Source organism: Ruegeria sp. HKCCD7181 (genome assembly GCF_057221055.1).
Genome location: NZ_JBWVBC010000001.1, coordinates 57,672 through 114,270 on the forward strand (window position 1 = coordinate 57,672; position 56,599 = coordinate 114,270).

A 56,599-nucleotide genomic window follows, 5' to 3' on the forward strand; every position below is an offset into this window, starting at 1 on the left:
CAGAGGACCTGAGCATTAACTTCGACAAATAGAGGCATGGTTTTGGAGTTATGGGGGGCTATCCAGTATTGATGAACACCTGACTTGAATGTGGTCAGATCACCCCGCGTTGACGTGAAAGAATGCCGGCTTCTCTCCTGAACGAATTTCAGTGAATGACTGCTTCAGACTCAAAGCAGCCGCGACTCCAGGGTAACAAGGCTTCCAATAAATTGAACCGTTTGAAATGGAAGGATTGGCTATTGGAGTGGTGCCAGCCATAGGGATTTAGTTACAGAATGTTCTGCGCGCATCAACTAGGCTATGTGCTATTAGTTCACCAGCTTATGCGCGACCACCTTCGGCTCACGCAAATCACGAGCAAACTACGCAAGCTTTTGGGGCACGCGAATTGCTTTGCGCGCCTAAATTTGTGCAGGGACGCTCATAACGTTACATCGCTATCCTTGGTTTTATTAGGGAAATCTGGTTGTCTTCGCCCTTAATCTTGGGCGACATTTGCGCAAAAAATTGCACGATTTCCGCATAATCTTGCGCGGCTCAATATCCGCGTTCAATTGATGGTGGTTGCAGTGTGATTCCGTCGACTTATAGGCGCTGTTTCTCAATCAAAAGTGCGTTCTGATTGGCGAAAATCCAACATTGTTTGAAGAACGCAGCCCATTTGCGAGTTTGTGGCAGATCACTGACAATATACTGCGGCACGCTCGCCATTCCTACCGTTCGCCGCGATTGCAAAGTCGCAGGTATGGCGACCTAATGCTGTGCAGACAATGGGTAAGTTCGCTGCGTTTGCGCCTGTGAGCGCCATCAAAATAGTATGAAGCAAACGCAGTGTGAGTGAATCTCCTACACACTGCTGCACGGGGGCGTCGTTTTGGGACAAGAATGCAGTCGATTGTGAGTTACGCTGACTTGCAAAGCGATGGAGCCACAAAATGCGGACAGATTTGAGACCGAACGTTATCTTAATCTTGGCTGACGACTTGGGCTTTGCTGATCTGGGCGCAACCGGATCAGAAATCCGAACCCCGAATCTCGATGCACTTGCCCGCAACGGCGTTTTGCTTACGACTATGTATAACTGCGCCCGATGCTGCCCGACGCGAGCGTCGCTTCTGACCGGATTGTACCCGCACAACGCGGGCGTTGGTCACATGGGAGCGAATCTGGGAACCGCCGCCTATCAGGGTTTTTTGCGCAACGATAGCGCCACGATTGCAGAGCACCTGAGGGCAAATGGCTATCGGACTCTGATGTCAGGCAAATGGCACGTCGCAGGGGACTTCATGGCCCGCGAAGTCGACAGTTGGCGCGTTGGGGATGTTGACCATCCAACGCCGCGACAGCGCGGGTTTGATCGCTTTTATGGAATTGTCGACGGCGTCACCCACTTTTTCTCGCCTCATTACATGCTCGAAGACGACAGCCGCATCATGACTTTCCCGGATGACTTCTATTTCACAGACGCAATCACGGACAAAGCTGTCGGAATGATCGAGGAAACCTCCGACGATCAGCCCTTTTTCCTCTATCTCGCGCATACGGCACCTCATTGGCCCCTGCATGCCCATCCCGAGGACATTGCACGTTATGACGGGGTATACACAACGGGCTGGGACGCCACCCGTACGGCACGGCATGAAACCATGAATGACATGAATCTATTCCAGACAAACTGGGATATTTCTCCACGCGATGCCGATGTTCATCCCTGGGACTCAGAGAAGAACACGGATTGGGAGGCGCGCAAGATGGCCACCTATGCTGCGATGGTGGATCGGATGGATCAATCTATAGGCAGGCTCATCTCGGAGCTGAAGCGCATGGGACAGTTTGAAAATACGCTGATCATGTTTCTATCCGATAACGGTGGATGCGCAGAATTCATGGCCGAAGACGGGTGGGCAAAGTTCTTTCCCGATACCACGAATGATGGTCATCACATCAAAATGGGAAACCGCCCGGACGTGATGCCAGGCGACGCGCAGACTTACCAGAGCTATGACAAACCATGGGCAAACGTCTCAAATGCGCCGTTTCGGTTGTTCAAACATTATGTACATGAGGGCGGCATATCGACACCGCTCATTGCACATTGGCCCAAAGGGTTCGCGCCGGGCGAAAATGCGCATGCGGCTTGCCACGTTGTCGATATTTTGCCGACTATCCTGGAGGCAACAGGTAGTCAGTACCAAGGAGAGGTTGGCGGGCATGAAATTCAGCCTATGCAAGGGCAGTCATTGATGGATTTGTTTCGCGGCAAGGACTGGTCGCGTGAAGAACCTATCTTTTTCGAGCATGAGGGCAACACGGCTGTCCGGCTCGGTCAGTTCAAGCTGGTCAGGCAGTATGGGCGGGACTGGGAACTCTATGACATTGAAGCGGATCGCACGGAACTGAGAAACCTAAGAGGACGCAACGCGGAACTGGAGGCTGACTTGATTGGCCAATACGGCAATTGGGCAACGAAAACAGGCGTCATGGATTGGGACATAGCTCTTCCCAGGTTACTTGAAGCGTGGAAGATCGAAACTGCGGAAGGATAAGCATTCCACACTCTGATGGGTGAGTACTCTGTTAGCGCTCTCGTATGGCGTGACGCAGCAGGGCGCTGTCGAAGCGTTCGGATACTCTTGCACGGGTTTGAATGGGCTTCGAGCTACCATCTAGCACCACGGGCGCAGCTCTTTCGGGATTGCCGAGGAAAGCTTTGACACCAAATCACGGGCAGCCCGAGCCAGCGATGGGTCAGCTTCAGAGGCCACCCAGGCTGCTCCCAAGGCGGCGGCCTCCAACTCATCCGCCAACTCCCGCCCTGTGATCGGCGACCGGGTAGACCGCAATATCTGGATAATCTGGAGCAGGCGTTCAGTGCGACGCATTTTTGCACTCTCCTCTCACGCTACTGGCATAACGGTGTAAGCAGGGTAGTTCTAGGACAGGATCAGAAATCAAATACGCGCGACACTCGCGCAAGCCAATGGAGCCACAAATATGATCCATCACGAACGCAGTCTCACCATTTATGCGTCCCCGACGCAGTTTGGGAGGTTCTCTGCCAGTTTATGCATATCGACGATTTCGCGCCCCAAATCACATCTATTGATGCCTTGACGGACAGAAGTCGGGGTGGGATCAAAGCGACGGAACTACTTTGCCAATGGGACATCGCCGGCCGAGGAAGTGACGGAATGGAAACCAGGTGCGGGCTACACAGTGCAGCTATCTGACATGGCGGCAATGCCACTGCACGAGGCCAGTTCCGAAATCCTCATCACCCCGGCTGGCGACAAATCCAAGGTCACGTGGACATTCGACTATCGCGTGAAATACGGCCCACTTGGATGGCTGTTGGGACAAACTATGATGAAGACGATGATGGGCAAGACCATCGACGCCAACCTTCTGGGATTGTCGGAAAAGGTTCGCGCGGGATAATCTGGAAATGACTTCCGTTGGAAAGCAACCAGTATAGGTTTTGTCATGAACGGTCGTTTTGCTGCGCATCTCGGAAACTGCAGAGCTAGTTGTGAATGTCCGGTTCAGGTTGTGACGCGTTAACCGTAGGCGGTGCAGAAGCGAGGATTCTGTTTCCATTTTTTGGCATGCTGCAACTACCCCAAACAACAGCTATGTGCCGTTCGGGTTAGCGTCCTAAAAGTTCAATAGAGTACTTGCCCTAAGCGGGATCTTACATCTCAATGAGTTGAATAAGGTTCCCGCAGGTGTCGTCGAAAACCGCCATGCGGACAGGTCCTGCTGCCATTGGCTCAACGCTAAATTCTACGCCCAGATCGCCCAACCTTTTCCGCTCCGCGTCAAGGTTTTTTACCAGAAATGAATGTGCTGGAATGCCATCAGAAACCAGTGCTTCTTTATAGGGTTTCACTGCTGGGTGGTCGCTTGGCTCAAGCAGTAATTCTGTTCCTTCGGGGTCTTCGCTCGCCACCACCGTCAACCAGCTTTTTTCACCCAAGGGGATATTGTTCTTCACCGTGAAGCCGAGAACGTTAGTATAAAATTTTTCTGCAATATCTTGGTCATCGACAAAGATGTTAGTCACGTAGATTTTCATAATTTTTCTCCGTTTTGCTTGACTGCCCCGGAGGCGTGGATGGAGCTTGAGTTGACAGCCGGATCGGTCGAGAAACTGAGCGGAATTACAGCGGCTATCACACCGTTCATGCAACCGCATTGGTGGGACACCTCACAACACGGGTAAAACTATACTTCATAGTCAACGAATTTCGCGACCAGATATTCAACATGGAAAGGTGAATGTCTGGTTCGTGTAACGCGACAAAACGGACACTGACGACGGTTGCCGGAAGGTCTGCATAACGCGAGCGGAATGCCAGAACGTTGACAATTCGCGGCTGAGAATTCGAACTACCTTTCTGCTTCTGAAAAGCCAAATGCCTTGCGATACTTGGGAATGAAAAGGTCTTTTCCCTTCATCTTACGAGTGATCCAGTCACCTACTGTAGCGAAGAGCCAGCTATTTCCGATGACCGGGCCCAGCGGTACCAGAATGGGTGCTCTTTTCCATGGCGAGTAGGCTTTCTGGCTTTCAACGGATGCACCATTCAACACATTCTTAAGCGTCTTGATGAGCCATGGGTTCTGCCGGGTCGTCGCGACAATTGTCATTCCGTCGCCAACGTCAGCAATATCACCGGCGACGAAGACGTTTTTGTAATCTGACGGACGCAGCCATTTATCAGTCTTGACCCGGCCCGCAGAACCTGGAGTCACACCCGGAAGGCTTTGCACCAATGACGTTTCGGGTTTCGATCCAATCACCGGAAATACAAGATCAGCTGCAATCACTCTACCGTCGGTCAAGGTAACAGAACCCTCGTAAGGGAGATCCAAATTGCGCAAGTCCTGCGCTCTTTGGCCAAGAATGACGGTGACGCCAAGTCGTTCCAATTTGCGCTTGAGCTGCGCGCCCAACTTGGCCGGATACATCGGGAACAACGTATCGTCCGACGAAATCAAGGTGATGGATTTGCCTGGCTGTGCCGAGGCGATCTCGCCTGCAAGTTCCGTACCGACAGCGCCCGCACCGACAATTGCAACTGAGTTCGCCTTGGCCAGCTGCGCACTGACATCTGTGCTGGCTTGACGAAAGTCCGCAATGCTGTCGCCTGACGGTTTGAACGGTGCAGCATAGGACGATCCGGTGGCGATAACGATAAAGTCCGCCGGTAACACGGCGTCGGAGTCCAATGTGACCTCTGACTGAGAGACTGAAACTGCGCGACCCCGCACGACGTTCCCTGATTGCAGCAGGTTGTCGTATGGCAGAATGATTTGGTCCAGTAAGGTGGGCTCAACCAGTGCGCGGATCGCTGCGGGGGGCTGTACGAAGGCCTCGCGTTGCTCGATCAGGGTGACATCCGCGTGGGCGTCCAATTCCTGGGCAACTTCAAACCCGACATAGCCCCCACCAACGATCACGATCTTCTTCGGCATAGGGTCCCCCATTGCGGAACGATGTTCTGACCGCTAGTTAGTTTTGTACATTCCTTCGAACAAGTACGGTCATTTAGGATAGGGCATCAAGTTGAAGGTTTGATGCGCGCAACAAAGTGACCTTTCGCAAAACCTGCTCCAATGGCAGCCAACTGCACGTCGTATTGTCCACTACAATCAAAGAGCACACAAAGCCGAACCTTCAGTTCGCGCAGCCGGAACCCTCGGCTGATGATCTCTGTCGATATTGGCTTGGTGTCAAACCCGTGTATTTCCGGAATGCACGCGTAAAATGTTGTGGGTGCTCATAACCCGCAGCAAATGCGACATCGATTATTTTTGTGTCGGGATCATCCAGCAGCAAACAGGCGTTCTGGAACCGTGCTTCCTGAACAACTGCGGAGTAGGTTTTGCCATGTCGGGCCAGCGTTCGTTGAAGAGTCCTGCTCGACATACCTGTGATTTCGGCCAAGAGATTCAGGGACGGATAGGCATCCTGAAGATAAGGGGCGACAACCCGCCGGAGGCTGCCGACGAAATCAATCTTTTCTGGTGACATCGTCACCTCAGCAGAGCCATTCTCGAGAGGCGAAACACAAGGTACGGCCAGGTTGGCAATCGGAACAGTGACAGAGGTGTGCTGCTGACCACACTTAACTCTGGTGTTCGGATACGCTGCTTCTGTCGAGATATGGCCTTTGGAATGCGACATGATTGTAATTTCACCGGGACACCAATCCGCACCACAAACGCTGCGCAGAATTTCGATAAATGAATGCACCGCAACCCACTCCGGCCCAGCTAGGGCGTTGTGGTTTCGAAAATCGACCAGATCAAAAGAAATTCGATAGGCAGTCCCCTCTTGCTGAATACCCACCGAAATGGCCGTATTTTCAAAAGGCGCTACACTGGCAAACGCCTGAACAAGCGCAAGACCCGAGGGTGCGTTTATCAAAGCCGCCTGCATTTTTTGTGAAAGGCCGGATATCCGTGCTGACAGTGACGCGTGGTGACCAAATTCAACAATATCCAGATCCTGACTGCACTGACCGACAAACTCGAACACCTGCGGCAGACTGAGATACGCATCCGGATTGTCTTCGATCAGTGTAGGAAGTTTTGCGCGTTCCAGCTCTCGATCAACCGGAGCGCCGATTTCACGCAAAGAAGACGTATAGGTGAGAAGGTGCGCGGCGCGAACCAAAGGCAATGGTCTCATCCAGAACTTCCCCCTCCCCGGCAGGTTTCCGGCATTTGGCTGTTCTACGCCCTTGAAGACTATGCACAAAACACGCCAGCCCGCAATCTCCGCAAACGGCGGCGCATAATGGTCAGACACCGGCAGCTGCGCCACCTACAATCAAAGCCGTAAATAGGAGCCATCAGGGAAATGTGCATGCCGCACCGAAACCCAGGAAGGCGGATCGACATCGTCGCTCTTATGGATGAGGTGGATGCTCAGTCACGAGACGGCGGGGCAACGGTCCAACGCGTGGCTGATGGAATGGGAATAAGTGGCCGCTCGCTACAAAGATACCTTAACGCATCCGGGTTCACATTTTCGGACATCCGTGACCAGGCTGTGAACCATGCAGCTCTGACCATGCTTGCCCATTCCAAGCTTTCTATCGCGTCAATTTCCAAGCGATTGGGCTACAAAAACCCCGGCAGCTTCACGCGGGCATTTGTACGTTGGAACGGGATAACCCCGGTTGCCTATCGGTGCCGGGCTAACAAGGGAAAATCTTAGATGCGGTGTGGCGCAAAATGGTCGGAATACCGAGACAGAATGTGATCTCATCTCGACGCAGTTGGAAACTTTGAGGTTGAAGATGATCCTTTGGTTTGACGGCCCGCGCTTAGTGCCACTTTGCCCCACTGTCCGGCAATGAATTAGGAAAATCAATAAATACTGGCACTACTCAACTATTTGTAAAGCTTGGAGAATTGGGGTCATGTTAACGTCAGAGTGACACATCTCCAAATTGAAAAATACCTCGGTTTGTGCCTGCACCGACCAATAACAGTTAAATTCGAAGTCAAAAGTAATTCGGAGGAAATCATGAACAAAATTATGAAGACAATAGCTTCGGCTGCCGCCATCGGGCTCGCCTTTGCGCTTCCCTTGAAAGCAGAACAGCTTAGCGACGCAGAGCTGGAGAACCTTGTGAAACGCTCAACACAGTATGTTGCGCTGTTCAATACGCTCAACAACTTCGTGGTCGATCCTAAAAACCCGCTGGCCTCGGGTGGATGGAACAAGACGGCCTATCCAAAGGGATTGGCCAATGCGTCTGTGCGCGCCCTTCCGCGCCCAAATAATGATACGCTCTATGTACTTTCGATGCTGGACATGCGCGACGACGCGGTGGTGATCGAGTATCCGGCCTTCGATTCCAAATTCGTCTCGCTGGAGGTTTCGGCGACAGATCATTACGTCAACATTCCCCTTGCCACGGCCAAAGGTGACTTCAAGAAACCGACTAGGATTCTCTACTATTCTGAACGTACCGACGGATATTCCGGGGAAAACGTCGATGGCGTCGACCAGATATTCGAGATGTCCGGCGACTTTGGCATAGCCTTTCTTCGCGTCATGCCGCAGGCAAACGACCCGGCCAAATTCAAAGCAAACATGGCAGCGATCAAGGAAGTCAAACTGCAAACCTTGTCGGAGTTCCAGGGTAAACCTGCCAAACCCGTAACCCCTCTGAACACGCCGAAATACTCAACTGACGCGAATGTCTATGCTGAGAATTTCCTGGAAGTGATGCAGTGGGTGTTCAACTACACCTCTTTTGATCCAGAAAAATATGAAATGGACAAAGAAGCACTGGCCGCGCTCAAGCAGGTTGGGGTTGAGCCGGGCAAGGATTTTGATCCGAACGCGCCTAAAACAGTGGATTACAAACGTCTGGCAGCAACCGCGGCCAAAATGTACGCCGCAGAGAATGCCATCTGGAATTCGCCCAAGGAGGTCGCGCCGTATCTCTACAAAGTGTTCCAGCCCAAAGGGAAGATTGATATCGACACAATGTTCCTGCAATCCGTTGTCGGGCCGCTTGGTCAACCCGCGAGCGAGGCGATGTATCCGGGCATAACCACCACTGATGGCAAGCCGATGAATGCCGAGCACGACTATGTAATCAAAATGACTAAGGATGAGCTTCCACCGGCAATCGCATTTTGGTCAGCCACGCTTTACGACACCAAGCATGGCTATTTCATCCCCAACAAAGAAGACAAATACAGCGTAGGTCAAAACGCTGGCATGAAGCTGAACGCGGTAGGTGGGATCGAGATCCACATCGCGGCCGAACAACCCGAAGGTGTTCCGGCAGAGAACTGGCTTCCAATCACCCGTGAGAATCTGGGGATCGACATCATCATGCGGATCTATCAGCCCGATCTGGAAAAGATGAAGACCTGGAAAGCACCAAAGGCCGAAATCGTAAAGTAAATGAGCCTGATGGCTGAGGAACGCCCCGGTGTAATATCTGTTACACCGGGGTGCGAAGCACCGTTCTGGTTCGCGGCAATAGCCGGCCTTGTCATTATCTCAATCAGCTTTTTTGCGTTCGCATCGTCGGGTCTGAGCATTGTATTCGTGGCTCTGTTTGGAATTTACAATGGGATTACCTTGTTTTTGATTTACTCCTTCGCAAATCCCTATTCGCCTCCCGGAGCACTTGAGCCGGCTGCGCTATCGCGCGTGGGAGTGCTCATAGGGCAGTAGTATGATAGCTTGAGGACTGTTGAGAAATAGCGGGAATTTGCAAGAAATCTCTCATTCCTTACAATCGCTTCATCGCCACAAAAGACACTTTTCGGAGCCGTAACTGCCTCGATAAATGAGCGTTCAGCTGGTAGTCACCCAAAATGATTGAGCGCAGCAATCATACCATTCGCGCAACGCACATTTAGGACTGATTTTGGCTATAGAAATTGTGTGTGAGGTTGGGCAGAACTACTCTCGACACAAGAATTTCACTCCCCCCATGATTTGATGTCCGCACGAAGTGCAAACGGCTCTGCTCATCGCTTTGCTTTGGCCAGTTCTCTCGGGGTCCGACCCTCCCATCGTCGAATTGCCCGCGTGAAAGCCGACTGATGAGAATATCCCAAGGACATAGCCAAATCCCTGAGAGTTCCTTCGTCCATCTCTATCCATTCTGTGGCGGCCTCACGCCTGATCTCGGCGAGAATGTGGGAAAAGCTTGTACCTTCCAGTTTGAGTAGGCGTTGGAAAGTTCTGGGGCTGACCCCCATGACCTGAGCAATTTTGGATAACGTTGGTTTTCCTGTCTCAAGCATCGCTCGCAATACGACTTGGACGGATCCGGTCAAACCACCAGATCCCCGCAATGAATCGAGTTCAGGTAACGGCGGTGGGGATCGAGCCGCCCCAACCCGCGTACGGATAGGGGCGTCCAGGGCTTCGTTAGTAACCCGCAGGGTCAAAATGTTTCGACCTTCGCGTAGAGGGCTTTGAAAGCGCTCGTCGAGAAATGCCAAACCTTCTGACGGGTGTGGGGTGATTTCAATTTCGCGAAGACTGTTACCCCTGCTGTTTTACAACATTTGCCTGAGCTGATGCAGAACCTCGACGGCAGTTCCGCAATAAATGACTGGATAAATGAGCGGGCCGCTGAGAGCGATGTAGTGTTGGCTCGAGATCGGGCCGATGATCGCCTTTTGGGTCTTCTGATCTTAGCTGAATTTTTGGAACCCGAAACGCTCAAGACCGTTCATCTGGGGTATCTTTTTGCGAACGCGCGTGGGGGGAAAGGTAATGCGACCGAACTGATCTCGGGTCTCACCACATGGTACAAGGCCGACAGCCAGTCTGTGCAACTTTGTGGCGGCGTCGAAGCGAAAAACCCAGCTTCTGCCAGAGTTTTGAAGAAAAATGGATTTGAGGTGGAAAAAGAACTGCCAAACCCAACTACAGAGATGTTTGGCCTCTATTTACCGTACAACTTCGACAAGCTATTTAGTTCAACGCCCAAGGCACTGGGGGAACCGAAACAAATCTTTGTCGATTTCTTCAAGCAATACTCCGGCAAACCGCTCCACGTGTTGGACATTAGCTGCGGTCAGGGCCATGACGCGTTGTTCATCGAACGGTTGGGTCACAGCGTTGTAGGCGTTGACATCTCCCCCACTGGCATTCGTGATTTGACCGATACTGCAACCTGCGAAAATTTGAGCGTTGAGGGCATTGTTGCTGACATAAAGACCTTTTCCCCAAAAGGTAAGTTCGAAGCGCTGCTCATAGATCGAACGTTATACATGCTGTCGGAAAAAGATCGGTTGAAGGTGCTGGACCGGTTGATTAGCGGTGTGTCCGATGAAGGCTGGGTACTGATCTCGAATGAGCCGTCGAATATGCAGGGGTTCAAAGACCTGTTCGCTTCGAGCGGCACTGCTTGGGAAGTAGAGATGGATAGATCTGAAACCCTGATTGTTCGGCGGTCTAGTCGAAAAAGGAATTCCTGATGACTTCCAAGCTTAAACGCAGCAGACCTTCGCTGCGCTGCTGTAAGACGCTCGGAAGGGGCTCTCCCTTGCCGTCGGCCGTGCAATACTCGAACGGCTGGTCCGGGATTGGCCAAGGTCCGGTCCCATGGGAGCTTTGGCAGCTAGGCGCACCAAGGCGACTGGGGTATCATTTGAAACGAATGGCAGCTTTGCATGCAGGAATGTTGAAAAGGCTATTTCGACTAGCGTCAGCAACTTGTGCTCATATTTCAACCACGAAACGCTGATCAGAAGACCGTTTGTTGGCAACGTCTGAATGGTTGAATCATGTTAACGCTTTGAAGTGTTCTCCGGCGAATGCCATGAACTTTTTTATTGCAGGACGGCTGTAACTTTCGCGAGAAGCTATCAGCCAAAGCTTATGGTGAAGCTCTTCATGTTTGAAGCACTGGACCAAGTCGGGGGTCGCATCACCTGTTACACATGGTAACAAACCCAATGCATCGCCAACTTGAAGTGCCGCCACCATACTGGACACGGCATTCACCTGATAAAGAACTTGCGATGGGTCGATCTGACCATTCAGCCAACGGACGGATTTCATGACACTTGCGATGTCTTCTGAGTAAATCAGAAACTTGTGCCCGCTGGCTTCCGCCAAATTTCCGGGTGCACCGTGAATCTTCTGATACGCAAGATTGCAATAGACACCCAGCGGAAACTGAGCAACTTTTTTAGCTATTAGTGTGTCCCCTGATATCTCGTCAAGAGGTCGGAGGGCTATGTCAGACTTTCCCGTCTCAAGCGGCGGCTGATCCTTATCCCAGGCAATGTCGATCTGAAGTTCGAAGCTGATACCTGGATTTTTCTCTCGAAACGCTGAAACAAGCCCGGCACCGAACCGCTGCATGGCTTCTGCGTTTCCTGAAAAACGGATAACACCATGTTCGTCTCTGGCGAGTTGTTCAGCCGAGACAGAAACTTTTGACGCCGCGCGGCGCATGCCTTTCATGTCGTCCAGCAAAGCCAAACCTTGAGCTGTGAGCTTGTAGCCGCGGTTGTCCCGTTCAAATAGTTGAATTTTTAGAGCGTGTTCAAGAGCTTCGATCCTGCGTGCAACTGTGGTCTGGTTCATGCCGATGACGCTGGCCGCCGCCAAGGTCGAACCCTCTTCAGCGACGGCAAGAAAAACGCGAATGTCATTCCAGTTGAACACGAACGTACCCCGGCGATTATTCTGCAATTTTGCAGTGTCATACCCTACTATTCGCCATTTTTGCAGATCAGACCAGCCGGTAGCTTAAGTTTGAATACAATGGGAACGGAGAGCTGGAACTATGAATACCATGCCAGAGAAAACCAGAGACATTCAAAACCATCACATCGACAGTACAATCTGGGACAAATTCAGCTTTCGTGACGACGATATCGTCATTGCGACTTACGCAAAATCCGGCACCACATGGATGCAGCAGATCATCAGTCAGCTCATATTTTGTGGCAAAGAGGACCTGCCTGTCGCCGAGATGAGCCCATGGGTTGATCTGCGGGTGCCACCGCCGGAAGTGAAGCTCCCGATGATCGAAGCACAAACTCACCGCAGATTCCTGAAAACCCACTTGCCGGTTGATGCGCTCGTGTTCTCGGAAAAGGCCAAATATATCTACATTGGTCGCGACGGCCGGGATATCGTTTGGTCACTCCACAATCATCATGTCAATGGTAACGAAGCATGGTACGACGCTTTGAACAATACACCCGGACGCGTCGGGCCACCTCTGGCTCCGCCCATCGGTGAACCTCCGATATATTTCGAGAATTGGTTAGAGAACGACGGCGCGCCATTTTGGTCATTTTGGGAAAACGTAAGATCGTGGTGGGCGGTGCGGGACCTGCCCAACGTCAAGCTGGTGCATTTCGCGAACCTTAAAGCCGACATGGAAGGTCAAATTCGTGAGATTGCCAAATTTATCGACATCGACATAGATGACGAAATGATGGTGGATGTGTTGAAACACTGCTCGTTCGACTACATGAAATCCAATGCAGAACAATCGGTGCCACTTGGGGGCGCGTTCTGGGAAGGTGGTGCAAAAACTTTCATCCACAAAGGGGCCAATGGTCGTTGGAAAAGTGATTTACCTCAAAATCTAAGTCAGCAGTACGAGCAGAAGGCCCGCGAGCAGCTGGGTGATGCATGTGCCCACTGGATTGAAACGGGCACACGTCAGGGTTCAGTAGCTGGCGGGAACACCCGACCCGCGATACCGTCACGGCAAACATAATTCTAAAACATTGCTCTGTAACGCGATTGCATTCAGCAGAAGCAGACCTTCTTCGGATGATCTCTGGACCTGAACTGACGCACATGAAGGACCATTTTTGGAAGTTGGAGCCAGCTTAAGTGCTCTGCCCAATTATCCCACGTTTTACTGACAAGACTTTCGCAATGTATCAGAAGACAGCTGCCCGTCTACTCGGTGTAGGTGACGCTTTTCAATTCGCGTTTAATCTATTGTAAACAGCTCCTGTCTTTCAGCAACACCACGCAGTCTGTATTGCCCCAGCGAAACAAGATTTGGAATGGATTTCACCAAGTCCTCTGCCACCCTGTTAGAAACAATAATGTTCTGATCTAGTGCGCTGCACATGCCAAGAATCCGGGAGGTTGTATTGACTGCCGGGCCGACCACTGTGAAGTCCAAACGAGACCGGCCGCCAATGTTGCCATAAAGTACATCGCCAGCGTGCAACGCAAGAGTGAAGCCGGTCGTTGGTAAACCGTCCGCTTGCCGTCGTTTGTTGAGCTTATCAAAGGTATCTCGCAACTCAATGGCCGCGTGAATCGCGACGCTGCGAGCGTCCGGAACCTGATCGATATCGAAGATGGCAAGCATACCATCTCCCATGAATTTCAGAACGTTACCGCCGTTGCGTTCGACTACATCAACAGCTTCTGCGAAGTAATCGTTTAGCAATTCTATGATTGAGTCCCCCGGAAGCGCCTCTGACAGTTTGGTAAATCCTTGCAAATCAAAATACCAAATCACCGCTGAAATAGTTTCCGATGAACCTCGGGTTATATCCCCGGAAAGAACGCGCCGACTGGCGTCTCGGCCCAGATACGCGGCGGTTATGTCTTCAGCCATCAGTCTGTTCGCCCCACATTTCAGCGTCAGGCAAAGTGGAGATATCAGTTGGCGCAATCCGTCAAGTTGCTGGCTTGTGAAGCCCCCGCTCGCGTCGGTTGTCAACGAGATAATAGCTCCTTCCTCGGCCTGCATTGGATCGACAGGTGTAGCGTTATCCTGAATAAGGAAGAACCGTTTAACGGCGAAGTAGTCTGTCGCACCGCGTTCGCGAAGTTCGTCGAATATCGGAAAATCAAGCTCTGGTTCTTCGACTGTCAGATCTTGTCTGATCTCGTCAACATTGTTTACCAACAGATAGTAAATCGGGCTTTGTATGTATTCTTCAGGTGCATCCGTTCTTCGGACAAACTCCTGTCGCTCATTTCCTCCATCCCTGTGCCAGCGAAAAGCGACTGTCCCAATCTCGGGATGATGAGCGCGCGCAGTGATGTTTGCGCGTTGAAGTGGAATTCCTGCCGAAACAAGACGGTTGCAGAATGCTTCGAGCCAGATCTCCACCGGCGCATTCTCCAAGCCCTGTTGAACCAGCCAATCTGCTAAGTCCTGTATGGCGGCGGTCAGTTCCCAGTTTTGGATTAAAGGAGCTGCCATGATGTCCTCACAATGAGCTATGTGAACAGTTAGTTCCCAGTCTAATTCACTTCAAGGACACCTCAAATTCAATTTTTCCACGGCGCTCGCAGCCCAAACCGGACATTCAAAACAAGACTTTGCAATTCCGGCATACGCAACAAGACTGTCGCTTTAAATCGGCCATTCAAAGACCGCGATTGCGCAGAACGGTTCATTCAGGAAGACCAGCTTTTCGTAGACCTTGAAGATAATGTTCGAGCGTTGGGGCATGTGTATAGAGATGGCACCGCCGGACCATAGAAACGGAAAAGTCAGGTCGGTGCGCTAAACACTCGCTAAACAACCGTGCGGCTTCCTCAGTTTTGCCTAAGTAGCCCAGGCCAGCGAGAATGACAGAGTAGCGGGACCATTGAAACCCTTGCTGTTGAAGTGATTTTCTTCCCCATTCAATCGCTAGCCTGTAGTCGCGCTTCAATAAATACGCCTCGGCCAGTCTCACCATATACGACCCCATATGCTGGTCACGGGGGCTGAGGCGAATGGCGTCTTCCAAGTGTGGGATAGCCTGATCGGCACTTCCCAAAAACACAGCGGCAGCGCCGAGACCGTAATGAGCCCAAGCAAGACTTGGATTGAGCTCAACGGCCAGTTTGAGATCTGGAATCGCGTTTTCGTGCTCGCGACCTACGATCCGGGCCTTTCCCATAGCGCAGTGAGCAGCCGCATCATCGGGATCCAGTTCTACCGCCATTCGGGCGGATCGTAGTGCATGTTCGCGGTTTTTTGCGGGGGACTCCGCTAGGCCGAGCACCACTTCATAGTAGTACGCGTCCACCAAACCGGAAAAAGCCAGAGACAAGTTGGGATCTTGCAATAGGGCTGCCTCAAATCGCTTGCGCGCTTCCATCAGGTCTTCTTTGGTCCGCTTGTAGAGATGCCACATTCCTTGTTGATATATTTCCCATGCATTCAGTTTGCCGGACTTCTTAAATGTCGCTCGTTGTTGCTCTGCCTTGTCCAACTCCGGCGCAATAGCCCCGACGATAGCCTCGGTGACTTCATCCTGGACCGCAAAAATGTCCTCTGGAACCCGATCATACCGCTCGGACCAGATTTGCTTTTCGGACGCCGCATCGATTAATTGAGCGGCAATTCGGATGCGGTTACCCCCTTTGCGAACACTTCCATCGAGCACATAACGTACACCAAGTTGATTGCCGATTTCCTTCAGGTCTACCGCCTCACCCTTATAGGCAAAACTGGAATTGCGGGCGATAACCATCAGCCATCGGTTTCGGGACAGAGCGGAAATGATGTCTTCTGACACGCCGTCGGCAATATACTCTTGATCGATTTCACCGCTTAAGTTGTGGAACGGAAGGACAGCAATGGAGGGCTTATTCGATCTTGACAACGGGATCGGCGAAACACCTATTGGCAAAGCGGCTCCGCTCAGTGCAATGCTATAAGCATGAACGGGTTGATCTACGTTCTTGAGTTCCAGTTTACCCAAATCTTTGAACTCGACCTTAATTTTTCCGGTGGCTTGTCGATAGGCATCTTCAGACAAACAGATACAATCCGGTTCTGCGTGGGCTTCAAGTCGAGCCGCTATATTGACGCCGTCCCCCAATAGATCTTCGCCATCAACAATAACGTCACCAAGGTTAAGTCCGATACGAAAACTAAGCCTCTTTGTTCCTTCATCCTCCGACCTAGCTTGAAGAATGGCCTTTTGCCATTCTATTGCACAGGCGACCGCGTCGACGACGCTGGCAAATTCAACTAACAACCCGTCGCCGACGAGCTTGAAAACTCTACCATTGTGTTGAGAAACAAGTGGTTGGATTATTTTGCTACGAACTGCTTTCAAGCATTCAAGAGTGCCTGCTTCGTCATGCCCCATAAGACGGGTGTAACCGACCACATCGGCAACAAGAATAGCGGCAAGGCGGCGTTCCAAGAAAACTCTCCTAACGCCACAAGAATACCGCCGAAAGTGACGAGAATCCACGTCATTAGATATCCGCGCGAAGTCGAATCGCTAAAGTCTTCGATAGAGCAATAAATGGTGCGCACCCCGCACCCAACTATCAACGTGGGATGTGCTTTTAGGGCTCCAAAGTTGCCGTTCTCTGCGACCCGCTCGTTTGGTGAGTGTTAACCTTGTACCGCTATTTGCATAGTCGGCTAGTTCAGCCCAAACCGGACCTTCAAATCCAAGCATGGTGACTTCCAAGATGCGGACAAACTGCCGTTCGCTTTCATCCGCTCAATGCGTGCATCCGATAAGCGATATTCTCTGAGGAAAGACTCAACTATTTGGGAAACAGAAAGGTAGCCACAAGTCTCGCGCCCCAACCTTCGGGCCCACTATTGGGGCCGTCGGCCCAATAGCGTACTCCCCCGCCTACGCTGATAAGTTGATCCCCGAGTTGGGTAACTTTGGTGACAACACCGTTGATTGGCACAGACCATTGATCGTTTTCCCAGTCGTAGGTGGACTCAGTGTTTAAAGTGAACGTCCACGCGTTCGAATTTGTGTAGGAAATAAATGGCTGTAAGAACGTCTGGTTGATGTCGGTGTCGCCATCAATGTTCCAAATGTGATTTGTCAGGCCACCATATGTCCAAGGACCCTGCTGTTTGAGAGCCACGCCGGTAACTCCAGCACCCCACTCTCCGAGACCTAAGCTGTTATCTGTCGACGTCGGCAGCAGAAAAACGGGTCCAGCCCCCCAGATCCAACCGTCAGCGCTCGGCTTTTTGGGCGAAAGAAAAAAACTTTGAACTGTATCTCCTAGCCCAGTCTCTGATCCAGAACCCGGCAGGCCACCATCTATGGAGGCAATTGGAAGAATTGTTCGGGATATGAGGTTCCAATCGTCCGTAAGATCAAAGGGAACAACCGGTTGTACGTTTAATATCCAACGCGAACCATTTCCGTCGGCACCCAAATTCTGATCATAGTTCAGCTGGAATGGCACACTAATGAGAGCGGCCACGGGGTTAGCAAGTTGCTTTGCTAGTTCTTCTTCCTGGGACTCTGCCCACGCAGTACCAGAAAGTGCACCAATCCCGGCAAGTATGGAGCAGCGTAGCAACCTTAGGTTCATAGGCGGTCTCCTTTCAGCTGGTCGTTTTCTCATGGGTGGCTTGCACTTGAGATCGCCAGGTTGGCAATGACGTCAATGGCCCACTCACAGTCCGCCGCCGCCGAACTGGATGAAATTGTCCAGCACGGTTGAGTTATAGCCAAAATACTTGATCGAAACTGGCTTTCAGACTGTCTCCATAAGCGTGTCCGAAAGCACATCCTCGGTGAGCGCCCCCGGTGCGCCTATTGCGACAAGTCTTGTTTCAGGTTTGCGGTCACCCCATGCTCCATCCCGTGCAATGTCCATACGTTTTCCAACGACCTGAACAAGAATGCGGTGACCAGGATCCTCCTCGCTGAAGACAAAACCCTTGAGGCGATAGACATCGCCTGGAAGCTTCCGAATTGCACTCCGGAGGGAAGACAGGCTTATTGGGCGTTCAGTTTTCATCATAGTCGTTGAAAAGCTGTCTGAGTGATCAGAGTGGTGACAACCACAATCTGGTCCATGTTCGTGATGATTAGGTATTTCCGTTTCGAGCTGTTCGGTGGCAAAGCGACCAACGGAAAGAAGTATGTCCAGAGGGACGTCCGCATTGACAGCTTCGACCAGACGATAGCGACGGAAGCGAGAGCCAAGCCAATCGTGCACCTTCTGAACTGTGGCCCTGTCGACAAGATCAACCTTGTTCAGAATTACCATGTCCGAAAATGCAATTTGACGGAGCTTCAGTTCCATTTGTTCCGGCGCGGCAAATAACTGTTCCGCATCGACAAGACACATGAGGCTATCCAAGCGGATCATGTCCCGGAACCGTTGATCGGTAAACGTCATCGCGATTGACGATGGGTCCGACACGCCACTTGCTTCAAGGACGATGTATTCCGGTTTCTCAGGCCGGGCGAGAACGGCCTCCACCGTCTCGATCAAGTCATCTCGTATCGAGCAGCAAACGCAGCCATTCGCCAAACTCATCACATCATCTTCGAGGCCAACTACGAGATCGGCATCGACGTTGATGGATCCAAAGTCATTTACAAGAACCGCAACCCGCAACCCGTGATTGCCTGTCAGGATGCGGTTCAGAAGTGTTGTCTTACCGGCTCCGAGAAAGCCGGTAAGGATCGTGACAGGGATTGCGGATGTCGAGCCGAATTCAATCATTGTTCGATCTCCTCTCAGTCTTCATCGCGCGAGCCGATTACATCCGAAACTTTTATGGTAAAGTCTTGCGGCCAGTCACCACCGGGCGCGCGGAAAACGTCAGTTGGGTAGTACTCGCGTGGATCAATCTCCATATCTCTGTACTTCTGATCTTGCTGATCTGCTCGAGTGAGTCTCGGATTCGGTAGTGTGATTTCATCAGGAAGCTCAATACGCCCGGCCTCGGCTGCCGCGGCCAGTTCGCGAAATGGTGGTACAGTGCCGGATTTTCCGGGCAACGCAGCTTTCCTGTACCAGATCGCATCTTTGGTCACGTTCACAACGGCTACATCGAGACCCCATTGGAACAGACCGTCGTAGTGGGCGCGAATACCAGCCAACATTTCAGCGTCGATATCCTCGTCCTGGGTATAGTGTGTCACCATTCCCAAACGCGGCCTTGTGTCAGCAAAGAGCTTACCCACGGCGTAGTGGGAGGTGTGATGTGTATCGATAGTGTAGTTAAAGAGATCCTGTGGGATACCGTATTTGTAGGTCATCAACTGACCAATATCCTGTCCCGACATTTCGGTTACAAAGACATCAACGCCTTCGCCGTATTTCCGTGAAAGCTCATCCGGGCGGCCATCGCCGGTCCATACAAAGCTCAGCCCGTTCCAGTCGAGCCGATAACCAACCGCACCGTCCTTGGCATGGCTTCGAGGCCAAGACCGAACAGTCACACCGTCTTGGTCATAAACGATGCCGCCTTCTTGGCGGAAATCGAACTCGTTGACCTCGATTTCATAGCCGTCACCAATTGGGAACACGTCGAAAGCTTCGAGATGCCATTTGAGCATCTGTTGCATGCCTTTAACCATTCCGGCTGTGCCAAGTTCGGGCGTCCGACCAGAGGGACCATGAATACGCAGCGGTGTGTACCCTCCAGACCAGGCCCGGAACGGATAGATATAAGGAATGTCGGCGTAGTGGTCGACATGCAAATGAGAGATGAAGATATCGTTGATCAGTTGCCCCGGCACTTGCATGGCAATGATGTTGCGGACACAACCGGATCCAAAATCGAAGAAGAAACGTTTTCCATTTCCCAACTCCACCATGATGCAAGTACCCGCCTGATCTTCGCGCGGTGGATATGGTGTTGAGCCACAGAATGAGACACGCATCTCATCTGGCCCCAATTCCTCACTAAGTGGAAAATAGTTCGCATTTGAACCAGTCATGTACTTCGTCGGACGGAAGTATTCCGGCAAAGATATGCCGCCTGCTGGTCGACCACCATATGGGTTCTTAAGTGTTTCTCCTAGTGGGCCGTCTCCTTCGTGGGCCTCGGCACTTCCTGCCGCAAAGCCAGCTGCCCCTGTCGCAGCCGCTCCAGTGGCCAAGCCCTTAAGAACACTCCGCCGCGACGGGTCTTCAATTTGGTCTGACGCCTGAACCTGTTTGTCGTCCTGGTCTTTTCTACTGTCTTCCTTGGTCATGGATTGGTCCTCGGTTAGAAGTATCTCACAGGTTGCGCTTCAACATCCGGCGAAGCTCGTTGATGAGTTCAGATTTGATGTGGGCCCATTCGGCGCGCTCTGAGGCCGTGATCGATGCGTCTTTCGAAAACGCAGATGCTTTCTTCAGGTCTTCGATGACCTCGCCGAGTAGCGCATCGGAAAGTTCTGGAATTTCTTCAATCAGGTCCACCGTCACTGGAAAAATCCCGACGCCCACTATCTATTCTCAAATCAAGATGAGTGCGGTTGACCGCAAAGGCCAAGTGAGTCACCGTGAGTTGGGGGTGAGTTGACATTGAACAAATCCAACGATTTGCTAAAAAATCAACATATTGGACAGACGTCTCCAGAGCTCGTCCGGGAAGCTCTGAACCAAATTGTATCAAGCGAAGGGTTTCAAGCCTCGCCCCGCCTGAAGCAATTTCTAACCTATATAGTAGAGGAATCTCTATCGGGTCGAAGCGATCAGATCCGAGGTAAAGCTATCGCTGTGGAGGTCTATGAGCGTCGCATTGATGGCACTGGTAGTCAAAACCTGGTTCGCGTTGAGGCTAGGCGACTGCGTCGTCTTTTGCATCAGTTCTATGAAGATCACTGGGACGGCAATGGAGTTCGCATTTTTGTTGACCCCGGCGGATACAAGCCGCGGTTTTCATACGTACCTACAATTGAAGACCGCACATCAAGTGCGTGGGACAGCGATGAGCCTGATGGGCGTCGGCGTTCGCTGAAACTGCTGCCAGCCGGACTGGGTGTTCTTGCATTAGTCGCTATGCTTGGCATCTGGATGAGCCAGGATAACGGAGAGGTTGTGCCAACAACTGGATCCATCGAACAAGCAGAACGTGTGGCGCTTGGTGAACAATCATTGACAAGACTCCAGGCGGCCAACCTTGCGGACCAAGCCCGAGGCATGTTTTTTCCCGTTTTTGATGTCAAACGTCAGCAAATAGCGCTGGGAATGTTCCAGCACGCGATGGAACTCGACCCGGCTCTGTCTGACGGCTATGCCGGATCAGCGCAGGTCCTGGCGATCCTGGCGGTGTTGTCGCCGGATGAAGCACAAAGGGATGATTTCTTCAATCAAGCCTCAGAAATGTCTGGAAAAGCGCTTCAATTGTCCCCGGCCGACGCGTGGGCAAACAGCGCAAATGGTTGGGTGCTGGCTGTCAAAGACCAGCCAAACGAGGCATTGAAATACGCAAGGATGTCGGTCGAACTGGCGCCGACGGATGGCCATATTCTCGACCTTGCGGGTATCACTGCCATCTTGGCTGACGCCCCGGAACTCGCTGCCGAGGTTAGCAACTCAGAGAGACCTAAATCAGGATCTGGTAGGTTTGGTGCGAGAAACATCTGGGGTGTGTCGCAACTTATGCTCGGGAACTACGAAAATGTTGTTGAAGCCTTTCAAGGAGCGCTGGCTGCCGGAGCGCCAGTCAGTGCTCCTTCGCTCTTATTTCAAGCCGTTGCGCACGATCAGTTGGGAAACTCAGAAGAAGCACGACGGCTCGTCGCTGAAATGCGCAGGACATGGCCTGAGTTTCCGTCCGAGTTTCTCGCCGACAGGATTTTCCACAACGACATCAATACGCGGAATATGATACTGGAGACACTGAGTAGATACTGACGAAACGTATTGCGGCTATTGCCTCGAAACGAGCGTCAAAATCTATTCAAATAGTTCTGCTTTGAAAGCGTACGGGGGTTGATAAAACCGGCGATAGAGCCGGACCACGCCGTCTGTGGATTAAGGGTGGGCTTTGCAGATTTGCAGAGTCCACTTTCTGCGCATAGCCGACACTCGGGTGGGCTGCGGTACGAGAAACATTGACCTCTTGTTCGTGAATGAGCGCCTTCACTAACAGAATGGTTGCTGTGGCATGTGCAGGGAACGACTGCCTCCTCACCAACTACCCGAATTGAGACCGGCTATGACCGGTTCCATGGAAAGACTTTAAGCTTACGCGTTTTATTGGCCTTCTCCGCAAAACTGTCTGGCTCATAATCAGACTACCTTTTCGCGATCTATTTGGCGTTGCAGTTCCGCTCTTGGTTGAGGTTTGCACAAAACTTTGGGCAAATCACGCAATGTTATGCGCAAAATTCAATACTATGCGCATACCTACAATTGTGTAGGACGCCGCGAACACGTTCGCGCTCCCGTTCGGAAACATTGAGAAATTTCGCTGGTTGACGCCCAAAGAAATTCGCGAAGATTGCTCAAAACAATTCGCGATCTGTTTTCACTCGCGAACGCCCAAGAGCGCAAACGAATATCGTCTTTGTGAGACTCACAAACGGCCCCATTTCGATTTTGGAGACAGCGAGGTCTACAAGGAGAAAATCAAGGAGATACGCGCCCGTCAAAAGGCGATGGTATCGGCCAAGGAGGCGACCATCTGCCCTACGGACTGGACTGTCGAAGGCAGTTGGGCAAAGGGGCAAACCAAGATCAATCGTCAGTCTCGTTTGACCATGCGCGCTTTCAACAACGAGTGTGAGGCGGCGATTGCGAACACGCGTTGGAACAATGTGGTCGCCATGGAAAAGCGAATATTGAATGCTTTGAAAGCGATCTCCAAAGAGAACACCTCCATGAATCTTCACATCAATGAGGAATACGTGGCGCTCAAAGTCGACGAGTTGCATTGGACCCACGAATACCGTGAACAACTGAAGGCAGAGAAAGACGAACGCGCCGAACTTGCCGGGGCGGAGCGTGAGGAGAAGAAGCTTCTCGCGGAGGCACGAGCCGCTGAGAAAGAAGAGCGGAAATATCAGGAGTTGCTCGAAAAAGCGCGCAAGGAAGCCGGTGGCGGTGAGACCAGTGAAGCCATGCAGATGAAAATTCAGGAGCTTGAAACTGCCTTGGAACAGGCTCACGCGAACAGCGAGCGCGCCCGTGCCATGGCCGAGATGACAAAGTCCGGATACGTCTATGTCATTTCTAATGTCGGTTCATTTGGGGAGGACTTGGTCAAAATCGGCCTGACCCGGCGCCTTGATCCCAACGATCGGGTTCGCGAGCTGGGTGATGCCAGCGTGCCATTCGGTTTCGACACGCATGCGACGATCTATTCTGAAGGGGCACCGGCACTGGAAGCGGCGCTCCACAAGGAATTTGCGGAGCAACGCGTGAACATGGCGAACATGAGAAAAGAGTTCTTTCGCGTTTCGCTTGATGAGGTGGAAGACGCTGTGGCAAGACTCGCACCCGATGCTGAATTCTTCAAAGATCGCGAAGCTCAGGAATGGCATGAAACCTTGGCCCGAAGAAAAGAAAAGCTGATGAAAATCAACGACTCGGAGGCAGACGAACTGCCTGCCGAGATATGACATCAAAGATTCCGGTTACCCTACAATAAATTCATTGTAGGGTAAAAGAAGTTTCAAGTATCACACGGCAACCGGAACAGCTGCCTGGACAGATCTTCTTAGATCCCTAAAAGACGGTCCTGTCCCCAACCTCCGTGGATCACCAAAGCTGAAGTCTATCGGCAACAAGGCCTATTGGTATGGTCAATACCGGATCGGCAAAGAGGTCATCTATCAATATATCGGTGAAAACAGTGAACAACTCAGAGATCAGATCTCCCGACACAAATCAATCGTCGCTGCAGAAAAGCAGGCCGGGCGAGAACGAGCCCGCCTGATACGAATTCTCAGAGCAGAGGGGTATCTGATGACCGATATGGGAAGTGGCCAGATATTATCCTCCATGGCCAAGCTTGGCGTGTTTCGCTTGGGAGGAATAGCTTGCACCACGCAGAGAGGGCGACCCGTTTCTTGCGGATTGGCACATGTGGTTTGCCATTCTTGTCAGTTGATACATTGGGTGACCATGTCGTGACTCAATTTCTGCCATTGGCCGGACGATAAGCCGTGAGGATTTGGACAATCTGCTCACGACACTTTAGTCAAACTGCCTCACCGGGATTAAGGTGTAGTCCGTTCCCCCTGACACGTGAGCATGTCGGATTTCGGGGCAGGGGCACAAGAGACGGGTGGCGAAGACACCTTTCGTGCACTGCCCGCGACGATGCATGAAGGGTGGGCCGAAAGACCCACCCCTGGCCTACGCCAATCGGAAGCGGTGGATCAGGCCGCCGCGTAGTGATTGAACACTTCTGTGGTGCCATCCTTGCGGATCAGGAAGACCGAATAGGCTTCCCGCTCACTCTCCGGCCCCATGCCGGGTGAGCCAAAGGGCATACCGGGAACGGACAGCCCCACCGCATCGGGACGTTCGGCCAGAAGACGCCGGATATCAGTTGGCGGCACATGGCCTTCGATGACGTAGCCCTCGACCAGGCCGGTGTGACAGGAGGCCATCTCCTCCAGGACACCCTTGGTGGCTTTATATTGAGACAAGGTCTCCCAGGAGGCGTTCTGCACCTCCATCTCGAACCCGTCGCTCTGCATGATGTCGATCCAGGCACTGCAACACCCGCAGTTCGGGTCCTTGAGGACCTCTACCCGCGGTTTGACGGTTGCCAGAGCCGGCGGGGCCAGAGTGATGGCGGAGGCACCAAGGCCAGCCAGGAAGAGGCGGCGGTCGAGTGTCGGGGGGGTCATGTCATTTCCTTTCCGTTTTCGCGCCTGCGGTGCGACGATGGTTCTTGTGACCGAAACCGCGGGCAAGTGTCATGATATGTGTCAAGCGAGCGGTCAGGAGCCGCCCTGCATCTGTTCGCTTTCGGTGCGCACCGCCTGCATATCGCGGATGCGCTCGGGCCAGGTAGATTTGATATAGGCCAGGATGTTCCAGATCTGCTGATCGCTCAGGCTGTCGCCGAATCCCGGCATACCGCTGGCGAAACCGGACACGCCGCGGGCATCCAGCGCCGCTTCACCACCCTGTTTGGTGTAGTCAAACAGCAGCGCATCCCCGTGATGCCAGGTATGGCCGGTCTCATCATGAGGCGGAGCAGGCAGGGTGCCATCCTCATTTGGGGTGCGCCAATTGGGTTGCCCCTCCAGCTCAGCTCCATGGCAGGAGGCGCAAAACTCGGCATAGAGCACCGCGCCCTCCTCAACATCGGACGTTTTCGGTTGCACTGGCGGTCCTGCCTGCGTGCTCGACGGCGCGAGCCATACGACCGCAGCACCGGTGACGACAATCCCGGCCAGGACAAATGCAAAGATGGTTCTGGTTTTCATTGCCTCATCCCCCTTCATGTTCGTCCATCAGATAGGTCGCAATGGCTGTCCGGTCGGCCTCGGTCAGAAAACGTGTGCCGTAAAGCACGACCTCGCCCATGGAACCGCCAAAGACGTCCCCTTCGGGTGTGATGCCGGTGCGCAGGGCATAGGCCAGGCTGGCCACATCCCATCCCTTTTCAGCCAAAGTCAGGTGATCGATGGCCGGTGCTTTCTCACCGCCTGGCAGCGCATCGCTGCCCCGGAAGTGCTCCGTGTTGGACTTACGCGCGCCGGCGAAGTTGCGTCCGGTATGACAGGCCGCGCAATGGCTGGCTCCTTCGACCAGTTCACGACCCCGGTTCCATATTTCGCCCTTACCCGCCACCGGCTCTGTCCTTGGAGGTTCCAGATAGGCGGCACGCCAAAGTTTCAGCCCCCAGCGCTGGTTGAACGGAAAGACCATCTGAGGCGTCCGCGATGGTTCTGCGACCGGTGGCACGGTTTGGAAGGCAGCCCAGAGATCGGCAATCTCCTGATCCGAGAAATTGGCATAGAAAGGATAAGGGAAAGCCGGGTAATAGGCGTGCCCTTCGGGCGAAACCCCCGCGCGGACGGCACGGGCGAACTGCGCCTGGCTCCAACCTCCGATCCCGTGGTCAGGATCGGTGGAGAGGTTCGGCGAATACAGCGTGCCAAACGGGGTTTCCAATGCCACACCGCCCGCCAGTGGCGCTCCGCCTTTCGCGAAATCGGTATGACACGCGATGCAGCCGGAGGCACGGGCCAGATAAGCACCGCGGTCGACATCCCCCTCCAGGGTTATGGGCGCGAGAGGCTGGCCAATCGGCCGGGCCATCAGGCCTGCAAGGCTAACGGCAGCGATAACCGCGCCGATCAGTCCAACGCGATAGAACTTGCGCATTGTCCTGGCCTATTTCTCGACCCGGAAACGGGTATGGCAGGCCGAACAGACTTGTCCCATCATGGTGAAAACCCCGTCGGCCGGCATCTGTGACAGGTCCTTCATGCCGCCGTTTGCGGCGCTGCCCATCATGCCACCCCCCATCATGGCGCCACCCACCATTGTGCCGCCCTGACCGCCCATCATACCGCCGACAGCAGGCGCGTCGCCGGCCATCATCAACCCGTTTTCGGAAGCTTCCGCCAATCCATCCGCCATCACGCGCAGCTGATCGGCCAGGGCTGAAAACGCCTCCCAGTCCTGCCAGATCTCTGGCTTCGCCTCGGATGGTGCATCAAGGCTGCCGTCGGGGAACAGTCTGGTGAGCGCCTCGCCCGCATGGCGGCTGATATCCTCCGACCGTTCGCGCACCACGGTTGCATCATAATCGACCTGCCCCCGCATCATCGGCGTCAGCACTTTCATCGCCTCTTTCATCACGCCCATGCCATCCATGCGTTCTTTGACAACGCCGGTAGCTCCGCCATGCGCAAACACCGATTGGCTTGCCACAGCCAGAACAGACGCAACCACCGCGCCCAGCAAAAGTTTTTCAGTTTTCATCGGATTTCCCTGTCTGAGTTATCTCATCACGCCAAAGGGCGTATGCGGATACGGATCAGATCAAGGATTTGGGTGGGGGCGGATCAAAATTCGAAACCACCGGGATGCCGTTCGTCGCGCGCGGCAGTCCATACCGTTCGCTGCATTCCAATAAATCCGCATTCAGATTCGACAGTTGGACGATCGCAGGACCGCTGCAGAACGCCCCACCGTGACAATGGCCCTGATGGTCCTTTGCGGAATGTTCAGCGTGCGTTTGAACCTCGTCGGAAACCACGGAGGGCTCATGTTTTCCATGGGCCTCAGCGACACCGCCGGACAAAAGCAGAGCAGCGGCGAACACGCCTGCCGCGACGAGCATCAGCCCGATCCATCTGCGATTGTCCAAAAGCACCGCTCAGCTCATCCCGTTGTCTTGTTCCAATTCTCTCACCGAGGCGATGATGTTCTCAACGTCCGCGCGGGTCAAGCCCTCGACCAGCGACAACTCGCCGAACCGCCAATGACGCGCGTTCACGCGCTTCTATTCCCTTGCGTTGAGCCCGAGACCGGCAGTGATATCTGCACCGACAACTTCCATTCGGCGGCCCGTCATGATCAACGCCTGGAATACCGCCGGCAAGACGTTTTATAGCGCTCTACCTCACTCTCGGACGGCAGATCACCGGACGGCGCCTCAAGCCGATCGATCTGTTCGACGGAGAGTCCCGAGACATCCGCCAGCGCGTCTTTCGTGAGCCCCGCCAGCTTTCTCAGTTTCATGAGCTCCAGGGCAAGGTCCGTCTTCTCCTGATTTTGCGCGAGAAACTCTTTGAGCTCTGGCCTCTCCTCCAGGATCGCTTGCTTCAGTTCTTCGACGCTCATACTGCTTCCTTTCCCAACCAACCCCTCCAAATCGATGCCATGCTACCAAAAAATTGCCTGTCCGGGCACCCTTTGCAGCGTCATCGCCAAACCTGGCAGACAAGGGATACGCGTAAAGCCGGTCAATCCCGCCAATCGCATGTTGACACATCCGGGCCGGAACCTTCCAAATGCAGCAAAAATTCGGAAACGCCGATCATGTCGAAACAAAGCAAGACTCTTTCAAGGATCCTGCGTCACGAGCCTGAACTCGTCGGGCTGACCCTTATGCCGGGCGGCTGGGCGCGTATTGACGATCTTTTGCGGGGGATGAAACGCATCGGTCAGCCGCTGAATGTCGCAGAGCTGCGCAAAATCGTCGAGGAAAACGATAAAAGGCGGTTCACAATCTCGGACGATGGGACACTCATTCGCGCGGCTCAGGGACACTCGGTCGATGTTGACTTGGGTCTCGAAGCCGTGGCGCCGCCGGAAACCCTGTATCATGGCACTGCCAGATCAAATCTCGACAGCATTTTCAGCGAAGGTCTGAAACCAGGCAGGCGGCAACAGGTCCACCTTTCTCCTGATCCTGAGACCGCTGAAAAGGTAGGGCAACGGCACGGAAAACCGACCGTCCTTCGGATAGAAACTGGCAGTATGCATCGGGACGGTTATGCGTTCTATCGGGCGGACAATGCGGTTTGGTTGACGGATTTCGTCCCTGCGCAATACCTGGGTTTCTAATCCGACCGCGATACTTGCAAAACGGACGGGCACCTGAACCCGCCGGGCATACTGAATGAACATGGTGATGGACGGCAACGGTCGTGAGCAAACCATCTATGAAACAACGGTTCGAACGATTGGGCCTGTCAGGGAAATCGACCAGGTGCGGTCCGGTTCGTCAGAAAACACTGCCCTGATCCGAAAGCGGGGCAGTGAAGCGCAAGTGCCATCGGCCGCGATAGCCTTGGCGCGTCGGGGTGCCTCCATGCTCAAGGCGAAGCGTTGCCTGGAGGGTTTCTTAAAAGATGGTCAGGCCGCCATTCACCTGCCGACTGTGGAAGACCGAGGAGCACTGCAGGCAGATCTTGAGAAGGCTGGTATCGGCGCGCGGTTCTTAACAGCGGATGCTTAGGCTCCTTCTTCAGCTTCCAATTGTCCAGTTTCAGTAGTCTTGTCGCTCACCACAAGCACAAGCTGCACTATTGAGATCGGCAATGCGGTGGCAATGATAGAAGCTCCGTCAGTTGCTTGCCCTTGGTCACCAGCAATCAAGCATCCTCCTCGCCCTCGATCGTTGCATCGGTATCTGTCTCGATTGCCTCCGTCAGAGCATCCCTTTTGGGTTTCAGCTCGCCTGGCACGTCGAAATTTGTGTGGCGACCACCCTCAATCCTTTCAAGAATGGCACCCGCTGCTGAAGCGGCAACAGCTTCTTCAGCCACTGCTTCTGCGCTGTCACGACACCAAACATTTGATCTTTTGATTTTCTGTTTCAGCAAATCGTCCAGACAGCGCTCCAATTCGTCTGCAGGAACAAACTTGCGCAGAAGTGCAATCAGGTCGGCGCGGCTGAGAGATTGGAGCTTGCCGTCCATTCTGAGACCATAATCCAAAACGAGGCCCAGAGCCATGTTTGGTAAGGACTTCGCCAGAAGCTGACGGAGTCAGGCGTCGGCTGAAAATTGCAGATACCGCCCGTTGATGTCTCATGCGAAAAGGTGATCTGAACGAAATCAACAATCGCCGTGTGCTCTGCTGCTCATGCTGGCGATCGGAACTGAATAGTCGGCGGTCCCTCGCAAACCTCAGGAAGAGATCAGCCCCCTTCCGTCCCGGTAAACCTGCTTCCAGGGCAGAATGGAAAAGGAGGCCCTGAGACCCGTCGGCCAGAACGGATCGGCGTGGATCAGCTTCACGACCTCACTTTGATCCTCTGCCTCAACGATCCAAAGACCATCGCGCCCTCTGTTCTCGCCGTCTGTCAGGGGTCCGGCGGCTTCGACTGCTTCGGCGTTATCTTCGAGGAAAGCGATATGCTCTTTCATGTGAGCCGCCCGAATACCAGGATCGACATCAGCTACATCTTCAAACAGGACGATGAATTTCATTTAGGATCCTCATTTTGCTGTGCCAAAGCGACTATGGCAGAGCAAATTTGCTGTTTGGCAAAGTAATTTTACCAGTCTAATCTGCAAAAATGCAGGATCATGATTGGGATGACTTCAAATATCTGCTCGCGCTGCACAGAACAGGCACGCTGTCGGATGCGGCACGGCGGTGCGGTGTGAACGAAACGACGGTCGCGCGACGTTTGAAACGGTTGCAACAGACGCTGGGCATGACCCTCTTTGTCCGAAACGAAGCGGGTCGGCATCAATTGGTTGAATCAGCTCATCAAATACTCGAGCACGCTGAAACCATGGAACGCGAAAACACGGTGCTAAGAGAGCATCTGGATCAGTCCTCCGGCCAGGTTGCAGGCACGATCAGGATCAGCGCCGTTCCCGTGATCATCAATCAGGTCATTCTGCCTCACCTCGGAAAGCTGGGCGACAAGCATCCACACCTGACCGTCGAGCTGGTTCCTGAAGCACGAAACATCGACCTGACAAAACGCGAGGCCGATCTGGCCATCCGCTTCTCCCGCCCCGAACAGGGCGGTTTGACGACAAACGCCCAAAAACTCGGCGAATTGGGGTTCGATGCGTATTGCGGATCGCAGCTGACAAAAGAACAGCAGGATAGCGCTGACTGGATTTGCTACGATGATGCCTCAGTATCCCTTCCGCAGGCGCGATGGACAGAGGAGCTTCGAAAGCACCTCAAACAGCGCCCATGCGGTTTCCGGGTTTCGGATATCGACACCGCTCTGGAGGCAACGGCGAGAGGATATGGGAAAGCTGTCCTGCCGAAGCTGGTCTGCGGCGCAGACAAAAGGTTTCGTTGTATCGACACAGAGCCGTCGAAATCAGGCATGGCACGGGATGTGTGGCTGCTATCGCATTCAGATGAAGCGCGTTTGTCGGTAACCACTGTCAAATCCTGGTTGGCCGAATTGTCTTGGGCGTGACCACCGCTCGAAAGCAATGTCACGTCAGACATCATCGGTTACCATCAGATCTGCATATAGGGCCTCCACAGGCGTCTGACGCATTCCGTGTGGCGGAACATAAATGAGCCTCAGCGCCAGCTACGCCGGGGCTCATTAGCGGTATGGGCGTAGGCTTGTTGAAGCCGAGAATGACACGGGCTGCATAGCTGTAATCGCTTGCAAGTAATGAGACCCGCGGCTCGATTGCTTGGGCCAAAGCCTGGTTGATTGGTTTGTCCTGAGTTTGAAAAACTTTTTTCAAGTCCCAACTCAAGCTCCTGAACTCCAATGAAGGCTTGAGGAGCATTTCTGTCTACCAACCGCTAAATCTGGTTCAAAATGACCGGATCGGTGATTTTGTCGTCATCGACCAACAGGAACGCTTTGCTAAGAATCGTAGAGAGAGTTGCATCACCTTCGAATGGCAGTGCGATCTTTTTGGGTTTCGCATCTGGAACAATGCAAACATGTCTTCGGTTTGCTTCAAGATGAACGGCCGCAGAACCCAGGTGAATCAGATATGCGTGTTTTCTGCCCTGCACTTTCAGATGCATGTCATCCAAGCTGAAATATTTGGCTTTCTTCAGGCGCGGCAACAGAATTTCAAGCATCTCGCGACGCGTTTTGGCGGACCCTTCCAGCCGCCGAGTGTGGCTGGTAGCCTAATAAATGTCTGCGTCCCGGCGCCATTGGCTCGGGTGCTCGGCATCACGTCCACGATCCTCCCATTCTGGGTCCAGACTGATCGAGGACACAGACGTGAATAAATCACAATGGCGCAGGATTTCGGAAAATACCCTTGACGGAATCTCCTCCAGCGGCTGCTCGTCGCCGCGTCCAAACCGCGCTTTGCTGTCCAGCTTGTGAAACTTAAGTCCCGCTTCGTGCATGACTGCTACGTAGGAACTGGCCAATTAGGTGTCAGTTGGGAGTTCTGGTTGGAGGAACCATTCCGGCACAGCCTGAACCTGAACCAGTTGCCTCGCGGCTCGAACAACGTCTTGAAACGTCATCACGTTGTCCTTCATGACGGCCGAGGCGCCCTTCAAAATACGGAGCACTTGCCCGACGCGACCGCCGGACAAACCATAGAGCCGGACCGCCATTGGGCAGCATCATTTCCTTCAGTGTCTGGACAGTCAGAACGGACGCCGGTTCTTTCAGGCTGAGTTGCATGCCGACGCACATTCCTGTCGCGCAATCAATGGCCGCGCAATCCCATGGTCGGCTCACTGTTCCTTTGTCATCGACAACGACAAACAGATCGACTTGAGTGCTGTCCATCTCCACGCGTTCGAATGGCCTTTCTACTCGCGCAAAGTGACCCGCTTGCACGAGCCGCATTTTGGCCTCGTGACCGCCGACGCGTGTTTTCACAACGTCGGCGTGCGGCAGGCTGCGGATGATCCGATCAACAACCTTTTGGCCATGCGGTTGCGGTTCAATGCCATAGTTGGCACATCGCTCGAGATAAACGGCTCGGGCATCTCTCCAGACCGCCTTCGCTGTTTTGCGGTCCGTTTTCAGATACTGCTCTTCCAGAATATCGAGGACAATTTCTTCGAAAAGCGCATCGTTGCGAGTAGTTCTATTCCCGGATCGGTAACGGCCATCCTCGAGGCCAACGTCACCTTGCTCACGATGTGCCTTTGTTCATTTCTGAATAGCCCGGACGCCAGAAAACCTTTCTGCATGCTTTGCGAAACGCAGATCCGCAAGAAAGTGCTTACGCATCAATGTGATCCGCTCTTCCCAATTGAAGCCATCTTGCCGCAGTCTCCCGGCCATGTTGATGACTTCAGATCGAAACTGCGCGTTTAATCTCTCTTCGCTACTTATGTATCGACCGGAAGCTGATGCCTGCTCATCAGGTGCAACGTTGCCAAGCGATATTTGATGCCGGAAATCTGTGTCGGATATCTCGTGAACCACGCCTTCAGGCGATTTGAGCTGCACTGCAGGCCGCCCGACAACTCGACCGATGACTTCATGCTGAACCCCATCGATACCAATTTGGCGCCCGTCATATTTTTCGATCATCTCTGTCATAGCGCAAGAATCTCCAGATGCGCAGTGCTTCCACCTGCGGCCACCAGGGGTGTTTTGTCGCGAAATCTGGTGCTGATTTGAGCAATCTCGCGACCCGAGATCGTCGTTAGAAAATTCACAGCCACAAGATGAAAATCAACGGTGCCGGCAAAGCCGACAACCGTTTTCTTCATACCCTCAAAATTCGATGAAATTTGGGGCCGATTTTGTCCTAACCCAGAGGTCGTCCAGACGCACCAGCGCGAACGATTATGGGCGTCGCGAACGATTATGGGTGATCCTACAAATTGTCTAGAAATCCAGGTTTTCGACGCTCAGCGCGTTTTGCTGGATAAACTCGCGACGCGGTTCGACGACATCGCCCATCAGCTTCGTGAACAAATCATCCGCTTCGACCATGTCATCTACACGCACTTGCAACAGCGTTCGCGCATCGGGGTCAAGCGTGGTTTCCCACAGCTGATCGGGGTTCATTTCGCCCAGACCTTTGTAGCGTTGCAGGGACAGGCCCTTCTCACCCTCTTCCAGAATCGCACGCAACAGGTCCAGAGGCCCGTGGATTACCTGGCTGCGATCGCGGCGGACCAGCGTTGCCGGAGTGTTATAAATCTCTTGCAGACTTTGAGTAAAGCTTCCGGTCTTTCTTGCCTCGCCCGAGCGTAGCATCGGGCCGTCCAGAGTGCGGACCTCCTCGACGCCGCGCAGGATACGGGCCAGACGGATGCCGTGATCTTGTGTAATCCGACCTTGCCAACCGCGCTCGTATTCCAGCGCGATCAGGTCCAGCCGGGCCGCAACTTTATTGGCCACGCCTTGCAAATCGGCATCCACTGCGCCCGGTACAAAGGCGCCGGCAACGGCGGCTTGCTCCAGAATATGGCGGGGGTAGTGGGTCGGGAAGGCGTCAAGAACACGTTTGAGCTGACGTGCTTCGTCCACCACGCGGGTGAGGTCCTGACCAATGATTTCCTCGCCCGTACCGAGTTTCAGAACTGCCCCTTCGACGCCCTGATTGACCAGGTATTCATCCATCGCCGCCTGATCCTTTAGATACACCTCGGACTTGCCGCGCGATACTTTGTAAAGCGGCGGCTGCGCGATGTAGAGGTAACCGCCTTCGATCAGTTCAGGCATCTGCCGGTAGAAAAAAGTCAGCAATAGGGTCCGAATATGGGCACCATCCACGTCCGCGTCGGTCATGATGACGATTTTGTGGTAACGCAGCTTTTCGATGTTGAATTCATCGCGCCCGATACCGGTGCCCAGCGCCATGACGAGGTTACCGATTTCCTGACTGCCCAACATCCGATCGAACCGCGCGCGCTCAACGTTCAGAATTTTACCCTTGAGGGGCAAGATCGCTTGCGTTTGCCGGTCGCGACCAGTTTGTGCAGATCCGCCCGCAGAGTCCCCCTCGACCAGAAAGACTTCGGTTTTTGTCGGATCTTTTTCCGAACAATCCTTTAGCTTACCAGCCAGAAAGTTCACATCCATCGCTGTCTTGCGGCGGGTCAGTTCGCGGGCTTTGCGGGCAGCTTCGCGGGCCAATGCGGCCTCAATGATTTTGCCGACAATGATTTTGGCTTCGTTCGGGTTCTCTTCGAACCACTCGGACAGTTTTTCGTTCATCAGACCTTCGACCGCAGGTCGCACCTCGGACGAAACCAGTTTGTCCTTGGTCTGAGACGAGAACTTGGGATCGGGCACTTTCACCGACAGCACGCAGGTCAGACCTTCGCGCGCATCGTCGCCGGTAAAGCTGACCTTTTCCTTTTTCGCGATGCCACTGGACTGCGCGTAGTTGTTGATCGTTCGGGTCAGCGCACCGCGGAAACCCGCCACGTGCGTGCCGCCGTCGCGTTGCGGGATGTTGTTTGTAAATGGCAGAACCGTCTCGTGATAGCTGTCATTCCACCACATCGCGATTTCAACGCCGATATCGTCGCGTTCGCCCTTGATATAAATCGGTTCAGGCATCGCGGCGGATTTGGAACGGTCCAGATACTTGACGAACTCCTTCACGCCACCCTCGTAGAACAACTCGGTCTCAAGCCGTTCCGCCGGGCGTTCGTCGATCAGGATGATCCGCACACCTGAGTTCAGGAACGCCAGCTCGCGCAGGCGCTTTTCAAGCGTCTCGAAGGAATATTCCAGATTCGAGAATGTGTCCGTTGAGGCGAGGAACCGCACCTCGGTTCCGGTACGATCGCCGCATTCGCCGACCACTTTCAGATGCTCCACAGTCTCTCCGCTTTCGAAGCGGGCCAAGTGTTCCTTGCCGTTGCGCCAGATGCGCAGTTCCAGCCATTTCGACAGGGCGTTCACGACCGAAACGCCCACGCCATGCAAGCCGCCCGACACCTTGTACGAGTTGCTGTCGAACTTACCGCCCGCGTGCAACTGGGTCATGATGACCTCGGCGGCAGAGACACCCTCTTCCGCGTGGATATCAACCGGAATTCCGCGGCCGTTATCGCTGACGGAAACACTGGAATCCGCGTGAATTTTCACGGTCACATGATCGGCATGATCGGCCAGAGCCTCATCAATTCCGTTATCGACCACCTCATACACCATATGGTGCAGCCCCGAGCCATCATCCGTGTCCCCGATATACATGCCAGGGCGCTTGCGAACCGCCTCTAACCCTTTGAGAACTTTGATGGAATCAGCGCCGTATTCCTGAGGTGCCTGTGCGTCTTCGGACATTCCGTGAGTACCTATATTATTTTGGTAACTTATACGTTCTCTGGTGGGGATTGTCACGCGATCCCCCAATATTTTGTGGTGGAATCGGGTGAATCAGGATTACTCGGCGAACTGCCGCCATTCGGTCAAAGACGATCGATATCCGCCGCAATATCCGCCGCGATTGCCCGCGCATCTACATCCCTGCGATCTGCCGATAAACGCAACCCCAGAAGGTCGGATTGATAGCGCATCGCCAGTTTCTCCGGATCGTGATCGGAACTGAGTTCGCCCAGCTCCTGCGCGCGACGAAAGAGGTCGGCGAAGCAAGCTTTCATCTCGGCCATGTGTATGGCAGCTTTTTCGGCCAACTCATGGTCTTTTGCATGCAACTCGGCATAGGTTTTTGCAAGCATGCATGCCTTCACGGGCATCTCTGTCGCCTCGATCACCAGCTGCGGCTGCGCCTGCAGCGCCCGCTTGGGACCCAGTTGTTCCGCCAAGGCCGACAGGCGGGCTACACCAGCGCGCGTATAACGCTCTAACGCAAGAGCATAGAGCGCATCCTTGGACCCGAAAGCCGCGTAAAAGCTGCCTGGCTTCAGCTTCAACTCGCGCTCCAGATCTTTCAGCGACGTCCCCGCCCAGCCCTGACGCCAGAAAATATCCCTGGCCTGGTCAATCAGCGCATCACGGTCATACGAGGGTTTTCGGGGCATCGACCTCACCATTTCTTGAATGATCATTCAAATATATACTTGAGTGATTGCTCAATAAACCCTATTTCGGAGTCATCGCGCCAAAAAATGGAGTTTCGACATGGCAAACTTTCCATCCCACGATCTGACCACCGCCCCTGAAGGATCCAAACCCCTGCTGGAAAAATCTCAGGCAGCTTTTGGTCGCTTGCCCGGCCTGCACAAGGTTATGTCTGAGAGCCCCCAGCATCTGGAAGGCTATCAGGTTCTGCACAACCTGTTCCTGCAGACCGATTTCGACAACGATGAGAAAACCGTTGTCTGGCAGACCATCAATGTAGAAAACGAATGCCACTACTGTGTCCCGGCCCATACCGGCATCGCAAAGATGATGAAGGTGCCGGACGAGATCACCAACGCCCTGCGTGACGAAACTCCGTTGCCCAACGCCAAGCTCGAGGCGCTGCGTACTTTCACCCTGCAGATGATGCACCAGCGTGGCAACGTCACTGACGAGCAGATGCAGGCGTTCTTTGATGCCGGCTATTCGCACCGCGCGGTATTGGACGTGGTTCTGGGGCTTGCACAGAAAACCATGTCGAACTACGTCAACCACATGGCTCAAACGCCGGTAGACGAGGTCTTCCATCCCCTACTTTGGAAACGCAAAGTCAGCGAACTCGCTTAAGGGGTCACGACCGAACCTTCATCACCTTCGGTCACAACCAGCGTCTGGGCGCGATCGCCCAGATCCGCAAACAGCTCAGGCCCGGTGCCCGTCATCCAGGCCTGAGCGCCAAGCGCGCAGATCTCATCATACAGCGCCGCCCGGCGCCCGGCGTCCAGATGTGCCGCCACCTCATCCAGCAAAACAATCGGCGGCGCCCCAACCAGGCCGGCCAGCGCCCGCGCGTTGGACAGGATCAGTGAGACCAAAAGCGCCTTCTGCTCTCCGGTCGAGCAATCCTTGGCGGGAACGCCCTTGGCAGCATACACGCCCCATAAATCCGACCGATGCGGGCCCACCAATGTCCGGCCCGCCGCCAAATCGCGAAAGCGGCTTTCGGTCAGCGCCTCGCGCAGATCGTCCGATGTCTCAGGCATGGCGCCCTCGGTCTGCACCAGTTCCAGCTCCGCAGATGGAAAAGCCGTTTCGGCTTGAGCCTGCGCCGCGCGCAAATAATCCAAAGCGGCCAGTCGTGCCGCGTGGATGCGATGGCCCATCTCAGCCATCTGCCCCTCAAGCGCGGCATACCAGTGCGCGTCCCGTACTTGTTCTTTCAGCAGGCGGTTACGTTCCCGCATTGCCTTTTCATAGGTCAGGGAAGCTTCGGCATGGGTGGGATCAAAACTCAGGGCGAGCCGGTCCAGAAACCGCCGCCGACCCTCGGCTCCTTCGATCCACAAACGGTCCATTGACGGAATCAACCAGACGACGCGCGCCAGCTTTCCCAGATCGATCTGCGTCGCAGCCTTTTCATCAACCCGAACCTGACGCGCCGCGCCGCTTTCAGACCAGGTCTCAATCTCATATTGTTGACCCTGCGCCTGCAACAGCCCGGACAATTTCCAGCCCAGCGCCTCGGGTCGCCTCGTCATCTCGGCCGCACTTGCCCGTCGCATCCCGCGACCGGGCGAGAACAAAGACACCGCTTCAAGGATGTTGGTTTTGCCGGCCCCGTTTGGACCATGAATGGCCACCGGCCGCCCATCCAACGACAACCGCGTCAGCTTGTGGGACCGAAAGTACGAGACCGTAAGCTCGGTCAGGGCCAAAGTCATGACCCCTCCCTTCTTCTGTTTTGATAAACCTCCGTCGGAGGCATCGACCGTCAGCGCAATCAGACGCGCATCGGCATGACCACGTAAACCGCGCTCTGGTCATTGCCTTCACGCATCAATGTCGGATCACCTGCGGAATTGAACAGGAACACCGCATTTTCGCGATCCACCTGAGACGCAATCTCCAGCAGGTATTTGGCATTGAAGCCGATTTCCAACCGCTCGTCGCCATAAGCGACAGCCAATTCTTCCTCTGCCGCACCGCTGTCAGGGGCGTTTACCGACAGCACCAGTTTGTCACCGTCCAGTTGCAGCTTCACGGCGCGCGAGCGTTCTGACGACACAGTTGCAACCCGGTCCACGGCCTGTGCGAATTCGGCGGCATCCACTTCCATCTTGCGGGTGTTGCCCTGCGGAATGACGCGCGTGTAGTCGGGGAAGGTTCCGTCGATCACCTTCGACGTCAGCGTGATGTCCGGTGTAGCGAAACGCACCTTGGTTTCGCTGACCGAAACAGCGATATCCATCTCGTCATCGTCCAGCAGCTTGCGCAGCTCACCGACGGTCTTGCGCGGTACGATTACGCCCGGCATGTCCGCCGCGCCATCGGGACAATCCGCGTCGATGCGGGCAAGACGGTGACCATCCGTTGCCACACAGCGCAACACCTTGCCGCCTTCGGGGCCATCGGTCACGTGCATGTAGACACCATTCAGGTAGTACCGTGTCTCTTCCGTCGAGATCGCAAATTTCGATTTGTCGAACAGACGGCGCAGCAATGCGGCCGAGGCCGTGAAGTTTGATTGGTATTCCGACGACGCCATCACCGGGAAATCTTCTTTCGGCAGTGTCGCCAACGAGAAATTCGAGCGCCCAGCCTCGACCGTCAGACGACCTGCGGCGCTGTCGGCGGTCAGAGTTACCAAGGCTCCGTCGGGCAGTTTGCGCACAATCTCATGCAACGTGGTTGCGGCAACCGTTGTTGCGCCAGCCTTTTCGACTTGTGCGGGGGCTTTGTCGACTACCTCGATGTCCAGATCGGTTGCCCGAAACAGGACCTGATCGCCTTCCGCCTCAATCAGCACATTGGCCAGGATCGGAATTGTGTTGCGGCGTTCCACAACGGACTGGGCCTGAGAGACGGCCTTGAGAAGGGTGCCGCGTTCGATGCTGATCTTCATACCCTCTATTCCTCTGACTTGCGTGCCGAAAATGGGCGGGACTGGCACGTTAGCGGTTCCACCCTGAGGCACAAGGATTTTTTATGGTTTTCTGGGTCGGATTGCCCCTACCGTCAAGAGGCACGTGGCTGTACGGGCACAGTTCATCTTCGACCGTGGACAATAGCGCACAAGAAAAAACCCCGGACCTGTGGCCGGGGCATTTCGTGAGCGTGGATGATTTAAGTCAGGCCTCCAGCGAGCGGCGCAGCATTTCCACGTCTTCGGCGATCTGGCCATCGGTCAGCTTCAGCTCTTCAATGCGCTTGACGCCGTGCATGACCGTGGTGTGGTCCCGCCCGCCAAAGCGGCGGCCAATCTCGGGCAGTGACCGGCTGGTCAGCTGTTTGCACAGATACATCGCAACCTGACGCGGACGCGCATACGAGCGGAGGCGTTTCGGCCCGATGATGTCGGACAGGCGGATATTATAGTAATCTGACACTTTGCGCTGGATCTCTTCGACAGTGATCTTGCGTTCCGAGGCGCGCAGCACGTCAGCCAAACAATCCTGTGTCAGCTCCATATCGATCTCACGCCCCACCAGAGAGGCAAAGGCGAACAAACGTGTCAGGGCGCCTTCCAGCACGCGAACGTTGGTCGAGATACGATGGGCGAGGAATTCCAAAACACCGTCGGCGATCGTCAGGTCGGGATAGGTGCTGCTGTATTGCTGCACCTTGTTTTGCAGGATACCCAGACGCAGTTCATAATCGGTCGGATGCAGATCAACGACCAGACCGCATTGCAAACGCGACTTCACCCGGTCCTCAAGATCCTTGATCTCACCCGGAGCGCGGTCGGCCGAGATGATGATCTGCTTGTTCTGATCCACCAGGGCATTGAACGTGTGGAAGAATTCCTCCTGTGTGGAATCCTTGCCAGCGATGAACTGCACGTCATCGACCATCAGCACGTCCACCGAACGGAACAGATGTTTGAAATCCATCATCCGACGCTCACGCAGTGCCTGAACGAAGCGGTACATGAACTGTTCGGCAGACAGATAGAGTACGTTCAGCTCTGGATGCTTGGTTTTCAGCTCCCATGCGATGGCATGCATCAGGTGGGTTTTACCCAAACCCACGCCACCATAAAGAACCAGCGGATTGAAGGTGACCGGCCCGCCCTCGGATACGCGGCGCGCGGCGGCATGGGCAAGCTCGTTGGGTTTGCCAACGACAAAACTGTCAAAGGTGAACCGCGCGTCCAGCGGCGCCGCCTGCAGAGCTTCGAGCGCTCCATTCGCTAAGTCTGTCGCAGATACAGATTGTTCCGGTCGGGCGATCTTCTGGGGTTCGTCTGCGGATGGTGCAGGACGCACTGGCGAGTTGGCTGCCGTGCGGAAAGCCAGACGCTGCACTGTCTCACCCGAGGTGTTCAGCTCATAGAGAATAAGGTCCGCGAAATTTTGACTGACGTAGTTGCCCATAAAGTTGGTCGGCACTGAGAATACAGCCACACCATCCTGCAACTCTTTAAATTCCAGAGGTTCAATCCAGGTGGTGAAATTATTCTTACCGACGGCTTTCAGCAACTTGCTACGCAGTTGTCCCCATTTCTCTTGTGTCATTCAGCGCCTCACGCATCCCATTAATTATCGACCTGTCAGCCTTATCAAAACGGCCAGGTTCCCTAATATTTTGCGTTCACACACAAGGATACCCTTGCGCCGGATCGCCCGATCCGGCGGGTATTTTATGAAAGTCTGCGCGCCAAAGCCTGTCCCACAGCAGAACATATCGGCCATCTAAGGCACGCGTCACAATCCAGTTTTTCGACAGGGCGAGAATCGTCGGAAACCCGAGACCCACAGCAGATCGTCCGTCCGGCAATTGCCGGTTTTCGAACATTCGTCCCTAGATCATCCTGATGCCCGTCAGTTCGATCTTTGGAACAGCCTGTCCCCCCAAGCGAGTGAATCGCTGACTTAGTGGTAACAAGAGGGCACGGGTTGCGGCAACGAAACTCTGATATTGACTCGGGTCTGAGAGCGAAAGAATCTCTCGGGCTCGGGAAGACGCGGCATTCCGGCAACAATGAAAAAGGCGCCGCATGGTGCGACGCCTCTTTCAAGAATTAACACTTGACGTGCTTTTCCGAGAATCAACCCAGCGCTTTAACGCGCGCCGACAGACGCGACATTTTGCGAGAAGCAGTGTTCTTGTGGAAGACACCTTTGGTGACGCCGCGCATCAGTTCAGGCTGAGCCTCACGCAGAGCTGCGGTTGCCACTTCCTTGTCACCGGATGCGATCGCTTCTTCTACTTTGCGCAGATAGGTACGGATGCGCGAACGACGTGCTTTGTTGATTGCGAAACGCTTTTCGTTCTGACGTGCGCGCTTCTTTGCCTGGGGCGAATTTGCCATGTGTCTTTGACCTTTGTTCGGTACGGTTATCTGGTTTTGCGCGCCACGGATATCTCCGCACCGGGTCATCGATCACGAGTGTGAGTCGGGCCAGAGCGGGCCGCACGCGCATGTATAGCGGCGGTCTCTATCCAAGTTTGCAGGGTTTGCCAAGCTGATTCTTGTGACTTTCAAGCCGTCCACGAAAAAGGCGGGACTTGCCCGCCTGTTCTCAGGACAATTAACGCGGCTTACTTGTCGCGGAATTGCGCTGCACGCTTTTCAAGGAAAGCCGCCATGCCTTCCTTCTGATCCTCGGTGGCGAACATCGAATGGAACACGCGGCGTTCGAACAGCATCCCTTCGCTCAGCGGAACCTCATAGCTGCGGTTCACAGCCTCTTTGGCCGCAATCGCGGTCAGCTGAGATTTTTCGGCAATCTTCTGGGCTGCGCCCATCGCCTCGTCGATCAGCTTTTTGGCTGGAACAACACGGCTGACCAATCCGGCACGCTCAGCCTCTTCGGCATCCATGAAACGGCCGGTCAGGTTCATGTCCATCGATTTGGATTTGCCCACGAACCGCGTCAGGCGCTGGCTGCCGCCCAGACCGGCAATAACGCCCAGATTGATTTCGGGTTGCCCGAACTTGGCCGTATCAGCAGCGATAATGAAATCGCACAGCATCGCCAATTCGCACCCGCCGCCCAGCGCATAGCCGCCAACAGCCGCAATGATAGGCTTGCGAATGGCCGTGACACGATCATTGGCGTCGGCAAAAAGGTTGATGTTGAACACATCAACAAAGCTCATCTCCGACATTTCCTTGATGTCCGCGCCGGCGGCGAAAGCCTTGTCCGAACCCGTAACGACGATGCAGCGCACTTTGTCGTTGCTGTCTGCGTATTCCAGCGCGTCGCACAGTTCACCCAGTAACTGGGTGTTCAGCGCATTCATCGCGTCTGGTCGGTTGAGCTTGATAAGGGCGACGTGGTCTTCGATTTCGACGATGATCGTCTCAAATGCCATGAGGTCAAAGTTCCGGTTGTTCCGTTCAGGTACGATTCCTTATCACGCGATTTCGCTGGATCAAGTTATCTTTGGCATTGCGCGCAATAGAAGGATGAGCGACCGGACTGAGTGATTCTCTTGATCGCGGCACCGCAACCTTCGGTCCGGCAGGGCTTTCCCTCACGGCCATAAACATCAAAGCTGTGCTGGAAATATCCAAGTTCTCCATCGGCTTGGCGGAAATCCCGTAGAGAAGACCCGCCTGCCTCAATGGCGTCCTGCAACACCTGCCGGATGATCGGAACCAGCGCCGCCACACGCAGTGCGGAAATTTGTCCGGCTTTGCGACGTGGCGACACACCGGCGCGATAAAGAGCCTCACAGACGTAGATATTGCCCAATCCGGCAACGATTCCCTGATCCAGCAATGCGGATTTGACCGGACTGTTCTTCCCTCGAAACGCTTCAACCAAGTGTTGCTCGTGAAAGTCGTTGCCCAGTGGTTCCGGCCCCAGAACCGACAGCAGCTTGTGATCTTCAGCGGTTGACGTTGGCATCAAGTCCATTGCCCCGAACCGGCGCGGGTCATTGAACGTGACGCGCGCGCCATTGGCCATGTGAAAGACCACATGGTCGTGCTTTTCCGGAGCGGGATGGTTATGCGCAAACTGCCCAAGCGGATCACCGGACACTGTCATACGCCCCGACATGCCCAGATGGATCAACAAAGTCTCGCCACTGCCGAGGTCGGCCAGGATGTATTTCGATCGCCGCCGCAGACGGTCTACTCGCTGCCCGGTCAGCCGCTCAGCCATGCGTTCGGGAAACGGCCAGCGCAGATCAGGACGATTCACATCCGCCTTTACGATTACCACCCCCTCCATCGCGGGGGTCAGGCCGCGTCTTACTGTCTCGACCTCAGGCAATTCGGGCATTTGGGGCTCCTAAATCAAAGGGCCGCATTGTGCCCCTGTTCCAGAGCCCTATAACAGAGGCGAAATTCGACAAACGGCAAGGCAAATGTCCGACAACAGCGACAAGACCACTCATTTCGGGTTCGAAACCGTCCGCGAGGCTGACAAGGCCGGACGCGTACAGGGCGTGTTCAACTCGGTCGCCTCGAAATACGACGTGATGAACGATGTCATGTCGATGGGTATCCACCGCGTCTGGAAAGACGCGATGATGGACTGGCTTGCGCCTCGGCCCGGCCAGCGCCTCATTGATGTTGCAGGGGGTACCGGCGACATCTCATTCCGGTTCTTGAAACGCGCGGGGTACGGCCACGCGACCGTTCTGGACCTGACCGAACCGATGCTGGTCGAAGGTCGCAAGCGCGCTGAAGCCGAGCAGATGGTGGACAGCCTGAATTGGGTGGTTGGCGACGCGATGGCCCTGCCGTTCGAAGACAACACCTTTGACGTCTATACGATTTCCTTCGGCATCCGGAACGTGACCCGACCGCAAGAGGCCCTGAACGAAGCGTTCCGCGTCCTCAAACCCGGTGGTCGTTTGATGGTGTTGGAATTCAGCCAGTTGCCCAACGACGGGCTGCAAAAGCTCTATGACCTCTACAGTTTCAATGTCATCCCGCGCATGGGCAAGCTGATCGCCAACGATTACGACAGCTATCAGTATCTGGTGGAATCCATCCGCAAGTTTCCGGATCAAGAGACGTTTCTGGGTATGATTCGCACCGCCGGTTTCGAAAACGCCAAGTTCCGCAATCTCAGCATGGGTATCGCCGCGCTGCATTCCGGTTGGAAGATCTGATACATGCGTGGACCCCACAACATCATTCGCCTGATCCGCACAGGCGCCACGCTAGAGCGCACAGGCGCTATGAACGTCGTCTTGGACGCGTTCGAAGCCCCACGCGCGGTGCGCATCCTTGCCCATACTTTGGGTAAACCGTTTCAGTGGCTGGGCTACAAGGGCGACCCCGAGATGCCGCCTGCCACCCGCGCGCTAACTGCATTGGGCCCCGCTTACATCAAGTTCGGCCAGGTTCTGTCGACTCGCCCGGACGTCGTCGGTGAGGAATTGGCGGAACAGCTGCGCGTTCTTCAGGACAAATTGCCCCCGTTCTCTCGAACCGAGGCCATGGCAGAGGTTGAAAAGGAGCTTGGGCAACCCGTCGCAGAGATGTTCAGCGAGTTCAGCGAACCGATCGCCGCCGCTTCCATCGCGCAGGTCCACAAAGCCAAGCTGGCAAGCACTGGCGAGGATGTCGCCGTCAAAGTTCTGCGCCCCAATATCGAACGCGCGTTTCGCAAGGACGTGGACGCGTTTTATTTTGCCGCCCGTATAGTTCAGCTTTTTGCCCCCGGTGCGCGCAGGTTACGCCCGATGGAAGTCATCGAGCATTTCGACGGCGTTGTACGCGGCGAGCTGGATCTGCGGCTGGAAAGCTCTGCGGCCTCGGAATACGCCGCCAACACCAAAGACGATGCCGGGTTCTGGCTGCCACCTGTTGTTTGGTCCCTGTCTGCGCGCCGCGTTATGACGCTCAGCTGGGCGGACGGCATTGCACTCGGGGACAATGACGCGCTGGATGCGGCAAATCATGACCGCCGCGATCTGGCAGAGCGTGTCCTGCGGATGTTCCTGCTTCATGCCCTGAGGGACGGCTATTTCCACGCCGACATGCATCAGGGTAACCTGAAGGTCGCGGCCAATGGCGATATCATTGCCTATGATTACGGAATCATGGGCCATATCGATGAATACACCCGACGGGTCTATGCCGAGATTCTGTTCGGTTTCATTCGCCGCGACTACAAACGTGTAGCCGAAGTGCATTTCGAAGCCGGTTATGTGCCCGCCAATCAGGATGTCGATGAATTCGCCCGCGCCCTGCGTGCCGTAGGTGAGCCTATCTTTGGAATGGACGCCACGCACATCTCGATGGGCCGACTACTAAACTACCTGTTCGAAGTCACCGAACGCTTCGGTATGGAAACACGGACCGAACTGATCCTGTTGCAACGAACGATGGTCGTGGTCGAAGGCGTTGCCCGGTCTTTGGATCCGCATACCAATATTTGGGAAGTAGCCCGCCCCGTGGTCGAAGATTATATCAAGCAATCCATCGGCCCCCGCGCAGCCCTTCGGGATTTTGGCAAGACTGCAATGGTCCTTGCCCGTTTCGGCCCGCGCCTGCCTGTGCTGGTCGAAAACGCCCTTATCGCACAGACACATAAAGACGAGCCACCAAAACCCGGCCTCGCAACTGCGATTCTGCCCGCAGCGCTGGGCGCTGTTGCAGGCGCAGTGATTGTCTTGGCAATAATGGCGCTCGGCTAGTTTTGATCCGCCTGCTTCCGCAGGCGGTAAATGTCCTTCAGCTGAATTGCAGCCTGTCAGGTTGGGGGGTGACTGCCCCCTATCCGTTCACCTGTCAGAGCCGCTCGATTGCAATGGCAATACCCTGCCCGCCACCGATGCACATGGTGACCAATCCCTTTGCGCCCCCGACGCGCTCCAATTCATACAGAGCCTTCAAAGTGATGATCGCCCCAGTGGCTCCTACCGGATGGCCCAGGGCAATAGCACCCCCATTCGGGTTCACTCGGGCTGCATCAAGCCCCAGCTCCTGATTGACGGCCAAAGCTTGCGACGCAAAGGCTTCGTTGCTTTCGATGACGTCGAAATCCTCTACCGACAAGCCGGTTTTCTTCATCAGGTTTTGAACTGCCGGTACCGGGCCGATGCCCATCACCTCGGGACGAACGCCAGCGTGTGCGTAACCCAGAATGCGCGCTTTGGGCTTTAAACCGGCTTTCTCTGCTGCGTCTGTAGTTGCCAATACCATCGCCGCAGCACCATCGTTGATGCCCGATGCGTTGCCTGCCGTGACACGTCCGTCCTTTTTGAAAACAGCACGCAACCCAGACAATGCTTCAACCGTCGTCGCCTTGGGATGCTCGTCTACAGCGAAGTCCACCATATCGCGTTTGACCTTCACCTGCACCGGAGTGATCTGGCTTTCGAAATATCCGGCATCTATGGCTGCCGCCGCGCGGGTCTGGCTCGTCAAAGCAAACTCGTCCATTTGCTCACGGCTGATTTGATGCTCATCCGCCACATTTTCCGCCGTGACCCCCATATGCCCTGTGCCGAACGGACAGTTCAGCGCGCCCAGCATCATGTCCAACGAGGCGACATCCCCCATCTTGGCACCCCAGCGTGCCTGCGGCACGATATAGGGACTGCGCGACATGCTTTCCGCACCACCAGCGACGGCGAAATCCGCATCGCCCAGCATTAGAGACTGAACCGCCGATACAACAGCTTGCGCGCCCGAGCCGCACAACCGGTTCACATTCATCGCCGGGGTCTCGTTCGGTATGCCCGCCTGCATTGCCGCGACACGTGACAGATACATATCCCGAGGCTCGGTACTGATCACGTTTCCGAACACCACGTGACCGATTTGGCTACCTTCGACGCCCGAGCGCTCCAACGCCGCCTTGGTAACGACGGTTGCCAAATCAATCGGTGCAGTCGAGGCAAGCGCGCCGCCAAACGTTCCAATCGCTGTGCGGGCTCCGTCCAGTATTACGATGTCGGTCATGTCTCACTCCTCTTGGATTTGGTGACAGTATGCATCCGCAGCATCCGCCTGTCGCGCAGGACGTTCCGTCACGACCGGAATTGACAAAGCACCGCCAAAGGCGCATGAAATTCCGTCATGACGGAAAGCACAGACGATATCCTGACACTTCTGCCCGCCCGCCTGAAAGAGGCGCGTCGCGCCAAGGGGCTGTCTCTTGAAGCCGTGGCCAATCTGAGCGGCGTGTCCCGGTCCATGGTCAGCCAGATCGAGCGCGGCGAAAGCAGCCCGACAATCTCGACCTTGTGGAACCTGACCCGAGCATTGCAGGTGGATTTTGCGGGCCTTTTGGAAGAAGGCAGCGGCACCGACCGGATTGAGGTTCTCAGGACATCCGAAGTGCCCAGCATCGACAATATGGGCCAGAACTGTCGAATTCGAATCCTATCCCCTCCGGAAGAAGCTGGCGGACACGAAGTCTATGACATTCGTTTTGATCAGAACGGCGCGTTGAACAGCCAACCCCATACAAGGGGCGCGCAGGAGCAGCTTACAGTCTTGGAGGGTTCGGTTCGGGTGACATCCGGATCAGCAGCCATGGACCTGAACCAAGGAGATACGGCCCGTTATGCAGCTGATGTGTTACATTCGATCTCTTCGAAAGGTGGCCCGGCCCGCGTTTTCCTGATCGTCAAAAACGCCTGATTTCGGCGAATTTCCGCCTTCACGGAAATTTTTCCGTAATTTTGCATATCCCCTATTTGGGAAATGTATCCGTTATGTTAGACAAGCGACTCAAAGCAAGGAGATCGCCATGGCAGATGCATTCCTGTCCCACATCACGGACACTCTCGCGCAGATCGAAGCTGAAGGGCTTTATAAACGCGAACGAATGATCACCTCGCCTCAGGGCGGTGAGATTACTGTGGGCGACAAACAGGTGATCAACCTGTGCGCCAACAACTATCTGGGCCTTGCAGATCACCCAGCGCTGATTGACGCGGCCAAAGGTGCGATGGAGCCCAAGGGGTTCGGAATGGCCTCGGTTCGTTTCATCTGCGGAACTCAGGACATTCACCGTGAGCTGGAACAGCGACTGGCCAAATTCCTGAACAAGGATGATTCGATCCTGTTCGCCGCCTGTTTCGATGCCAATGGCGGGTTGTTTGAGCCTTTGTTAGGGCCTGACGACGCCATTATTTCGGACAGTCTGAACCACGCCTCGATCATCGACGGGGTGCGGCTGTGCAAGGCCAAACGCTATCGTTATCTGAACAACGACATGAACGACCTCGAAGCCTGGCTGAAACAGGCGCGCGAGGACGGGGCGCGTCATATCATGATTGCCACTGATGGCGTGTTTTCGATGGACGGTTATCTGGCCAACTTGCCAAAAATCCGGGAATTGGCCGACAAATACGACGCCATTGTGATGGTCGATGATTGTCACGCGACCGGTTTCATGGGGCCGAACGGCGCGGGTACGCCGGACCATTTCGGCGTCGACGTGGACATTCTGACGGGAACATTAGGCAAGGCACTTGGGGGGGCAATCGGCGGCTATATCGCTGGGCCGCAGCCAGTGATCGACCTGCTGCGGCAGCGGGCGCGGCCCTATCTGTTCTCAAATTCGCTGCCGCCCTCCATTGTCGCCGCCGGACTTGAGGCGATCCGACTGGTCGAAGAAGGCGACATGCTGCGCGCGCAATTGTTCGGTAACGCCAAATACTGGCGCGCAGGGTTGGAGAAGCTGGGCTTTGACCTGCTGCCCGGCGAGCATCCGATCATCCCGGTCATGCTGGGCGAGGCCCCGCTCGCGCAAGAAATGGCGTCGCGACTGTTTGATGAGGGCGTCTATGTCTCGGGCTTCTTCTTTCCGGTCGTCCCGCGCGGGCAGGCGCGAATCAGAACACAGATGAATGCGGCTCTGACCAAGGGCGAACTTGACCGTGCGCTAGCGGCCTTTGGCAAAGTCGGCAAGGAGTTGGGAGTGATCTGATGCGACCGAACACGATGAAGGCGCTTGAAAAATCCAAACCCGAAGAAGGGTTGTGGATGGTGCAGGCCCCAGTCCCCGAGATCAATCCGGATGAGGTTTTGATCCGCATAAACAAAACCGGCATTTGCGGCACTGACATCCATATCTGGAATTGGGACGACTGGGCTTCGGCGACAGTTCCGGTTCCGATGATCACCGGCCATGAATTTGCCGGTGAAATTGTCGAGATCGGGCGCAATGTCGTCGGGCTGGAAATCGGTCAGCGTTGCTCAGGTGAGGGACATCTGATCACCACCGACAGTCGACAGAGCCGGGCGGGAAAGTTTCACCTTGATCCCGGCACGCGCGGCATCGGGGTGAACGAACAGGGTGCTTTTGCACAATACCTGAAACTGCCCGCATTCAACGTGGTTCCCCTGCCCGATGATGTGCCAGATGAAATCGGCGCCATTCTCGATCCGCTGGGAAATGCCGTCCACACCGCGCTTAGCTTTGATCTGCTGGGTGAGGATGTGTTGATCACCGGCGCCGGGCCTATTGGCATCATGGCCGCCGCAGTTGCCCGCCATGCGGGGGCACGGCATGTCGTTATCACGGACATCAACCGGGACCGCCTCAAACTGGCGGAACACGTTGTCCCCAATCTGCGCGCAGTAGATGTAACCGACGAAGAGTTGCAGGACGTGATCGCCGAGCTGGGGATGAGAGAAGGATTCGACGTGGGTCTGGAAATGTCCGGCTCGCAAGCCGCGCTGGATCAGATGGTCGAGGCCTTGGTCATGGGAGGCAAAATCGCCCTGCTAGGGATTCCACCCGGCAAATCTCCGGTCGATTGGAGCCGTATCGTGTTCAAAGCCATCACCATCAAGGGCGTTTATGGCCGCGAGATGTTCGAAACCTGGTACAAGATGATCGCCATGCTGCAGAACGGGCTGGATGTCAGCCGGGTCATCACTCATCGCTTTTCAGTCGATGACTTTGCCAAGGGCTTTAAGGCCATGAAATCCGGACTCTCCGGTAAGGTTGTTCTGGACTGGACCTAAGGCGCTGGAAAGTTGCAAAATTAGTCCCTACACAGGTGCAAAACGGCATTCGGGAGGGGTGACATGGGCGACAGCAACAAGGATGATCGCATTCTGGAACGCGGGATCGAGGACACTCTGGTCACCGATTTCGCCAAAACACATCGCAAAAGCTATGGCGATTTTCTGCAGCTCAAGACCTTGCTGAACCTGCAAAAGACGTTTCAAGACCCGGCGCAACCGGATGAGATGCTGTTTATCATCATTCATCAGGTCAGCGAGCTGTGGCTGAAGCTGATGCATCATCAATTGGTCGAAGTCCGGCGCTTCCTGCAAGAGGATGATTTCGGTCCGGCAATGAAGAACCTTGACCGGATCAAAGCGATCCAGCGGCAGCTGATCGCCGCCTGGGAAACGTTACTGACCATGACACCCGCCGACTATATGACGTTCCGGCACGCCCTCGGCAATTCCTCGGGCTTTCAAAGTTATGGCTATCGTCAGATCGAGTTCATTCTGGGCAACAAGGACGCCTCGACCCTGAAAGTGCATGAACATGACCCTGAAGTCATGGAGATGCTGAATGCGGCGCTGACCAAGCCTTCGCTCTACGATGAAGTGTTGCGCATGTTGTCCCGGCAAGGATTTGACGTGCCACGCGACTTACTGGACCGGGACTTTGCGCAGCCCTACTCCGGCGACCCGCGTGTGGTGAATATCTGGGTCGAAGTATTTCGCAACACGGAAGAACACTGGGATCTGTATGCCTTGGCCGAAAAATTGATGGATGTGGAATCTCTGTTTCAACGCTGGCGGTTCGATCATGCCACAGCAGTGGAGCGTGTGATCGGCATGCAACCCGGAACAGGTGGCTCCAGCGGGGTCGCGTTCCTGCGAAAGGCGCTGGAGTTGCGGTTCTTCCACGACCTCTACGACATGAGGACCGAATTGATGTACACGAAGCAGGATTGAACCATGCTGTACCGGGGATTCACCAAAGAAGAGCTGGATCAGGAATACGCGCCCAGTTCCATGGTGGGCGGTGATCTGGCTCCATACATCGCCAGCTACGCAGCGCTCAGCGCCCAGTACCGCGCGCAGATGGAGGTTAAAGAGTACCTGTCATATGGCGATAACCCCGCGCATGTGCTCGATTTCTTTCCTGCGCTCACAGACAATGCGCCGCTGCATGTCTTCATTCACGGCGGGTATTGGCAGGCTCTCAGCCAGCGAGAATCTGCGATGATGGCCCCGGCCCTCGTCGAAAGCGGACAGGCCTTTGCAACATTAAACTATACGCTCGCCCCCGAGGCGCGTTTGGACCAGATGATCGGGGAATGCCGCGACGCGTTGCTGTGGCTGGCTTCGCAAGCCGGGGAACTTGGATTCGATCCGTCACGGATCAGCCTTTCAGGACACAGCGCGGGCGGGCATCTGGCCGCCATGGTCATGGCAACCGCGTCGGACACACTGGCCCGCGCCGGGATACGCGTTCGCGATGTGACACTTATCAGCGGTGTATTCGATCTGGAACCGATCAGCCTGACCCCGGTTAACGATCCGCTGCAACTGAGCCCGGTCGAGGTGCATGACCTCTCACCCAGTCTGCATTTACCTGCGCCCGGTCCGCGATACCGGGTGACAGTGGCAGAACGGGACACGCCAGAGTTTATTCGTCAAAGTCGGGATTATGCAGAACAGCTGCGCAAGGCCGGGCATTCAGTCAGTTTTGCCTTGCAGAAGGGGATGCATCATTTCGATATCATCATGCACCCCGGTACATTTCTGCCCACTGTGCCTGGGTAAACACGTGGTCTCAAAATGAAAACAGCGGCTCCAAGGAACCGCTGTTTTCTTCATTCGTTTCCGGATCAATCCAGCGTGCGAGTGACTTCTTCACGCTCGAATATCTCGATCACGTCGCCCTGACGGATATCGTCGTAGTTCTCGAAGGCCATACCGCATTCCTGACCCGACTGGACCTCAGCCACTTCATCCTTGAAGCGCTTCAGCGTCTTCAGCGTGCCTTCGTGGATCACCACGTTGTCGCGCAGTAGGCGGACGCCTGCGGAACGGCGGGCGACGCCTTCGGTGACCAGACAGCCAGCAACCTTGCCAACGCCAGTGACCTTGAAGACTTCGCGAATTTCGGCGTAACCGATGAACTTTTCGCGGATCTCGGCGCTCAGAAGGCCGGATGCGGCCGCTTTGACGTCGTCCACAAGATCGTAAATCACCGAGTAGTAGCGAATCTCGACACCTTTCTGGTTCGCGGTATTCCGTGCCGAAGCATTGGCACGAACGTTGAAGCCGAATATCGGTGCGCCGGAGGCTTCGGCAAGACCGACATCCGTCTCGGTGATCGCACCAACACCCGAGTGCAGCACGCGAACGCGTACTTCGTCGTTGCCGATCTTCTCCATCGCCTGAACGATGGCTTCGGCCGAACCCTGCACATCCGCTTTCATCAGAATCGGCAGCTCGGTGATGTTTTCGTCTTCCTTGGCTTTCTGCATCAACTGCTCAAGGGTTGTCGCGGCACCAGCAGCGGCGCGTTTGTCCTTGGCGGCTTGTTCACGATAGGCGGCGATTTCACGGGCCTGCGCTTCGGTCTCGGTCACGTTCAGAACGTCACCCGCTTCGGGCGTACCGTTGAGACCCAGAACCTCGACAGGAACCGACGGGCCAGCTTCTTTGACGCGCTCGCCCTTGTCGTTGATCAGCGCACGGACCTTACCGTACTGCTCACCCACAACGAAGATGTCGCCCTGGTGCAGGGTCCCGTTCTGAACCAGAACAGTGGCCACTGGACCGCGGCCCACATCCAGCTGCGCCTCGATCACGGCACCTTGTGCAGCGCGATTCGGGTTGGCTTTCAGCTCCAGAATCTCTGATTGCAGCGCAATGGCTTCCAGCAGCTCGTCCAGGCCCTGGCCAGTTACGGCCGAAACCTCGACGTCCTGAACTTCACCGGACATCTTCTCGACGATCACTTCGTGCTGCAGCAGGTCGGTGCGCACCTTGTCCGGGTTCGCATCGGGTTTGTCGATCTTGTTGATCGCCACGATCATCGGCACTTCGGCGGCCTTGGCGTGGTTGATCGCCTCAATCGTCTGCGGCATCACCGCGTCATCGGCGGCGACAACCAGAACCACGATATCCGTCACCTGAGCACCACGCGAGCGCATCGAGGTAAAGGCCGCGTGGCCAGGCGTATCCAGGAACGTCAGCGTTGCGCCGCCATCAGTCTGAACCTGATATGCGCCGATATGCTGAGTGATGCCACCGGCCTCACCCGCGACAACACGCGCGTCGCGAATCGCGTCCAGCAGCGAGGTTTTGCCGTGGTCAACGTGACCCATGATGGTGATGACCGGCGGCCGCGGCTGCAGGTCTTTGTCGTCGTCTTCAACCTCTTTGATGACATCCTCGACGTCCGAATCAGAGACGCGGGTCACCTTGTGGCCGAATTCTTCGATGATCAGTTCGGCAGTATCGGCGTCGATTGTCTGGTTCTGTGTGACCATCATGCCCATGTTCATCAGCGATTTGACAACATCGGCCACGCGCTCGGCCATACGGTTGGCCAGTTCCGAAACCGTGATCGCCTCGGGCAGCTGAACGTCGCGGATCACCTTTTCCCGCTCGACCGTACCGCCCATCGCCTTCTGACGCGCACGCTCCTGCTTACGCTTCATCGCGGCCATCGAGCGTTGGCGATTGCCTTCGCCACCAGTGGCCTGACCAAGTGTCAGCTTACCCGACCGGCGGTTGTCATCGCGACCCTTGCGCGAGCCCCGCTGATCGCGTTCGCGATCCTGCTTACGCGGAGTGGCCGCCGGGGCCGGTTTGCTGGCAGGGCTGCGGGCGGGCTTGGGTTCTTCCGGTGCCGGGGCGGTTGCGGCGCGTTTGGCCGCTTCTTCAGCCTCTTTGCGCTTGCGTTCTTCCTCTTCGGCCTTCTGGCGTGCACGTTCTTCAGCTTCGCGCTGTTCGCGTTCCTTGGCCTCTTGCTCGGCACGTCGGCGGGCGCGCTCTTCTTCGCGCGCCTTTTCCTGTGCCTCACGGGCTGCGGCCTCTTCAGCCTCGCGCGCCTTGGCAGCCTGAAGCGCCTTCATCCGGCGCGCCATTTCGGCATCAGAGATACCTGCGGGACGACGCGAAGGATCACCCGTTGGCGCAGCACCGCCTCCCGGCTTGCTGGCGCCCGGCTTGGGAACCACCACGCGCTTGCGTTTGGTTTCCACCACGACATTCTTGGTACGTCCGTGGCTGAAACTCTGTTTCACATTTCCGGGGCGTGCCCCGCCACGAAGACCCAATGTCTTTTTGCCGTCATTATCGCTCATAAAGCTTCTTACCCTTCCGCGCGGCCCTTGCCGCCGTCATCCGTTTCGCGCAAGCCATGCAGGCGCTGCGCTTCCTCTACAACACGTTTGGCGAGTCCGCCAGAGGCCAGCGCCGCATGAATCACGGTTTGGCGCCCAAATGCCTGTCCTAACTCGTCCGAAGTCAGCCAACCGATGTATTTGCCGAAGTGCGGCGTGCTCAGTTTGGACTTACCGCGCCCCGATCCGTCGGTGGCCTGAATCAGCACCTGAGCCTCTTCCCGGTCCAGCCACGCCTTGACCTTTTCGTAGCCGGCAACCGCATCGCCCGACTTGCGTGCCAGACTCAGAAGTTCGATCACGCGGCGCAAGATCTGTTTTTCGACCTCATCGGCCAAATCCTTCGGCACGCTTACCTGCGCCTTGAACCCGCGCGCGAACAGTTTCTTGCCCACAGCCTGATCCAACGCAGCGCGATCCGCCGCCACATAGACCCCGCGTCCAGGCAATTTCGCCGCGACGTCCGGATAGACCTGACCGTCTGGCCCCGCCACAAAGCGTATCAACCCATATTTAGGCTGAACTTCGCCCGTGGCGATGCATTTCCGCTCAGGTCCTTCGGACCGATCCTTATGGACGCCACCGCGACCCATTCGCGCCACCCGAGACCTGAGATCAGGCCTCGGCTTCCTCTTCAGCGGCTTCGCCTTCGGTTTCTTCCTCGGCCTGTTCCAACTCGGCCGGATCAACCCAACCCAGCATGATCCGCGCGGTCATCACCATGTCCTGAGCCTCTTCCAGTGTCACACCGAAAGGTTCCAGAACACCATCATCCTTGATGCGCTCACCATCGACCGTGGTCCAGCCCCCTGCCAGTTCCCAGTCGGCGCAGGTTGCGAAGTCTTCCAGCGTCTTCACATCGTCCTTGGCCAGTGCCTCAACCATTTGGGGTGTCAGGCCTTCGAATTCAATAAGACTGTCTTCGGCACCCAGCGCACGAGCGGCATCCAGCGCCGCTTTGGCTTGCGCTTCCAGGAATTCACGCGCCCGGGTCTGTAGCTCTTGCGCGGTGCCTTCGTCGACGCCGTCAATCACCAGCAGTTCATCGATTTCCACATAGGCAACCTCTTCGAGGTTGGTGAAACCTTCGGAAACCAGCAGCTGGGCAAAGAATTCGTCCAGATCAAGGCTCTCCATGAACAGCTGGGTTCGGGCTTCGAATTCTTTCTGACGGCGAGCCGATTCTTCGGCTTCGGTCATGATATCGATGTCCAGATTGGTCAGCTGGCTGGCGAGACGCACGTTCTGACCACGGCGACCGATGGCGAGGCTCAGTTGCTCTTCGGGAACCACAACTTCGATCTTACCGGCTTCCTCGTCCAGAACAACCTTGGAAACCTCGGCTGGCTGCAGCGCGTTCACCAGGAAAGTCGGCTGATCTTCGTTCCACGGGATGATGTCGATTTTCTCACCCTGCAGCTCATTCACAACGGCCTGCACGCGGCTGCCGCGCATACCAACGCAGGCACCGACGGGGTCAATCGAACCATCGTAAGAGATCACGGCGATCTTGGCGCGCGAACCGGGGTCACGGGCGACGGCCTTGACTTCGATGATGCCGTCATAGATTTCCGGCACTTCCATCTTGAACAGTTCGGCCATGAATTCCGGCGCGGTACGCGACAGGAAGATCTGGTGGCCGCGAACCTCACGGCGGACTTCCTTGATATAGGCGCGCACACGGTCATTGGGGCGATAGCTTTCGCGGCCGATCTTGTCGTTGCGGCGCAGAACGGCCTCGGCACCGCCCAGGTCAACGATGACGTTGCCGAATTCCT

Annotated in this window: 57 protein-coding genes and 1 pseudogene (2 of these 58 only partly in view); 21 read left to right on the top strand and 37 right to left on the bottom strand. The window is 55.1% G+C overall.

Annotation, left to right across the window (positions count from 1 at the left end; genetic code table 11):
• Together AC2TCY_RS00260 and AC2TCY_RS00265 are read left to right on the top strand one after the other, a co-directional pair.
• A protein-coding gene (locus tag AC2TCY_RS00260) for a 2Fe-2S iron-sulfur cluster-binding protein (RefSeq protein WP_480844713.1) crosses the window boundary here: on the top strand, positions 1-32 show its 3' end. The gene continues 1,027 nt to the left of window position 1, outside the view; the window shows 32 of its 1,059 coding nt (coding positions 1,028-1,059); its start codon lies beyond the left edge, outside the window; the stop codon is at positions 30-32.
• 906 nt (positions 33-938) lie between these two features.
• Entirely contained in the window at positions 939-2,549 is a 1,611-nt protein-coding gene (locus AC2TCY_RS00265) for an arylsulfatase (protein ID WP_480844714.1), read from the top strand.
• Positions 2,550-2,669: 120 nt separating this feature from the next.
• On the opposite strand, the gene AC2TCY_RS00270 is transcribed toward AC2TCY_RS00265, so the two are convergent.
• Positions 2,670-2,885 carry an HTH domain-containing protein gene (locus AC2TCY_RS00270; protein ID WP_480844715.1) on the bottom strand — a complete coding sequence of 72 codons (216 nt, stop codon included), beginning with the start codon at positions 2,883-2,885 and terminating at the stop codon, positions 2,670-2,672.
• A gap of 247 nt (positions 2,886-3,132) precedes the next feature.
• Here AC2TCY_RS00270 and AC2TCY_RS00275 point away from each other — a divergent pair, with 247 nt between their 5' ends.
• Positions 3,133-3,441, top strand: a complete 309-nt coding sequence (locus tag AC2TCY_RS00275) for an SRPBCC family protein (RefSeq protein WP_480844716.1) — start codon at positions 3,133-3,135, stop codon at positions 3,439-3,441.
• A gap of 253 nt (positions 3,442-3,694) precedes the next feature.
• Here the strand turns inward: AC2TCY_RS00275 and AC2TCY_RS00280 are convergent, their stop codons facing one another.
• The 3 genes from AC2TCY_RS00280 to AC2TCY_RS00290 form a co-directional block, all read right to left on the bottom strand.
• Positions 3,695-4,078 (bottom strand): VOC family protein, encoded by a 384-nt coding sequence (locus tag AC2TCY_RS00280; protein ID WP_480844717.1) that lies wholly within the window; start codon positions 4,076-4,078, stop codon positions 3,695-3,697.
• A 314-nt stretch (positions 4,079-4,392) separates the two neighbouring features.
• A complete protein-coding gene (locus AC2TCY_RS00285; protein ID WP_480844718.1) occupies positions 4,393-5,481 on the bottom strand; it encodes an NAD(P)/FAD-dependent oxidoreductase in 1,089 nt (362 codons plus the stop codon).
• 202 nt (positions 5,482-5,683) lie between these two features.
• Positions 5,684-6,700, bottom strand: coding sequence for a helix-turn-helix domain-containing protein (locus AC2TCY_RS00290; RefSeq protein WP_480844719.1), 1,017 nt, complete (start codon positions 6,698-6,700; stop codon positions 5,684-5,686).
• Between the two features lie 177 nt (positions 6,701-6,877).
• Between AC2TCY_RS00290 and AC2TCY_RS00295 the strand changes: the two genes are divergently transcribed.
• Together AC2TCY_RS00295 and AC2TCY_RS00300 are read left to right on the top strand one after the other, a co-directional pair.
• Positions 6,878-7,231, top strand: a complete 354-nt coding sequence (locus tag AC2TCY_RS00295) for a helix-turn-helix domain-containing protein (protein ID WP_480844720.1) — start codon at positions 6,878-6,880, stop codon at positions 7,229-7,231.
• Between the two features lie 312 nt (positions 7,232-7,543).
• Positions 7,544-8,941 (top strand): DUF1214 domain-containing protein, encoded by a 1,398-nt coding sequence (locus AC2TCY_RS00300; protein WP_480844721.1) that lies wholly within the window; start codon positions 7,544-7,546, stop codon positions 8,939-8,941.
• Positions 8,942-9,516: 575 nt separating this feature from the next.
• Here the strand turns inward: AC2TCY_RS00300 and AC2TCY_RS00305 are convergent.
• Positions 9,517-9,795 (bottom strand): helix-turn-helix transcriptional regulator, encoded by a 279-nt coding sequence (locus tag AC2TCY_RS00305; protein ID WP_480845468.1) that lies wholly within the window; start codon positions 9,793-9,795, stop codon positions 9,517-9,519.
• Between the two features lie 213 nt (positions 9,796-10,008).
• On the opposite strand from AC2TCY_RS00305, the gene AC2TCY_RS00310 reads away from it, so the two are divergent.
• Entirely contained in the window at positions 10,009-10,980 is a 972-nt protein-coding gene (locus AC2TCY_RS00310) for a GNAT family N-acetyltransferase (RefSeq protein WP_480844722.1), read from the top strand.
• Positions 10,981-11,287: 307 nt separating this feature from the next.
• On the opposite strand, the gene AC2TCY_RS00315 is transcribed toward AC2TCY_RS00310, so the two are convergent.
• Positions 11,288-12,178 carry a LysR family transcriptional regulator gene (locus tag AC2TCY_RS00315; protein WP_480844723.1) on the bottom strand — a complete coding sequence of 297 codons (891 nt, stop codon included), beginning with the start codon at positions 12,176-12,178 and terminating at the stop codon, positions 11,288-11,290.
• 130 nt (positions 12,179-12,308) lie between these two features.
• Here AC2TCY_RS00315 and AC2TCY_RS00320 point away from each other — a divergent pair, with 130 nt between their 5' ends.
• Positions 12,309-13,247 (top strand): sulfotransferase domain-containing protein, encoded by a 939-nt coding sequence (locus AC2TCY_RS00320; protein WP_480845470.1) that lies wholly within the window; start codon positions 12,309-12,311, stop codon positions 13,245-13,247.
• Positions 13,248-13,469: 222 nt separating this feature from the next.
• Here AC2TCY_RS00320 and AC2TCY_RS00325 read toward each other — a convergent pair whose 3' ends face one another.
• From AC2TCY_RS00325 to AC2TCY_RS00350, 6 genes are all read right to left on the bottom strand, one after another.
• On the bottom strand, positions 13,470-14,627 hold the full coding sequence (locus AC2TCY_RS00325; protein WP_480844724.1) for an adenylate/guanylate cyclase domain-containing protein: 1,158 nt from the start codon (positions 14,625-14,627) through the stop codon (positions 13,470-13,472).
• A gap of 271 nt (positions 14,628-14,898) precedes the next feature.
• Positions 14,899-16,650, bottom strand: a complete 1,752-nt coding sequence (locus AC2TCY_RS00330; RefSeq protein WP_480844725.1) for an adenylate/guanylate cyclase domain-containing protein — start codon at positions 16,648-16,650, stop codon at positions 14,899-14,901.
• Between the two features lie 355 nt (positions 16,651-17,005).
• Positions 17,006-17,803, bottom strand: a complete 798-nt coding sequence (locus AC2TCY_RS00335) for a transporter family protein (RefSeq protein WP_480844726.1) — start codon at positions 17,801-17,803, stop codon at positions 17,006-17,008.
• 165 nt (positions 17,804-17,968) lie between these two features.
• The gene (locus tag AC2TCY_RS00340) at positions 17,969-18,949 is read right to left on the bottom strand and encodes a CobW family GTP-binding protein (RefSeq protein ID WP_480844727.1); all 981 of its coding nucleotides are present in this window, start codon (positions 18,947-18,949) and stop codon (positions 17,969-17,971) included.
• Between the two features lie 14 nt (positions 18,950-18,963).
• Complete coding sequence (gntH, locus tag AC2TCY_RS00345) at positions 18,964-20,430, bottom strand: guanitoxin biosynthesis MBL fold metallo-hydrolase GntH (protein WP_480844728.1); 1,467 nt, start codon at positions 20,428-20,430, stop codon at positions 18,964-18,966.
• Between the two features lie 25 nt (positions 20,431-20,455).
• The gene (locus tag AC2TCY_RS00350; protein WP_480844729.1) at positions 20,456-20,647 is read right to left on the bottom strand and encodes a hypothetical protein; all 192 of its coding nucleotides are present in this window, start codon (positions 20,645-20,647) and stop codon (positions 20,456-20,458) included.
• A 294-nt stretch (positions 20,648-20,941) separates the two neighbouring features.
• Between AC2TCY_RS00350 and AC2TCY_RS00355 the strand changes: the two genes are divergently transcribed.
• The 3 genes and pseudogenes from AC2TCY_RS00355 to AC2TCY_RS00365 form a co-directional block, all read left to right on the top strand.
• Positions 20,942-22,081 carry a tetratricopeptide repeat protein gene (locus tag AC2TCY_RS00355; protein ID WP_480844730.1) on the top strand — a complete coding sequence of 380 codons (1,140 nt, stop codon included), beginning with the start codon at positions 20,942-20,944 and terminating at the stop codon, positions 22,079-22,081.
• Between the two features lie 563 nt (positions 22,082-22,644).
• Positions 22,645-23,790: an SNIPE associated domain-containing protein gene (locus AC2TCY_RS00360; protein WP_480844731.1), complete on the top strand. Its 1,146-nt coding sequence runs from the start codon at positions 22,645-22,647 to the stop codon at positions 23,788-23,790.
• Positions 23,791-23,914: 124 nt separating this feature from the next.
• A pseudogene (locus AC2TCY_RS00365) lies at positions 23,915-24,304 on the top strand (DUF6788 family protein); the annotation flags it as partial.
• Between the two features lie 248 nt (positions 24,305-24,552).
• Here AC2TCY_RS00365 and AC2TCY_RS00370 read toward each other — a convergent pair.
• The 6 genes from AC2TCY_RS00370 to AC2TCY_RS00395 all read right to left on the bottom strand — a co-directional run bounded on the left by AC2TCY_RS00370 (position 24,553) and on the right by AC2TCY_RS00395 (position 27,985).
• Positions 24,553-25,029 carry a DUF411 domain-containing protein gene (locus AC2TCY_RS00370; RefSeq protein WP_480844732.1) on the bottom strand — a complete coding sequence of 159 codons (477 nt, stop codon included), beginning with the start codon at positions 25,027-25,029 and terminating at the stop codon, positions 24,553-24,555.
• Positions 25,030-25,122: 93 nt separating this feature from the next.
• On the bottom strand, positions 25,123-25,614 hold the full coding sequence (locus AC2TCY_RS00375; RefSeq protein ID WP_480844733.1) for a c-type cytochrome: 492 nt from the start codon (positions 25,612-25,614) through the stop codon (positions 25,123-25,125).
• A 4-nt stretch (positions 25,615-25,618) separates the two neighbouring features.
• The gene (locus AC2TCY_RS00380) at positions 25,619-26,518 is read right to left on the bottom strand and encodes a c-type cytochrome (RefSeq protein WP_480844734.1); all 900 of its coding nucleotides are present in this window, start codon (positions 26,516-26,518) and stop codon (positions 25,619-25,621) included.
• A gap of 9 nt (positions 26,519-26,527) precedes the next feature.
• Positions 26,528-27,121, bottom strand: a complete 594-nt coding sequence (locus AC2TCY_RS00385) for a c-type cytochrome (RefSeq protein ID WP_480844735.1) — start codon at positions 27,119-27,121, stop codon at positions 26,528-26,530.
• A 55-nt stretch (positions 27,122-27,176) separates the two neighbouring features.
• Positions 27,177-27,515 (bottom strand): hypothetical protein, encoded by a 339-nt coding sequence (locus AC2TCY_RS00390; protein WP_480844736.1) that lies wholly within the window; start codon positions 27,513-27,515, stop codon positions 27,177-27,179.
• 203 nt (positions 27,516-27,718) lie between these two features.
• Positions 27,719-27,985 (bottom strand): helix-turn-helix domain-containing protein, encoded by a 267-nt coding sequence (locus tag AC2TCY_RS00395; RefSeq protein WP_480844737.1) that lies wholly within the window; start codon positions 27,983-27,985, stop codon positions 27,719-27,721.
• 198 nt (positions 27,986-28,183) lie between these two features.
• On the opposite strand from AC2TCY_RS00395, the gene AC2TCY_RS00400 reads away from it, so the two are divergent.
• Entirely contained in the window at positions 28,184-28,711 is a 528-nt protein-coding gene (locus tag AC2TCY_RS00400) for an RNA 2'-phosphotransferase (protein ID WP_480844738.1), read from the top strand.
• Between the two features lie 55 nt (positions 28,712-28,766).
• Entirely contained in the window at positions 28,767-29,105 is a 339-nt protein-coding gene (locus AC2TCY_RS00405) for a hypothetical protein (protein ID WP_480844739.1), read from the top strand.
• Here the strand turns inward: AC2TCY_RS00405 and AC2TCY_RS00410 are convergent.
• From AC2TCY_RS00410 to AC2TCY_RS00420, 3 genes are all read right to left on the bottom strand, one after another.
• The gene (locus AC2TCY_RS00410) at positions 29,102-29,245 is read right to left on the bottom strand and encodes a hypothetical protein (RefSeq protein ID WP_480844740.1); all 144 of its coding nucleotides are present in this window, start codon (positions 29,243-29,245) and stop codon (positions 29,102-29,104) included. The genes AC2TCY_RS00405 and AC2TCY_RS00410 overlap by 4 nt on opposite strands.
• Positions 29,242-29,568, bottom strand: a complete 327-nt coding sequence (locus AC2TCY_RS00415) for a hypothetical protein (RefSeq protein WP_480844741.1) — start codon at positions 29,566-29,568, stop codon at positions 29,242-29,244. The genes AC2TCY_RS00410 and AC2TCY_RS00415 overlap by 4 nt, the downstream gene beginning before the upstream one ends.
• A 210-nt stretch (positions 29,569-29,778) precedes the next feature.
• A complete protein-coding gene (locus AC2TCY_RS00420) occupies positions 29,779-30,081 on the bottom strand; it encodes a YciI family protein (protein ID WP_480844742.1) in 303 nt (100 codons plus the stop codon).
• A gap of 89 nt (positions 30,082-30,170) precedes the next feature.
• Between AC2TCY_RS00420 and AC2TCY_RS00425 the strand changes: the two genes are divergently transcribed.
• Entirely contained in the window at positions 30,171-31,043 is an 873-nt protein-coding gene (locus tag AC2TCY_RS00425; RefSeq protein WP_480844743.1) for a LysR family transcriptional regulator, read from the top strand.
• 344 nt (positions 31,044-31,387) lie between these two features.
• On the opposite strand, the gene AC2TCY_RS00430 is transcribed toward AC2TCY_RS00425, so the two are convergent.
• The 6 genes from AC2TCY_RS00430 to AC2TCY_RS00455 form a co-directional block, all read right to left on the bottom strand.
• The gene (locus AC2TCY_RS00430; RefSeq protein WP_480845471.1) at positions 31,388-31,705 is read right to left on the bottom strand and encodes a DUF7737 domain-containing protein; all 318 of its coding nucleotides are present in this window, start codon (positions 31,703-31,705) and stop codon (positions 31,388-31,390) included.
• A gap of 21 nt (positions 31,706-31,726) precedes the next feature.
• Entirely contained in the window at positions 31,727-31,978 is a 252-nt protein-coding gene (locus AC2TCY_RS00435) for a hypothetical protein (protein ID WP_480844744.1), read from the bottom strand.
• 739 nt (positions 31,979-32,717) lie between these two features.
• Complete coding sequence (locus tag AC2TCY_RS00440) at positions 32,718-33,113, bottom strand: hypothetical protein (protein WP_480844745.1); 396 nt, start codon at positions 33,111-33,113, stop codon at positions 32,718-32,720.
• Positions 33,110-33,286: a hypothetical protein gene (locus tag AC2TCY_RS00445; protein ID WP_480844746.1), complete on the bottom strand. Its 177-nt coding sequence runs from the start codon at positions 33,284-33,286 to the stop codon at positions 33,110-33,112. The genes AC2TCY_RS00440 and AC2TCY_RS00445 overlap by 4 nt, the downstream gene beginning before the upstream one ends.
• A gap of 118 nt (positions 33,287-33,404) precedes the next feature.
• Complete coding sequence (gene gyrB / locus AC2TCY_RS00450) at positions 33,405-35,822, bottom strand: DNA topoisomerase (ATP-hydrolyzing) subunit B (protein ID WP_480844747.1); 2,418 nt, start codon at positions 35,820-35,822, stop codon at positions 33,405-33,407.
• 125 nt (positions 35,823-35,947) lie between these two features.
• Positions 35,948-36,520 carry a TetR/AcrR family transcriptional regulator gene (locus AC2TCY_RS00455; RefSeq protein WP_480844748.1) on the bottom strand — a complete coding sequence of 191 codons (573 nt, stop codon included), beginning with the start codon at positions 36,518-36,520 and terminating at the stop codon, positions 35,948-35,950.
• Between the two features lie 100 nt (positions 36,521-36,620).
• Here AC2TCY_RS00455 and AC2TCY_RS00460 point away from each other — a divergent pair, with 100 nt between their 5' ends.
• Positions 36,621-37,187, top strand: a complete 567-nt coding sequence (locus AC2TCY_RS00460; RefSeq protein ID WP_480844749.1) for a carboxymuconolactone decarboxylase family protein — start codon at positions 36,621-36,623, stop codon at positions 37,185-37,187.
• Here the strand turns inward: AC2TCY_RS00460 and recF are convergent.
• The 6 genes from recF to mutM form a co-directional block, all read right to left on the bottom strand.
• Positions 37,184-38,281 (bottom strand): DNA replication/repair protein RecF, encoded by a 1,098-nt coding sequence (gene recF / locus AC2TCY_RS00465; RefSeq protein WP_480844750.1) that lies wholly within the window; start codon positions 38,279-38,281, stop codon positions 37,184-37,186. The two genes, AC2TCY_RS00460 and recF, sit on opposite strands and share 4 nt — an antisense overlap.
• Before the next feature lie 59 nt (positions 38,282-38,340).
• Positions 38,341-39,462 carry a DNA polymerase III subunit beta gene (gene dnaN, locus AC2TCY_RS00470; protein WP_480844751.1) on the bottom strand — a complete coding sequence of 374 codons (1,122 nt, stop codon included), beginning with the start codon at positions 39,460-39,462 and terminating at the stop codon, positions 38,341-38,343.
• A gap of 226 nt (positions 39,463-39,688) precedes the next feature.
• Positions 39,689-41,074 carry a chromosomal replication initiator protein DnaA gene (dnaA, locus tag AC2TCY_RS00475; RefSeq protein WP_480844752.1) on the bottom strand — a complete coding sequence of 462 codons (1,386 nt, stop codon included), beginning with the start codon at positions 41,072-41,074 and terminating at the stop codon, positions 39,689-39,691.
• Positions 41,075-41,607: 533 nt separating this feature from the next.
• Positions 41,608-41,871: a 30S ribosomal protein S20 gene (gene rpsT, locus AC2TCY_RS00480; RefSeq protein WP_480844753.1), complete on the bottom strand. Its 264-nt coding sequence runs from the start codon at positions 41,869-41,871 to the stop codon at positions 41,608-41,610.
• A gap of 230 nt (positions 41,872-42,101) precedes the next feature.
• Complete coding sequence (locus tag AC2TCY_RS00485) at positions 42,102-42,878, bottom strand: enoyl-CoA hydratase (RefSeq protein WP_480844754.1); 777 nt, start codon at positions 42,876-42,878, stop codon at positions 42,102-42,104.
• Between the two features lie 65 nt (positions 42,879-42,943).
• On the bottom strand, positions 42,944-43,795 hold the full coding sequence (gene mutM, locus AC2TCY_RS00490) for a bifunctional DNA-formamidopyrimidine glycosylase/DNA-(apurinic or apyrimidinic site) lyase (RefSeq protein ID WP_480844755.1): 852 nt from the start codon (positions 43,793-43,795) through the stop codon (positions 42,944-42,946).
• Between the two features lie 85 nt (positions 43,796-43,880).
• Here mutM and ubiE point away from each other — a divergent pair, with 85 nt between their 5' ends.
• Both ubiE and ubiB read left to right on the top strand, forming a co-directional pair.
• Complete coding sequence (ubiE, locus tag AC2TCY_RS00495) at positions 43,881-44,633, top strand: bifunctional demethylmenaquinone methyltransferase/2-methoxy-6-polyprenyl-1,4-benzoquinol methylase UbiE (protein ID WP_480844756.1); 753 nt, start codon at positions 43,881-43,883, stop codon at positions 44,631-44,633.
• Between the two features lie 3 nt (positions 44,634-44,636).
• Positions 44,637-46,166 carry a 2-polyprenylphenol 6-hydroxylase gene (gene ubiB / locus AC2TCY_RS00500; RefSeq protein ID WP_480844757.1) on the top strand — a complete coding sequence of 510 codons (1,530 nt, stop codon included), beginning with the start codon at positions 44,637-44,639 and terminating at the stop codon, positions 46,164-46,166.
• 94 nt (positions 46,167-46,260) lie between these two features.
• Here ubiB and AC2TCY_RS00505 read toward each other — a convergent pair whose 3' ends face one another.
• A complete protein-coding gene (locus AC2TCY_RS00505) occupies positions 46,261-47,436 on the bottom strand; it encodes an acetyl-CoA C-acyltransferase family protein (RefSeq protein ID WP_480844758.1) in 1,176 nt (391 codons plus the stop codon).
• A 117-nt stretch (positions 47,437-47,553) separates the two neighbouring features.
• Here AC2TCY_RS00505 and AC2TCY_RS00510 point away from each other — a divergent pair, with 117 nt between their 5' ends.
• The 5 genes from AC2TCY_RS00510 (at position 47,554) to AC2TCY_RS00530 (ending at position 52,242) form a co-directional block, all read left to right on the top strand.
• The gene (locus AC2TCY_RS00510) at positions 47,554-48,120 is read left to right on the top strand and encodes a helix-turn-helix domain-containing protein (protein ID WP_480844759.1); all 567 of its coding nucleotides are present in this window, start codon (positions 47,554-47,556) and stop codon (positions 48,118-48,120) included.
• 109 nt (positions 48,121-48,229) lie between these two features.
• Positions 48,230-49,414, top strand: a complete 1,185-nt coding sequence (locus tag AC2TCY_RS00515; protein ID WP_480844760.1) for a glycine C-acetyltransferase — start codon at positions 48,230-48,232, stop codon at positions 49,412-49,414.
• 14 nt (positions 49,415-49,428) lie between these two features.
• Positions 49,429-50,457, top strand: coding sequence for an L-threonine 3-dehydrogenase (gene tdh, locus AC2TCY_RS00520; protein WP_480845472.1), 1,029 nt, complete (start codon positions 49,429-49,431; stop codon positions 50,455-50,457).
• A 63-nt stretch (positions 50,458-50,520) separates the two neighbouring features.
• Entirely contained in the window at positions 50,521-51,408 is an 888-nt protein-coding gene (locus tag AC2TCY_RS00525) for a tryptophan 2,3-dioxygenase (protein WP_480844761.1), read from the top strand.
• Positions 51,409-51,411: 3 nt separating this feature from the next.
• Positions 51,412-52,242 (top strand): alpha/beta hydrolase, encoded by an 831-nt coding sequence (locus tag AC2TCY_RS00530; RefSeq protein ID WP_480844762.1) that lies wholly within the window; start codon positions 51,412-51,414, stop codon positions 52,240-52,242.
• Positions 52,243-52,307: 65 nt separating this feature from the next.
• Here the strand turns inward: AC2TCY_RS00530 and infB are convergent, their stop codons facing one another.
• The 3 genes in view from infB to nusA are tightly spaced (at most 22 nt apart) and all read right to left on the bottom strand, a layout consistent with a single transcriptional unit that may run on beyond the window.
• Entirely contained in the window at positions 52,308-54,782 is a 2,475-nt protein-coding gene (gene infB, locus AC2TCY_RS00535) for a translation initiation factor IF-2 (protein ID WP_480844763.1), read from the bottom strand.
• An 8-nt stretch (positions 54,783-54,790) separates the two neighbouring features.
• Positions 54,791-55,414: an RNA-binding protein gene (locus AC2TCY_RS00540; RefSeq protein ID WP_480844764.1), complete on the bottom strand. Its 624-nt coding sequence runs from the start codon at positions 55,412-55,414 to the stop codon at positions 54,791-54,793.
• A 22-nt stretch (positions 55,415-55,436) separates the two neighbouring features.
• A protein-coding gene (gene nusA / locus AC2TCY_RS00545; RefSeq protein ID WP_480844765.1) for a transcription termination factor NusA crosses the window boundary here: on the bottom strand, positions 55,437-56,599 show its 3' portion. 457 nt of this gene lie beyond the right edge of the window; only the last 1,163 of its 1,620 coding nucleotides appear in the window; the start codon falls outside the window, past its right edge — the gene reads right to left on this strand; its stop codon occupies positions 55,437-55,439.

Bases quoted from the DNA above. Each gene is read 5' to 3' on its own strand.
- AC2TCY_RS00265 (WP_480844714.1), top strand. From the start codon at position 939: ATGCGGACAGATTTGAGACCGAACGTTATCTTAATCTTGGCTGACGAC.
- AC2TCY_RS00270 (WP_480844715.1), bottom strand. From the start codon at position 2,885: ATGCGTCGCACTGAACGCCTGCTCCAGATTATCCAGATATTGCGGTCT.
- AC2TCY_RS00280 (WP_480844717.1), bottom strand. From the start codon at position 4,078: ATGAAAATCTACGTGACTAACATCTTTGTCGATGACCAAGATATTGCA.
- AC2TCY_RS00285 (WP_480844718.1), bottom strand. From the start codon at position 5,481: ATGCCGAAGAAGATCGTGATCGTTGGTGGGGGCTATGTCGGGTTTGAA.
- AC2TCY_RS00290 (WP_480844719.1), bottom strand. From the start codon at position 6,700: ATGAGACCATTGCCTTTGGTTCGCGCCGCGCACCTTCTCACCTATACG.
- AC2TCY_RS00295 (WP_480844720.1), top strand. From the start codon at position 6,878: ATGCCGCACCGAAACCCAGGAAGGCGGATCGACATCGTCGCTCTTATG.
- AC2TCY_RS00300 (WP_480844721.1), top strand. From the start codon at position 7,544: ATGAACAAAATTATGAAGACAATAGCTTCGGCTGCCGCCATCGGGCTC.
- AC2TCY_RS00305 (WP_480845468.1), bottom strand. From the start codon at position 9,795: ATGCTTGAGACAGGAAAACCAACGTTATCCAAAATTGCTCAGGTCATG.
- AC2TCY_RS00320 (WP_480845470.1), top strand. From the start codon at position 12,309: ATGCCAGAGAAAACCAGAGACATTCAAAACCATCACATCGACAGTACA.
- AC2TCY_RS00335 (WP_480844726.1), bottom strand. From the start codon at position 17,803: ATGAACCTAAGGTTGCTACGCTGCTCCATACTTGCCGGGATTGGTGCA.
- AC2TCY_RS00340 (WP_480844727.1), bottom strand. From the start codon at position 18,949: ATGATTGAATTCGGCTCGACATCCGCAATCCCTGTCACGATCCTTACC.
- gntH (WP_480844728.1), bottom strand. From the start codon at position 20,430: ATGACCAAGGAAGACAGTAGAAAAGACCAGGACGACAAACAGGTTCAG.
- AC2TCY_RS00370 (WP_480844732.1), bottom strand. From the start codon at position 25,029: ATGACCCCCCCGACACTCGACCGCCGCCTCTTCCTGGCTGGCCTTGGT.
- AC2TCY_RS00375 (WP_480844733.1), bottom strand. From the start codon at position 25,614: ATGAAAACCAGAACCATCTTTGCATTTGTCCTGGCCGGGATTGTCGTC.
- AC2TCY_RS00380 (WP_480844734.1), bottom strand. From the start codon at position 26,518: ATGCGCAAGTTCTATCGCGTTGGACTGATCGGCGCGGTTATCGCTGCC.
- AC2TCY_RS00385 (WP_480844735.1), bottom strand. From the start codon at position 27,121: ATGAAAACTGAAAAACTTTTGCTGGGCGCGGTGGTTGCGTCTGTTCTG.
- AC2TCY_RS00395 (WP_480844737.1), bottom strand. From the start codon at position 27,985: ATGAGCGTCGAAGAACTGAAGCAAGCGATCCTGGAGGAGAGGCCAGAG.
- AC2TCY_RS00400 (WP_480844738.1), top strand. From the start codon at position 28,184: ATGTCGAAACAAAGCAAGACTCTTTCAAGGATCCTGCGTCACGAGCCT.
- AC2TCY_RS00405 (WP_480844739.1), top strand. From the start codon at position 28,767: ATGAACATGGTGATGGACGGCAACGGTCGTGAGCAAACCATCTATGAA.
- AC2TCY_RS00415 (WP_480844741.1), bottom strand. From the start codon at position 29,568: ATGGACGGCAAGCTCCAATCTCTCAGCCGCGCCGACCTGATTGCACTT.
- AC2TCY_RS00420 (WP_480844742.1), bottom strand. From the start codon at position 30,081: ATGAAATTCATCGTCCTGTTTGAAGATGTAGCTGATGTCGATCCTGGT.
- AC2TCY_RS00425 (WP_480844743.1), top strand. From the start codon at position 30,171: ATGCAGGATCATGATTGGGATGACTTCAAATATCTGCTCGCGCTGCAC.
- AC2TCY_RS00440 (WP_480844745.1), bottom strand. From the start codon at position 33,113: ATGACAGAGATGATCGAAAAATATGACGGGCGCCAAATTGGTATCGAT.
- AC2TCY_RS00445 (WP_480844746.1), bottom strand. From the start codon at position 33,286: ATGAAGAAAACGGTTGTCGGCTTTGCCGGCACCGTTGATTTTCATCTT.
- gyrB (WP_480844747.1), bottom strand. From the start codon at position 35,822: ATGTCCGAAGACGCACAGGCACCTCAGGAATACGGCGCTGATTCCATC.
- AC2TCY_RS00455 (WP_480844748.1), bottom strand. From the start codon at position 36,520: ATGCCCCGAAAACCCTCGTATGACCGTGATGCGCTGATTGACCAGGCC.
- AC2TCY_RS00460 (WP_480844749.1), top strand. From the start codon at position 36,621: ATGGCAAACTTTCCATCCCACGATCTGACCACCGCCCCTGAAGGATCC.
- recF (WP_480844750.1), bottom strand. From the start codon at position 38,281: ATGACTTTGGCCCTGACCGAGCTTACGGTCTCGTACTTTCGGTCCCAC.
- dnaN (WP_480844751.1), bottom strand. From the start codon at position 39,462: ATGAAGATCAGCATCGAACGCGGCACCCTTCTCAAGGCCGTCTCTCAG.
- dnaA (WP_480844752.1), bottom strand. From the start codon at position 41,074: ATGACACAAGAGAAATGGGGACAACTGCGTAGCAAGTTGCTGAAAGCC.
- rpsT (WP_480844753.1), bottom strand. From the start codon at position 41,871: ATGGCAAATTCGCCCCAGGCAAAGAAGCGCGCACGTCAGAACGAAAAG.
- AC2TCY_RS00485 (WP_480844754.1), bottom strand. From the start codon at position 42,878: ATGGCATTTGAGACGATCATCGTCGAAATCGAAGACCACGTCGCCCTT.
- mutM (WP_480844755.1), bottom strand. From the start codon at position 43,795: ATGCCCGAATTGCCTGAGGTCGAGACAGTAAGACGCGGCCTGACCCCC.
- ubiE (WP_480844756.1), top strand. From the start codon at position 43,881: ATGTCCGACAACAGCGACAAGACCACTCATTTCGGGTTCGAAACCGTC.
- ubiB (WP_480844757.1), top strand. From the start codon at position 44,637: ATGCGTGGACCCCACAACATCATTCGCCTGATCCGCACAGGCGCCACG.
- AC2TCY_RS00505 (WP_480844758.1), bottom strand. From the start codon at position 47,436: ATGACCGACATCGTAATACTGGACGGAGCCCGCACAGCGATTGGAACG.
- AC2TCY_RS00510 (WP_480844759.1), top strand. From the start codon at position 47,554: ATGACGGAAAGCACAGACGATATCCTGACACTTCTGCCCGCCCGCCTG.
- AC2TCY_RS00515 (WP_480844760.1), top strand. From the start codon at position 48,230: ATGGCAGATGCATTCCTGTCCCACATCACGGACACTCTCGCGCAGATC.
- tdh (WP_480845472.1), top strand. From the start codon at position 49,429: ATGAAGGCGCTTGAAAAATCCAAACCCGAAGAAGGGTTGTGGATGGTG.
- AC2TCY_RS00525 (WP_480844761.1), top strand. From the start codon at position 50,521: ATGGGCGACAGCAACAAGGATGATCGCATTCTGGAACGCGGGATCGAG.
- AC2TCY_RS00530 (WP_480844762.1), top strand. From the start codon at position 51,412: ATGCTGTACCGGGGATTCACCAAAGAAGAGCTGGATCAGGAATACGCG.
- infB (WP_480844763.1), bottom strand. From the start codon at position 54,782: ATGAGCGATAATGACGGCAAAAAGACATTGGGTCTTCGTGGCGGGGCA.
- AC2TCY_RS00540 (WP_480844764.1), bottom strand. From the start codon at position 55,414: ATGGGTCGCGGTGGCGTCCATAAGGATCGGTCCGAAGGACCTGAGCGG.